At 56.6% G+C, this 57,671-nt stretch carries 44 protein-coding genes, 1 tRNA gene, 2 pseudogenes and 1 riboswitch (1 of these 48 running past the window's edge); of the genes and pseudogenes, 20 read left to right on the top strand and 27 right to left on the bottom strand.

The window, feature by feature from the left end; translation table 11 throughout:
* Positions 1 to 321 precede the first annotated feature (321 nt).
* The 3 genes from nadB (at position 322) to ACX17K_RS02865 (ending at position 3,344) form a co-directional block, all read left to right on the top strand.
* Positions 322 to 1,911, top strand: a complete 1,590-nt coding sequence (gene nadB / locus ACX17K_RS02855; RefSeq protein WP_493773604.1) for an L-aspartate oxidase — start codon at positions 322 to 324, stop codon at positions 1,909 to 1,911.
* Positions 1,912 to 2,043: 132 nt separating this feature from the next.
* Positions 2,044 to 2,226 carry a hypothetical protein gene (locus ACX17K_RS02860; RefSeq protein ID WP_493773605.1) on the top strand — a complete coding sequence of 61 codons (183 nt, stop codon included), beginning with the start codon at positions 2,044 to 2,046 and terminating at the stop codon, positions 2,224 to 2,226.
* A gap of 29 nt (positions 2,227 to 2,255) precedes the next feature.
* Positions 2,256 to 3,344, top strand: a complete 1,089-nt coding sequence (locus ACX17K_RS02865) for a chitosanase (protein ID WP_493773606.1) — start codon at positions 2,256 to 2,258, stop codon at positions 3,342 to 3,344.
* Positions 3,345 to 3,402: 58 nt separating this feature from the next.
* Here ACX17K_RS02865 and ACX17K_RS02870 read toward each other — a convergent pair whose 3' ends face one another.
* From ACX17K_RS02870 to ACX17K_RS02880, 3 genes are read right to left on the bottom strand one after another with little or no spacing between them, the layout of a single operon-like run.
* Positions 3,403 to 3,840 (bottom strand): DUF411 domain-containing protein, encoded by a 438-nt coding sequence (locus tag ACX17K_RS02870; protein ID WP_493773607.1) that lies wholly within the window; start codon positions 3,838 to 3,840, stop codon positions 3,403 to 3,405.
* Positions 3,841 to 3,899: 59 nt separating this feature from the next.
* Positions 3,900 to 4,268, bottom strand: coding sequence for a hypothetical protein (locus ACX17K_RS02875; RefSeq protein ID WP_493773608.1), 369 nt, complete (start codon positions 4,266 to 4,268; stop codon positions 3,900 to 3,902).
* A 59-nt stretch (positions 4,269 to 4,327) separates the two neighbouring features.
* The gene (locus ACX17K_RS02880; protein ID WP_493773609.1) at positions 4,328 to 4,897 is read right to left on the bottom strand and encodes a histidine phosphatase family protein; all 570 of its coding nucleotides are present in this window, start codon (positions 4,895 to 4,897) and stop codon (positions 4,328 to 4,330) included.
* Between the two features lie 55 nt (positions 4,898 to 4,952).
* A riboswitch (adenosylcobalamin (AdoCbl) riboswitch) is annotated at positions 4,953 to 5,114 on the top strand.
* A gap of 2 nt (positions 5,115 to 5,116) precedes the next feature.
* Between ACX17K_RS02880 and ACX17K_RS02885 the strand changes: the two genes are divergently transcribed.
* Together ACX17K_RS02885 and ACX17K_RS02890 are read left to right on the top strand one after the other, a co-directional pair.
* Entirely contained in the window at positions 5,117 to 5,329 is a 213-nt protein-coding gene (locus tag ACX17K_RS02885; protein WP_463088664.1) for a CbtB domain-containing protein, read from the top strand.
* A gap of 15 nt (positions 5,330 to 5,344) precedes the next feature.
* Positions 5,345 to 6,085, top strand: a complete 741-nt coding sequence (locus ACX17K_RS02890; RefSeq protein WP_493773610.1) for a CbtA family protein — start codon at positions 5,345 to 5,347, stop codon at positions 6,083 to 6,085.
* Positions 6,086 to 6,181: 96 nt separating this feature from the next.
* Here the strand turns inward: ACX17K_RS02890 and ACX17K_RS02895 are convergent, their stop codons facing one another.
* From ACX17K_RS02895 to ACX17K_RS02925, 7 genes are all read right to left on the bottom strand, one after another.
* Entirely contained in the window at positions 6,182 to 6,472 is a 291-nt protein-coding gene (locus ACX17K_RS02895; protein ID WP_493773611.1) for a hypothetical protein, read from the bottom strand.
* A 110-nt stretch (positions 6,473 to 6,582) separates the two neighbouring features.
* Complete coding sequence (locus ACX17K_RS02900; protein WP_493773612.1) at positions 6,583 to 7,929, bottom strand: ATP-binding protein; 1,347 nt, start codon at positions 7,927 to 7,929, stop codon at positions 6,583 to 6,585.
* Positions 7,905 to 8,570, bottom strand: a complete 666-nt coding sequence (locus ACX17K_RS02905; protein WP_493773613.1) for a response regulator transcription factor — start codon at positions 8,568 to 8,570, stop codon at positions 7,905 to 7,907. Before ACX17K_RS02905 ends, ACX17K_RS02900 begins: the two co-directional genes overlap by 25 nt.
* 212 nt (positions 8,571 to 8,782) lie before the next feature.
* Positions 8,783 to 9,379 (bottom strand): undecaprenyl-diphosphatase, encoded by a 597-nt coding sequence (locus ACX17K_RS02910; protein WP_493773614.1) that lies wholly within the window; start codon positions 9,377 to 9,379, stop codon positions 8,783 to 8,785.
* A 25-nt stretch (positions 9,380 to 9,404) separates the two neighbouring features.
* Complete coding sequence (locus tag ACX17K_RS02915; RefSeq protein WP_493773615.1) at positions 9,405 to 9,728, bottom strand: PepSY domain-containing protein; 324 nt, start codon at positions 9,726 to 9,728, stop codon at positions 9,405 to 9,407.
* Between the two features lie 114 nt (positions 9,729 to 9,842).
* Positions 9,843 to 10,256 (bottom strand): MerR family transcriptional regulator, encoded by a 414-nt coding sequence (locus tag ACX17K_RS02920; protein WP_493773616.1) that lies wholly within the window; start codon positions 10,254 to 10,256, stop codon positions 9,843 to 9,845.
* A gap of 51 nt (positions 10,257 to 10,307) precedes the next feature.
* Positions 10,308 to 11,330 (bottom strand): type 1 glutamine amidotransferase domain-containing protein, encoded by a 1,023-nt coding sequence (locus ACX17K_RS02925; RefSeq protein ID WP_493773617.1) that lies wholly within the window; start codon positions 11,328 to 11,330, stop codon positions 10,308 to 10,310.
* A 66-nt stretch (positions 11,331 to 11,396) separates the two neighbouring features.
* Here ACX17K_RS02925 and ACX17K_RS02930 point away from each other — a divergent pair, with 66 nt between their 5' ends.
* Positions 11,397 to 12,635 carry an NADH:flavin oxidoreductase/NADH oxidase family protein gene (locus ACX17K_RS02930; protein ID WP_493773618.1) on the top strand — a complete coding sequence of 413 codons (1,239 nt, stop codon included), beginning with the start codon at positions 11,397 to 11,399 and terminating at the stop codon, positions 12,633 to 12,635.
* A gap of 452 nt (positions 12,636 to 13,087) precedes the next feature.
* Positions 13,088 to 14,734, top strand: coding sequence for a Na/Pi cotransporter family protein (locus ACX17K_RS02935; protein WP_493773619.1), 1,647 nt, complete (start codon positions 13,088 to 13,090; stop codon positions 14,732 to 14,734).
* Here the strand turns inward: ACX17K_RS02935 and ACX17K_RS02940 are convergent.
* Positions 14,729 to 15,601, bottom strand: a complete 873-nt coding sequence (locus tag ACX17K_RS02940; RefSeq protein WP_493773620.1) for a nitrilase-related carbon-nitrogen hydrolase — start codon at positions 15,599 to 15,601, stop codon at positions 14,729 to 14,731. The genes ACX17K_RS02935 and ACX17K_RS02940 overlap by 6 nt on opposite strands.
* A gap of 178 nt (positions 15,602 to 15,779) precedes the next feature.
* On the bottom strand, positions 15,780 to 16,658 hold the full coding sequence (locus ACX17K_RS02945; RefSeq protein WP_493773621.1) for a LysR substrate-binding domain-containing protein: 879 nt from the start codon (positions 16,656 to 16,658) through the stop codon (positions 15,780 to 15,782).
* Positions 16,659 to 16,781: 123 nt separating this feature from the next.
* Between ACX17K_RS02945 and ACX17K_RS02950 the strand changes: the two genes are divergently transcribed.
* Positions 16,782 to 17,744: an amidohydrolase family protein gene (locus tag ACX17K_RS02950; protein WP_493773622.1), complete on the top strand. Its 963-nt coding sequence runs from the start codon at positions 16,782 to 16,784 to the stop codon at positions 17,742 to 17,744.
* A gap of 290 nt (positions 17,745 to 18,034) precedes the next feature.
* Here ACX17K_RS02950 and aguA read toward each other — a convergent pair whose 3' ends face one another.
* Entirely contained in the window at positions 18,035 to 19,195 is a 1,161-nt protein-coding gene (gene aguA / locus ACX17K_RS02955) for an agmatine deiminase (RefSeq protein ID WP_493773623.1), read from the bottom strand.
* A 136-nt stretch (positions 19,196 to 19,331) separates the two neighbouring features.
* Between aguA and ACX17K_RS02960 the strand changes: the two genes are divergently transcribed.
* Positions 19,332 to 20,327: a LysR family transcriptional regulator gene (locus ACX17K_RS02960; RefSeq protein ID WP_493773624.1), complete on the top strand. Its 996-nt coding sequence runs from the start codon at positions 19,332 to 19,334 to the stop codon at positions 20,325 to 20,327.
* Positions 20,328 to 20,656: 329 nt separating this feature from the next.
* Positions 20,657 to 22,363 (top strand): amidase, encoded by a 1,707-nt coding sequence (locus ACX17K_RS02965; protein ID WP_493773625.1) that lies wholly within the window; start codon positions 20,657 to 20,659, stop codon positions 22,361 to 22,363.
* A 204-nt stretch (positions 22,364 to 22,567) separates the two neighbouring features.
* Here ACX17K_RS02965 and ACX17K_RS02970 read toward each other — a convergent pair.
* The 5 genes and pseudogenes from ACX17K_RS02970 to ACX17K_RS02990 form a co-directional block, all read right to left on the bottom strand.
* Positions 22,568 to 22,672 (bottom strand): annotated as a pseudogene (locus ACX17K_RS02970) (IS481 family transposase); the annotation flags it as partial.
* Positions 22,673 to 22,979: 307 nt separating this feature from the next.
* Positions 22,980 to 24,926: a hypothetical protein gene (locus ACX17K_RS02975; protein WP_493773626.1), complete on the bottom strand. Its 1,947-nt coding sequence runs from the start codon at positions 24,924 to 24,926 to the stop codon at positions 22,980 to 22,982.
* Between the two features lie 45 nt (positions 24,927 to 24,971).
* Positions 24,972 to 25,583, bottom strand: coding sequence for a hypothetical protein (locus ACX17K_RS02980; RefSeq protein ID WP_493773627.1), 612 nt, complete (start codon positions 25,581 to 25,583; stop codon positions 24,972 to 24,974).
* Positions 25,584 to 25,629: 46 nt separating this feature from the next.
* Positions 25,630 to 26,442: a DUF4123 domain-containing protein gene (locus ACX17K_RS02985; RefSeq protein WP_493773628.1), complete on the bottom strand. Its 813-nt coding sequence runs from the start codon at positions 26,440 to 26,442 to the stop codon at positions 25,630 to 25,632.
* Positions 26,443 to 29,079 (bottom strand): type VI secretion system Vgr family protein, encoded by a 2,637-nt coding sequence (locus tag ACX17K_RS02990; RefSeq protein WP_493773629.1) that lies wholly within the window; start codon positions 29,077 to 29,079, stop codon positions 26,443 to 26,445.
* Positions 29,080 to 29,373: 294 nt separating this feature from the next.
* Between ACX17K_RS02990 and ACX17K_RS02995 the strand changes: the two genes are divergently transcribed.
* Positions 29,374 to 29,781 (top strand): hypothetical protein, encoded by a 408-nt coding sequence (locus ACX17K_RS02995; protein WP_493773630.1) that lies wholly within the window; start codon positions 29,374 to 29,376, stop codon positions 29,779 to 29,781.
* A 127-nt stretch (positions 29,782 to 29,908) separates the two neighbouring features.
* Here ACX17K_RS02995 and ACX17K_RS03000 read toward each other — a convergent pair whose 3' ends face one another.
* Positions 29,909 to 30,328 (bottom strand): Xre family toxin-antitoxin system antitoxin, encoded by a 420-nt coding sequence (locus tag ACX17K_RS03000; RefSeq protein ID WP_493773631.1) that lies wholly within the window; start codon positions 30,326 to 30,328, stop codon positions 29,909 to 29,911.
* Positions 30,329 to 30,432: 104 nt separating this feature from the next.
* Positions 30,433 to 30,870: pseudogene (locus ACX17K_RS03005) on the bottom strand (contractile injection system protein, VgrG/Pvc8 family); the annotation flags it as partial.
* Positions 30,871 to 31,463: 593 nt separating this feature from the next.
* Between ACX17K_RS03005 and ACX17K_RS03010 the strand changes: the two are divergent.
* From ACX17K_RS03010 to ACX17K_RS03025, 4 genes are all read left to right on the top strand, one after another.
* The gene (locus ACX17K_RS03010) at positions 31,464 to 34,781 is read left to right on the top strand and encodes a DEAD/DEAH box helicase (protein WP_493773632.1); all 3,318 of its coding nucleotides are present in this window, start codon (positions 31,464 to 31,466) and stop codon (positions 34,779 to 34,781) included.
* Positions 34,782 to 34,901: 120 nt separating this feature from the next.
* On the top strand, positions 34,902 to 35,606 hold the full coding sequence (locus ACX17K_RS03015) for a hypothetical protein (protein ID WP_493773633.1): 705 nt from the start codon (positions 34,902 to 34,904) through the stop codon (positions 35,604 to 35,606).
* A gap of 200 nt (positions 35,607 to 35,806) precedes the next feature.
* Positions 35,807 to 40,201, top strand: coding sequence for an NACHT domain-containing antiphage protein HyoA (hyoA, locus tag ACX17K_RS03020; RefSeq protein WP_493773634.1), 4,395 nt, complete (start codon positions 35,807 to 35,809; stop codon positions 40,199 to 40,201).
* 394 nt (positions 40,202 to 40,595) lie between these two features.
* Complete coding sequence (locus ACX17K_RS03025) at positions 40,596 to 41,090, top strand: hypothetical protein (RefSeq protein ID WP_493773635.1); 495 nt, start codon at positions 40,596 to 40,598, stop codon at positions 41,088 to 41,090.
* A 123-nt stretch (positions 41,091 to 41,213) separates the two neighbouring features.
* Here ACX17K_RS03025 and ACX17K_RS03030 read toward each other — a convergent pair whose 3' ends face one another.
* Positions 41,214 to 41,579: a helix-turn-helix domain-containing protein gene (locus ACX17K_RS03030; protein WP_493773636.1), complete on the bottom strand. Its 366-nt coding sequence runs from the start codon at positions 41,577 to 41,579 to the stop codon at positions 41,214 to 41,216.
* Positions 41,580 to 41,880: 301 nt separating this feature from the next.
* Here ACX17K_RS03030 and ACX17K_RS03035 point away from each other — a divergent pair, with 301 nt between their 5' ends.
* Genes ACX17K_RS03035 through ACX17K_RS03045 form a run of 3 tightly spaced genes read left to right on the top strand, consistent with a single transcriptional unit; the run spans position 41,881 to position 47,003 of the window.
* Entirely contained in the window at positions 41,881 to 44,523 is a 2,643-nt protein-coding gene (locus tag ACX17K_RS03035; protein WP_493773637.1) for a TnsB C-terminal domain-containing protein, read from the top strand.
* A 3-nt stretch (positions 44,524 to 44,526) separates the two neighbouring features.
* On the top strand, positions 44,527 to 45,654 hold the full coding sequence (locus tag ACX17K_RS03040) for an AAA family ATPase (protein WP_493773638.1): 1,128 nt from the start codon (positions 44,527 to 44,529) through the stop codon (positions 45,652 to 45,654).
* Positions 45,654 to 47,003: a TniQ family protein gene (locus tag ACX17K_RS03045; RefSeq protein WP_493773639.1), complete on the top strand. Its 1,350-nt coding sequence runs from the start codon at positions 45,654 to 45,656 to the stop codon at positions 47,001 to 47,003. The genes ACX17K_RS03040 and ACX17K_RS03045 overlap by 1 nt, the downstream gene beginning before the upstream one ends.
* A gap of 91 nt (positions 47,004 to 47,094) precedes the next feature.
* Here ACX17K_RS03045 and ACX17K_RS03050 read toward each other — a convergent pair whose 3' ends face one another.
* Together ACX17K_RS03050 and ACX17K_RS03055 are read right to left on the bottom strand one after the other, a co-directional pair.
* On the bottom strand, positions 47,095 to 47,601 hold the full coding sequence (locus ACX17K_RS03050; protein WP_493773640.1) for a hypothetical protein: 507 nt from the start codon (positions 47,599 to 47,601) through the stop codon (positions 47,095 to 47,097).
* Positions 47,601 to 48,428 carry a hypothetical protein gene (locus ACX17K_RS03055; protein ID WP_493773641.1) on the bottom strand — a complete coding sequence of 276 codons (828 nt, stop codon included), beginning with the start codon at positions 48,426 to 48,428 and terminating at the stop codon, positions 47,601 to 47,603. The genes ACX17K_RS03050 and ACX17K_RS03055 overlap by 1 nt, the downstream gene beginning before the upstream one ends.
* Positions 48,429 to 48,550: 122 nt before the next feature.
* Here ACX17K_RS03055 and ACX17K_RS03060 point away from each other — a divergent pair, with 122 nt between their 5' ends.
* Together ACX17K_RS03060 and ACX17K_RS03065 are read left to right on the top strand one after the other, a co-directional pair.
* On the top strand, positions 48,551 to 48,781 hold the full coding sequence (locus tag ACX17K_RS03060; protein WP_103903625.1) for a helix-turn-helix domain-containing protein: 231 nt from the start codon (positions 48,551 to 48,553) through the stop codon (positions 48,779 to 48,781).
* Between the two features lie 553 nt (positions 48,782 to 49,334).
* Positions 49,335 to 50,567 carry a hypothetical protein gene (locus ACX17K_RS03065; protein WP_493773642.1) on the top strand — a complete coding sequence of 411 codons (1,233 nt, stop codon included), beginning with the start codon at positions 49,335 to 49,337 and terminating at the stop codon, positions 50,565 to 50,567.
* A gap of 48 nt (positions 50,568 to 50,615) precedes the next feature.
* Here the strand turns inward: ACX17K_RS03065 and ACX17K_RS03070 are convergent, their stop codons facing one another.
* The 4 genes from ACX17K_RS03070 to ACX17K_RS03085 all read right to left on the bottom strand — a co-directional run.
* The gene (locus tag ACX17K_RS03070; protein ID WP_493773643.1) at positions 50,616 to 52,541 is read right to left on the bottom strand and encodes a hypothetical protein; all 1,926 of its coding nucleotides are present in this window, start codon (positions 52,539 to 52,541) and stop codon (positions 50,616 to 50,618) included.
* Positions 52,538 to 56,596 carry an HTH domain-containing protein gene (locus ACX17K_RS03075; RefSeq protein ID WP_493773644.1) on the bottom strand — a complete coding sequence of 1,353 codons (4,059 nt, stop codon included), beginning with the start codon at positions 56,594 to 56,596 and terminating at the stop codon, positions 52,538 to 52,540. The genes ACX17K_RS03070 and ACX17K_RS03075 overlap by 4 nt, the downstream gene beginning before the upstream one ends.
* 242 nt (positions 56,597 to 56,838) lie before the next feature.
* Positions 56,839 to 56,914 (bottom strand) — tRNA-Ala (locus ACX17K_RS03080).
* A 49-nt stretch (positions 56,915 to 56,963) separates the two neighbouring features.
* A protein-coding gene (locus ACX17K_RS03085) for a PAS domain-containing sensor histidine kinase (RefSeq protein ID WP_493773645.1) crosses the window boundary here: on the bottom strand, positions 56,964 to 57,671 show its final stretch. It continues 1,584 nt past the right edge of the window; only the last 708 of its 2,292 coding nucleotides appear in the window; its start codon lies off the right edge, out of view; the stop codon is at positions 56,964 to 56,966.

Here is a 57,671-nt window from a genome sequence, read left to right on the forward strand (position 1 = left end):
TCGTCTTCACCGGAACCGTTTCGTTTCCGCTGTTTCGTTCGCTGCGTCAGCTGAGGAGGCGAACTATACGCCCGGGCCCCACACCCGTCAACACCTTTTGCGAGAAAAAATGAACTTTCTTCGACCCGTGCGCGCAAAGCGTTGATTTGCAAGAAAAGCGGCGGAAAAGAATTTCAGGCCCACGGCCCTTGCAGCAAGAAAACCGCCACAGTCGGGCCCGGCTGGCCGCCGGAAATGCGGCGGCGGCTACGCGCCGGCAGGCGATTCTGCTACGCTCCCATGCGTTTGGCACGCGATGTGCCTGCCGTGGACACTCTATATATGCTCAAATTTGATGTTCTGATTATCGGCAGCGGCCTGGCCGGCATGACGCTGGCGCTGCACCTGGCGGAAAAACGCAAGGTGGGCCTGATCACCAAACGCGATCTGCTGGAAGGCAGCTCCACCTATGCCCAAGGCGGCATCGCCGCCGTGCTGGATACCGACGACTCGGTGGAGGATCACATTCGCGACACGCTGATCGCCGGCGCCGGGCTGTGCAATGAAGACACCACCCGCTTCATCGTCGAACACTCTAAAGAAGCGATCGACTGGCTGATCGAGCTGGGCGTGCCTTTCACCCGCGACGACGAGCATCAGACCGGCTACCACCTGACGCGCGAAGGCGGCCACAGCCACCGCCGCATCATCCACGCCGCCGACGCTACCGGCGCCGCGGTGACCACCACGCTGGGCCAGAAGATCAAGGCGCACCCGAACATCACCGAGCTGGAGCACTATATAGCGATAGACCTGATCACTTCGCAGAAGCTGGGCCAGGACGGCAAGCGCGCCTATGGCGTATACGCGCTGGACAAGAACAGCGACGAAGTCGTCACCATCGCCGCCCAGCACACCATCCTGGCATCCGGCGGCGCGGGCAAGGTCTACCTCTATACCACCAATCCGGATACCGCCACCGGCGACGGCATCGCGATGGGCTGGCGCGCAGGCTGCCGCGTCGGCAATATGGAATTCATGCAGTTCCATCCGACCTGCCTCTACCACCCGCATTCCAAATCCTTCTTGATCACCGAAGCCGTGCGCGGCGAAGGCGGCATTCTGAAGCTGCCGGACGGCACCCGCTTCATGCCGCAGCACGACCCGCGCGGCGAGCTGGCCCCTCGCGACGTGGTGGCCCGCGCCATCGACTTCGAAATGAAGAAGCACGGCCTGGACTGCGTCTATCTGGACATCTCTTATAAGCCGGCGCAATTCATCAAGGAACACTTCCCCAATATCTACGCCCACTGCCTGGAGCTGGGCATAGACATCACCCAGCAGCCGATACCGGTGGTGCCGGCGGTGCATTTCACCTGCGGCGGCATCGTCACCGACCTCGCCGGCCGCACCGACGTGGCCGGCCTGTACGCGGTGGGCGAAGTGGCCCATACCGGCCTGCACGGCGCCAACCGCCTGGCCAGCAACTCGCTGCTGGAGTGCCTGGTGATAGGCAAGGCGGCGGCAGCCGACATCCAGGCGCAGGAGGCCATCAAATTGCCGGCGATTCCGGCCTGGGACGATAGCCGCGTCACCGACCCGGATGAAGAAGTGGTGATCTCGCACAACTGGGAAGAGCTGCGCCGCGCGATGTGGGACTACGTCGGCATCGTCCGCACCAACAAACGGCTGGAGCGCGCGCTGCACCGCATCGACCTGCTCAGAGGCGAGATCGACGAGTATTACAGCAACTTCCACGTCAGCAATGACCTGATCGAACTGCGCAATCTAGTGCAGACCGCCGAACTGATCGTCCGCTCCGCGCTGCTGCGCAAGGAAAGCCGCGGCTTGCATTACAGCCGCGACTATCCGGACCTGCTGCCCGAAGCGGCGGAAACCGTGCTGACGCCCGACGCCCCGCGCGGCGACTGATCGTTCCCGCTCCATCCAGAAGCCGCCGGCAGGCGGCTTTTTTCATGTCTCTCAAACTCGTACAGACATCAAAACAACACATTGGCATTTTTTGAATGATAAATAACTCAATTTGAGTTATTCGAGCTTATCATGACCCCGCGCGCTACCCGCTGCATGCCGCTGCGCAAGGCGTCTGCACCATCGGGCCAAGCCAGCTACGGCGGCGCAGCAGATGACAATGCCGCTCGCCAGCGCGCGGCATTTCTCGAACCGCTCAACGCCTCGCGCGAGCCGCGCACCATTCTCGCTGTTTCATCAGAAAGCGTCTGTTAAGCACCACCATCTAAACAGGAAGAAGACTCATGAAATACGCAGCAAACCGCTTTGCCCTCCCATCAGCCATCCTGGCCGGGCTCGCCCTCCTCGCCGCCGCCGGCTCCGCGGCCGCCCAAGGCTCCACAGCCGGCAGCGCCGAGAAACAAGCAAGCCGCCAGCCCGATTGCGCCGCAGCCTGGAGCCCCGCCGCGCCCTATGCCGCCGGCAGCGTCGCCAGCCGCGGCGGCGTCAACTACACCGCCGCCTTCTGGACCCAGGGCAACGCGCCGGAACAGGGCCAGGCCTGGCAGTCCGGCAAGCGCTGTCGCCCCGCGGCCCAAGCCAAAGCCAAAGCCGCCGACCACGACGCCAACTTCCCGCCCAACACGCTGAAATTCCTGAAGGCCAACACCGGCCTGGACGGCGAGCAGTGGGGCAACATCATGAAACTGGTCAACAAGCCGGAGCAGGATTCTCTGGAATGGACCAAATACTACGGCTACTGCGAGGACATCAAGGACAAGCGCGGCTATACGATAGGGATTTTCGGCGCCACCACCGGCGGCTCCAATGACGAAGGCCCGGATGGCCCGACGCTGTTCAAGGAGTTCGACGCCTCCAGCGGCGCATCCAATCCGTCCATCGCCGGCGGCCTGGCCCGCGCCGGCGTGCACGGCAGCATGCAGGGCAAGATCCTGAAGATCAGCGACAGCGCCAAGGTGTTCTGCGACAAGATAGGCGGCCTGCAGAACAATCCCGCCTGGCGCGACGCGATGTGGAACACTTTCTACAAGGTATACATCCAGTACAGCGTGCAGCAGGCCCGCCAGCGCGGCTTCTCCAGCGCGCTGACCATAGGCTCCTTCGTCGACACCGCGCTGAACCAGGGCGCCGCCGGCGATTCCGGCACGCTGCAGGGCCTGCTGTCCCGCTCCGGCAACAGCAGCGACGAAAAAACCTTCATGACCGCCTTCTACGCTCAGCGCAGCAAGATCGTCGACACCAACCACTACAACCAGCCGCCCAACGGCAAGAACCGCGTCAAGCAATGGAGCACGCTGTTGAACCAGGGCGAGACCGATCTGAAAAACGCCGACGCGGCGGTGCAGAAAGTGACCGACTGGGAAATGAAGTAAGGATAGGCCGAACCGCGCGCGCCATCGAAACCGGCGCGCGCGGTTTTCGTTTCAACGCTTAGAAGCGGCCGTACAGCACCCCAGTCTTCTGATCCGCCGACATCGCATACACCGGCAGCGTGCCGGGCTTGGTCTCGCCCATCCCTGGTGAATTCAGCGGCATGCCGGGCACCGCGATGCCGACCAGCTTGCTATTGCCGGCCAGCAGCCGCTTGATGGCGGCCGCCGGCACATGGCCTTCCACCACGTAGCGGCCAACCTTGGCGGTGTGGCAGCTGCCCATGCCCGGCGTCACGCCGAGCTGGCTTTTCACCTGCTGCATATCGTCGCGATTGACGGCGGAAACGGCAAAACCGTTCTGTTTCAGATAAGCGATGTAAGCCTCGCAGCAGCCGCAGCTCGGGCTCTTGTAAACAGTGACGGGAACGGCGGCCAACGCGGACGCGCTGGCGGCGGCCAAGACGGCCGTAAACAGAAAATGACGCAACTGGGGCATGGTGCCCTCCTGGTTTAAATGTCCGGATCGATCGCGCGCTCGACGGCGCGCGGAAAAGCTCAAACCAGGACAAACAAGGGAGGGCGCAGCGGCGGCGGCGGGACCGGTCCAGGGGACAAAACAGGCTGCGTCGCCACTCTTACGCTGCGGGAAGGCAAAACAACCATCTCGGGCAGAGAAGCTTTGATAAACAGCGGCAGGCAGGCCTGCGCGCAAGCGACCGAACCGCAGGCCGCCGCGCCATTCATCGCCGCATGCTTCGCGGATGGCTTGGCGGCCATCCCGGCGCAATCACGCGACGCGCTCATCGCCGCGCACGCCTCGGGCGACGCCATGCCCGTCAACGGCGCATGCGCCGCCGCCGTCCCTCCGGCAAAGAGGGACAGCTGCAGCAAGATCAGCAACAGAGCGCGGCGCAAGGCTTTCATTCCGCGACGATACCATGCCGGCCGGCCAGGCAAGCGCACAAAGATCAAACCTGTCCCCATCATGCGGAGTCATCGCTCCCCAAGCGCAAGCGCCACAGATCCTGGCGCCGGGACAATTCGATCCGGGCCAGCGGCGCGATGTCGATCTGCCTATACGCCTGCGGCGGCAAATTCAGCGCCCGCAACAGAATCGCCTTGATGACGCTGCCGTGGGCGATGACCAGGGCGTGGCCGGCCGGCCAGCCAAAATGTTCGAACCAATGGCCGACGCGCTCGACCATCGCCTGCAGCGACTCCCCTTCAGGCGCCGGACATTCAAGGTCAGACAACCATGCGCTCAAGGCCTCCGGCTCCGCCGCCGCGACCGCCTTCAGAGACAGGCCGCGCCAACGGCCATACTCCGCCTCCCGCAACGCGGTTTCCGCCTCCGCCGCGCGGCCCAGCGCGTCGGCAGTCTGCCGGGCGCACCGCTCCGGGCTGCGAAGCACCAGGTCGGCCAGGCCCAGCGAGTCGGCCAGGCCCGCCGCGCGTTCCAGCGCTTCCGGCCCCAAGGGATCGTCCGCCGGAAAATGGCCGGCGCGCAGCGCGCGGCTCGCCGGCACGCACAGCAGGGTGATACGGCTCGTCATGCTTTTGGCTCTCCGTCAAAACGCCCTGAAGTTCTTTGACATTTTCTCTCGGCTCTCTAGAATCCACATCGTCTCGATGCGAGGAAGCCGGTGCGAATCCGGCACGGTCGCGCCACTGTGTATCAGCCTGATCCGCCATGCGGACAGGCATGAAAAGTCAGGCCTTCGCATCCAGCCAACCATCCGTTTCAGGACGCGTCATCCTCAAGGAGATATCTCATGCATGCAAGCCCCGTCATGGCGCCGGCTATCCAGCCCGTGTCCCTCCCCATTCGCGAACTGCTGCCCTGGGCAGTCTTCGGCAGCATTCTGATGCTGCTGGCGATCTACTTCGTCGGCGTGGAAGAAGGCGCCGCCGCCATCTTCAACAGCATGTATGTGCACGAGTTCGTCCACGACGGCCGGCACCTGCTGGGCTTCCCCTGCCACTGACGCGAAGGCTCCATCATGATCAGAAGTCTGCTGACCCGCGGCATGATCGCGGGCTTTCTGGCCAGCCTGCTGGCCTTCGGCTTCGCCAAGGTCGTCGGCGAGCCCCAGGTGGATCGCGCGATCGCCTTCGAAGAAAAAATGGAGTTGGTAAAGAACGGCGGCCACCCTGACGAAACGCCGGAGCTGGTCAGCCGAGGCGTGCAGTCCGGCATCGGCCTGTTCGTCGGCGTCGGCGTGTTCGGCACCGCCGTCGGCGGCCTGTTCGCGCTGGCCTTCGCCTTCGCCTACGGCCGCATCGGCGCCTTGCGCGCCCGCGCGATGTCCGCGCTGATGGCTTTGCTAGGCTTCATTTCGTTCGCGCTGGTGCCCTTCCTCAAATACCCGCCCAATCCGCCATCGGTGGGCGACCCCGGCACCATCGACTCCCGCACCGCGCTGTTCTTCGCGATGATAGCCGCGTCGCTGGCCGCGCTGGCCGTCGCCGTGTTCCTGGCGCGCAAGCTGATCTCCCGTTTCGGCGCCTGGAACGCGACGCTGATCGCCGCCGCCGTCTTCATCCTGTTGGTGGCGATCGTCCAGCTGCTGCTGCCGGAGGTGAACGAGATTCCCGAACAATTCTCCGCCGTGCTGCTATGGCGCTTCCGGATGGCGTCATTCGGCATCCAGGCGATCTTGTGGACCGGCCTCGGCCTGCTGTTCGGCCACTTTGGAGAACGGCTGCTGGAGGATCGCCGCGGCGCCTTCCAGGTCAACTGAGCGCAAGCCCCCCTGCTTCGACACCCTCGCTCCGGCGAGGGTGTTTTGTTTCAGCGCCCGCTCGGACAGCTCCGCGCCACCAACCCGGCGGGCGAATCAATGCGCGGCCCGCCTCGCCTCTTCCGCCGCCAGCTTATGCTGAGCCTGCCGGTCTCCGTGCTGCGCCTCCTTGGCGGTTTGGGCCACGGTTTCCGCAGCCTCCTGCAAAACCCGCGCCGCATTGCTGATAGTCACTTTGTCCTGCACCACAGGCGGGGCAGCCTGCGCCTGGATTTGAGCTTGAGATGGCGGCGCGGATGCGGCGGACGGCGCGGCGTCTTGCGTCGATGCGGCCGGAGAGGCCGCAGGTGTTTGAGGGGCCTGGGTGGAAACAGAGGCGATCATCATGGTGTGTCTCCCGAAAGGATTCGAACGCGCAACGGCGCGATGCGGGACGCACGCGCAGCATCATGCCATTTCAACTTAGCAGCCCAGACTTAGCCCAGACTTAGCCCGCCTCACTCTTCTCTCGCCGCCTGCATGCTGACCGATACCCGCAGGCCGGACGCGCCCCGGCAAGACAGGCTCACCCTCGCGCCTACCCGCTCCGCGATGGTCCTGACGATGGACAAGCCCAACCCCGCGCCCTGCTGGCCGCTGCCCAGACTGCGATAGAAAGGATCGAAAACCCGCTCCCTCTCCTCTTCTGGAATGCCGGGACCGGTATCGTCTATCGTCAGAACCGTCCGCCCGTCCGCCTCGCCGACCGCCAGATCCACCCTGCCGCCCTCCGGCGTATAGCGGATGGCGTTGTCCGCCAGGTTCCTGACCAGCGCGAACAGGTCCAGCTCGTTCGCCCATACCTTGGCATCGCGCTCACCTTCCACGCCGATGTCGATATGTTTGGCTTCGGCCAAGGGAATCAGGTCTTCCAGCACCCGGCGGTAGACGTCCCAAACCGAAACCGGCGACAACGGCGGCTCCACCGCCGATTGCGCCCGAGCCAACGCCAGCAGCTGATCCAGCAGATCGCGGCCGCGCGCGATGCCCCCTCTCAGCGCGGACAGCCGCTCCCTCGCGGTCTCGGACATCTCCGCGTCGGCCAGCCGCTCCGCCTGCAACGATAACGCCGCAAGCGGAGAGCGCAGCTCATGGGCGGCATCCGCGACGAAGCGCCGCTGGGCCTGCATCGAGCGCGCCACGCGCTCCAGCAGGCGATTGATGGCGAGAACGAAAGGCCTGACCTCGACCGGCAGGCCATCCGACGCCAAGGGATGCAGTTGCGGCTCCGCCCGCCGGTCCACCTCCTGGGAAAGCTCGGCGATCGGCTGGAACATGTTCCGCACCAGCCTGGCCACCATCAGCAGCAGCAGCGGAATCAGCAGCAGAAAAGGCGCCACTGCGCGCAGCGCCCCATTCCGGGCGATCTCGTCGCGAAAGCCCTCCTCCTGGGCGAAGGCGATGCGCTGCCCATCCCGCATCGTCCGCACCAGCACGCGGAAGGTTTCGCCGCCCGCCTCCAGCGTCTGCAAACCGTCCGGCAACGATTTCTCCAGCCTCAGCACGCCGCCGGCATCGACGCCGGGAATGGATGGCCTCCAGCTTCCCAGCCTCTGCACGATCACCCGGGACTCCTCGTTCCCGCCTGGCGTGCCGCCTTCGGGAAAATCCGCCGGCAGTCGTTCCCTGTCCAGCAGCGCAGCCACCTGGCGCAGCACGTCGTCCTGGAATTCGTGCGCTTCGCCAAGAGCGGAGACGAAAGAAAAAATCCCGGCGACCACCCCGAAAACCAGGATGGCCGCAGTCAGCGCGAACGACAGCCTCAGCTGCACGGATTCGTTCAAACGCCTTTTGATACCATCCATCCCGCCCCCCTGACATTCTTGATGACCTCGCTGCCCAGCTTGCGGCGCAGCGAGTGGATCAGAAACTCGACCGCATTGCTTTCCACCTCCTCGCCCCAGCCGTAGATCCTGTCTTCCAGGCTGCCGCGCGACAGGATGGCGCCCGGACGTATCAACAGCGCATGCAGCAAGGAGAATTCGCGGTTGGACAACTGGATGGGCGAGCCGTCGGCGACCGTCGCCATCCGCGTGGCCGGGTCCAGAAACACCACGCCGTTGCCCAGCAACGGCGTCGCGCTGCCGCCTTTCCGCCTCAGCACGGCGCGCATGCGCGCCAGCAGCTCCGCCATCTCGAACGGTTTGACCAGATAGTCGTCGGCGCCGCCGTCCAGCGCGCGCAAGCGGTCGTCCAGTCCGTCGCGGGCGGTAATGACCAAGAGCGGGATCGCGTTGCCCTCGGCGCGAATAGCGGCCAGCACCGACAGCCCGTCCTTGCCCGGCAAGCCCAGGTCAAGCAAGGCCAGGTCATAGCTCTGGCATCCAAGCGCGGTTTGCGCGGAACGCCCGTCCCGCACCCAATCCACCGCCTGGCCTTCGTCCCGCAACGCGGCCTGGACCGCCTCGCCTATCATCGGATCATCCTCGATCAGCAATACCCGCATCGTCTTCTCCATCGATCCCCGTCCATCTCACTCGCGCCAGCCCCCACCCAACGCTCTGGCCATCGGGCAGGCGCTGAACGCTTTCCCCATGCGCTCCAGCGCCTTGTCCAGCATATGCCAATCCAGCGCCGGTCTCGGCTTCACGCGGCTTCCGCCGCCTGGCGGGCACGGCGGCAAGCCGCGCGCTTGCCCTGTCCATCCCCCCGCGGCGCTCAGGCGCGTAGCCATCCGGCGGCGATGAAACGGCCGAACAGCGCGCGGCGCGCATGCTGCGCGAAGCGGTGGATCGGCTCCAGACGCCGTTCATTTCGCGGCCCGGTCAGCCAGGCCGCCGTCAGCGCCGTTGCGGCGGCGCCCAGCATGTCCAGCGGAAAATGGACGCCCAGATAAATGCGCGCCCAGGCCATGGGCAGACCCAGCGCGGCCAGCGCCCAGCCGACGCGGCGACTGCCAGGCCGCAGCGACAGGCTGAAGGCGGCGGACCACCACAGCGTCAGGTGGTCGCTGGGGAAGGAAGAATCCGCGGCATGCGGAATCAGGGTATGTCCGAGGCCGATCATGAACGGCCGCGGATGCTGCCAGGCCAGGCCGATCAGCAGATTGGCCGACAGCCCCGCCAACCCGGCCAGCGCCGCCGCCTGCATGGCCCTGCGGACAGACTCTCCCCCGCGCAGCCAAGCCAGTCCGATTCCGACGGGAACGGCCCAAATCAGGGATTCGGCGCAAAACGTTGCCAGATGCAGCATCGCCGGCGCCGGAAGCGCGGGCGCGTTCAGCCACGAGAACAACGCGAAATTAAGGTCTTCCATGGCATTGGCCATGCGAATGAGGCCGTCAGTCCCGCTCATCGCGATCCGCCTTGTCCTCCCGGGACGAAACCACCGTCCCCGAGTCGGGATCGACCCTGACATCGAGCACCTTGCCGCCGCTGGCCACCGCCACAGCATACGCCCAGCCAAGGCCGGCGCGTTCGCGCTCCGCGCGGATGGCTTTGCCGTTGGCGTGCCGCTCGGCGGCCATGATGGCCTGGGTCAACGGGATTCTGGCCTTGCTTGCGGCCAGGACATCGCTCTCCGCGCCGTTTCTCGCGGCATAGGCGGCCGCGCCGCAGGTGAAAACGACGATGGCCAGAAAGGAAAGCTTGGAATAGCGGTGCATCTGGTTTCTCCAGGTAACGCTCGAAGCGCGTGGACCGGAGAATAAAACAGCAAACTTAGCGAAGGCTTAGAAGCACCCGGAGAGCCGGCAGACGAAACCGGACGGGGACATGCCCTATTTATCGCCGGCCATGCCCATGCTTGCCACCACCCTGGCCGCATTGGCCTGGCAGTCCATATCATCCGGTTTGGCGTCTATCAGCTGGATCAGCGTCTGGATATGCGCCTTGCTCTGCGCCAGCCGCGCTTCCAGCGACTCGATATCCTCAAGCTTGCGCCTGAGCGCTGACAACAGCTGCTCATGCTTCCACGACAGGAAATCCGCCGGCAGGATCTGCTGGATCTCATCCAGGGTGAAGCCGGCTTGCTGCGCGTCGCGAATGATGGACAGCACCGCCACCGTCTCGGGCGGATAGTCGCGATAGCCGTTCGCCTGGCGGCTGGCCGCCTTCAGCAAACCCTTGGATTCATAAAAGCGGATCGCCGAGGCCGCCATGCCGCTGCGCTTGGCCAGTTCACCGATTTTCATGCCGCTCCAGACCTAACTCTTGCCTGAGTCTCATCGGGCGCCGCGGCCGGCCTACCGCGCTGGCGCATTGCGCAGCGCCGCCAGCAAGGCCTGGGCCAGCGCCTTGCTGGAACGCGGATTCTGACCGGTGATGAGGCGGCCGTCCGTCAGCGCGAAGCTGCCGAAGGGCATGACAGCCTTCTCGTAGCGCCCTCCTCGGGCCTCCATCTCGCTTTGCAGTTGATAGGGCACCTGATCCTTCACCCCGGACAGCGCCTCCTCGAAATTGGAGAAGCCGGTCACGCGGCGGCCTTCCAGCAGCGGCCGGCCCTCTTCAGTCCGGAGATCAAGCAGGCCCGCCAGGCCATGGCACACCGCCGAGACGATGCCGCCGCCGCGGTAGATGCTTTCGGCGACCCGGTTCAGATCGGCGTTGCCGCGGAAATCCCAGATCGTGCCATGGCCGCCGGTGTAGAAGATGGCGCGGTAAGCGCCGGGGTCGATGTCGGCCACCGCCCGGGTCGATTGCAGCAGCGCCATGAAGGCCGGGTCGTTCAGGCGGGCCTTGGCAGCCGCATCGGCATGGGGCCAGCCCAGGCTGCGCGGATCCAGCGGCACGGCGCCGCCGTTCGGGCTGGCGAAATCGATGGCGTAGCCGGCCTCTGTCAGCGCATCGTAAACGTGGGTCAGCTCGGCGAGCCACAATCCGGTGCGCTCGGCTCGGCTCGGATAGCGGTCATGATTGGTCATGACCATCAGGATCTTTCCGGCGCTGGCGGAAGGTTCCTGGACCAGGGGCGCGGCGTCTGCTGCTGCGGTTTGCATGATTGGCATGGACATGGCGACCAGAACGGGTTTGTTGAAAATAGGCACGGACAACACCTTCTGCATGATAGTACATCGCGCCATTTTGCCTTCCGGACAAATACCATAAGCATTGAGATGCGCGCCAAGCACCATGCTAAGATTAAAGCCAGCTTTAATGTCAACAAGCTCTTTCCCGCTTGATGCCACGCTCCCCAGTCCCGCTCCTCGCCCGCTCAAGCGCTTGACCTCAAAACCAGCCTTCCGGCGCGCCGGCGAGAAATTCTTCATCGACAGACTTGACCTTAAAGTTGGCTTTAATCCTATCGTGCGCTCATCGCTACCCTGGAGACCACGATGAATCCCTTCGCGTCCCTCACCCTGCCCAATGGCAGCCTGCTGCCGAACCGCCTGGCCAAGGCCGCCATGGAGGAAAACATGGCCGACCGCGACCACGCGCCGTCCGAACAACTGATCCGCCTCTACCGCGCCTGGGCGGAAGGCGGCGCAGGGCTGATCATCACCGGCAACGTCATGGTGGACCGGCGCGCAATGACCGGCCCAGGCGGGGTGGTGCTGGAGTCGGTGCGATTCGGCGAACGCTTTGAGAAGTGGTCCGCCGCCGCCCGCGCCCAAGGCGCGCAAATCTGGATGCAGATCAACCATCCGGGCCGCCAGATGCCCGCCGCGCTGGGACAGGAAACCATCGCGCCATCCGTTGTGGCCATGGATCTGGGCAATTTCTCCAAACAGTTCGCCACGCCGCGCGCGATGTCCGAAGCCGATATCGCCGACGTGAAAACCCGCTTCGTCAACACCGCGCGGCTGGCGGAGCAGTTCGGCTTTTCCGGCGTGCAGATCCACGCCGCGCATGGCTACCTGATCAGCCAGTTTCTGTCGCCCATCACCAACCAGCGCGCCGACCGCTGGGGCGGCAGCCTGGAAAACCGCGCCCGCCTGTTGCTGGACATCGTCCGCGAAGTGCGCCAGGCCGCGGGCCCCGGCTTCGCCGTGTCGGTGAAAATCAATTCGGCCGATTTCCAGCGCGGCGGTTTCAGCGCCGACGACGCCAAGCAAGTGGTGGCCATGCTGAACCCGCTGGGCGTGGACCTGATCGAGCTGTCCGGCGGCAGCTACGAAGCGCCGGCCATGCACGGCCAGACGCGCGACGGCCGCACCCTGGCCCGCGAAGCCTATTTCCTGGAGTTCGCCCAGGACATCGCCTCGGTCGCGCAGATGCCCATCATGGTGACCGGCGGCATCCGCCGCTATCCGGTCGTCGAACAGGTGCTGAACAGCGGCGTCGCCGTCGCCGGCATGGCCACCGCGCTGGCGATCAACCCCAACCTGCCCAAGGCCTGGCGCAGCGACGCGTCGGCCGCGCCCCGGCTGCGCGCCATCCCATGGAAGAACAAGATGCTGGCCTCGGTCGGCTATATGGCGATGGTGAAATACCAGCTGCGCCGCCTCAGCCTGGGCAAACGCACCCGGCCCGATGTCGCCCCGGCCTTGGCGCTGCTGCGGCAGCAGTGGGACGCCAAAATCCGGGCCGGACGCTACCGGCGCTGGATCCAGCGCCAATCCGCTTCGGCATGAGCATTGCGGCGGGGAAGAATACCGCCTCGCCGCCACCGTCTCCGCCATCGAACAACGCAACCATCCAAAACCGGCCGCGTCGTGAAAACCGCCGCCGCAGCCGGCATGAAAGACTGAAATGGCTGATTGGGATTTGATGAACCCATCGACTCAGGATTCGCAATAGTTTCTCGTCGCCATTTCAATTTCTATCAAGGGAGAAAATAAAGACCTTTTATCTGAAACTGCAAAACTTTCAGATTATGATCAATAAAACAGCAATCAATCCGGCCGCTTCCGCCTGCAAGGTGAAATGCCGCGCGCAGGGTGAAAGGCCTGCGCCCATATCGGGCTTTTCCCGGCGTCGCGCCGGGTTAAAGCCACTGGCAAACGAGCTTGGCAAACCGCCATGAATCCCCGCGGGGCATATCCGCCCCAAAGGGCTTCATCGTTTCTCAAAGAGGCCGGGCCATATGGCAACTCAAATACTCATAGATTTGTTTGGCGAAGTCGCGCTGCTGATGTGGGGCATCCACATGGTCCATACCGGGATTCTGAGGGCCTTCGGCAGCCAGATTCGCCAATTTCTCGGCAAAAGCCTGCGCACCCCGCTGCGGGCTTTTCTCTCCGGCCTCGGCATCACCACCTTGCTGCAAAGCAGCACCGCCACGGCCCTGATGCTCGGCTCCTTCGCCGCCGGCGGCATGGTGGATCTGGCGCCTTCGCTGGCCGTCATGCTCGGCGCCAATGTCGGCACCACGCTGATCGTGCAGGCGCTGTCGTTCAACATCACGCTGGCCTTTCCCATCCTGATCCTCGCCGGCGTCACCGCCTTCCGCCGCAGCGCGCGCACCCGCACCCGAGACATGGGCCGGGTCGGCATCGGCCTCGGCCTGATGCTGCTGGCGCTGCACCTGATCCTGGAGACGGTTCAGCCTATCGAGGCGTCGCGCACGCTGCGCCTGCTGCTGGAGAACATCACCAGCGACCCTACGCTCAACCTGCTGCTTGCCGCCTTGTTCTCGCTGGCCGCCCACTCCAGCGTGGCCTCCATGCTGTTCATCATGTCCCTGGCCGGCGCCGGCGTGCTGTCGCCGACCATCACCGTCGCCATGGTGTTGGGCGCCAATCTCGGCAGCGCGCTCAATCCGGTGCTGGAAGGCAATCGCAACGATCCCGCCCAGCTGCGGATGCCGGTCGGCAACCTGGTCAACCGGCTGGCCGGCTGCCTGCTGGCCTTGCCGTTTCTGGACGACATCCAGCGCGCCATCCTGAGCGTGGATCCGGATCCGGGCAGGCTAGCCGCGCACTTTCATCTGTTGTTCAATCTGGCGATGTCCATGCTGTTCATCGGCACGCTTCCCCGCCTATCCCGCTGGCTGGTCAAATGGCTGCCCGCACATGCCTCTCCGGACGAACCCTCGCAGCCGATGTACCTGGACCCGGCGATGCTCGGCACGCCCACCCTGGCCTTGACCAACGCCGCGCGCGAAGTGCTGCGCATGGCGGATGTCCTGACGCTGATGCTGCGCCAATCGCAAGCGGCTTTCCGCGAGGTGGACCGCAACCGGGTCAGCCAGATACGCGCGATGGACGACCAATTGAGCCAGCTGCATGGCGCCATCCAGCGCTATCTCGCCGCGCTCAGCCCCTATTCGCTGGACGACGAGGAGTTGCGCCGGATCGGCGAGATTCTCAACTTCGCCAGCGTGCTGCAGCATATCAGCGAGATGGTGGACCGAAACCTGATGGCCTGCGCCAACCGCCTGGTCAAACAACAACTGGCGCTGTCGGAGGAAGAGTTGTCGGACATCGACGAAGTGCTCGGCCGCTTGCTGGGCCACCTGCACTTGGCCGTCACCATATTGATGTTCGGCGACGCCAGCTCGGCGCATCAACTGTTGAAGGAGAAGGCGCGGCTGCGCGAGATGGAGCTGAACGCCGCCGAGCGCCAGTTCAACCAGATCCGGGCAGGCAGCACCCGCGATCTGGCCGCAGGCAACCTTTACCTGGAGACCCTGCGCGTCCTCAAACGCATAGATTCCTATCTGACCGGCACAGCCTACCCGCTGCTCGAACAACGCGGGGAGTTGCCGACGGATCGGCTGGCCACGTCATAGCGCGGGATCCAGCAGCGCGCGATACAACTCCGGCCGGCGGTCCGCCAATACATCATTGCGCGGGCTGATGTATTTGTTTCGGCTTGCGGCCAGGTCAAGCTCTGCCAGAATCAGCTGGCAATCGCCGTCTTGGCGGCTGGCGCGCGCCAACGCGTAGCCCTTGGCGTCGGTGATCAGCGAACAACCGGCCCAATCCACGCCGCGCTCGATGCCGGCGCGGTCGCAAACCGCCACAGGCAAATGGTTGAATGCGGCGTTGGCTTGCGCCTTGATCATTTCCGCTGGCCGTTCGCCCTCCGGATGAGGCTGCGCCGGCCAATTGACCGGGACGCAGAGCAAATCCGCGCCGGCCAGCGCAGGCAGGCGCGTCCACTCCGGAATCTCCAGGTCATAGCAGATCATCATGCCCAGCCGTCCAATCGCCGTCTCCACCACCGGCGGGGGCTGGCTCCCCGCATCGAAAATCGCCTTCTCGCCATCCCACAGGTGCGCTTTCCGATAGCAGGTTTGGCCGCCATCCGGCCTGAGCAGCACGGCGCTGTTATGCAGCCCGTCGCCATCCGCCTCGCAAAAGCCAGCGACAACGATGAGATCGAGCTCGGCGGCCAGTTCGCGCCATTCGCTGACGCATGGCCCGGCGGCCGTTTCGGCAAGACTCCAGGCTTCGTCGCGACTGGAAAAAACGTAACCCGTGTTGGCCAGCTCCGGCAGGATGGCGAGTTTCGCTCCCCGGCGCGACGCCTGGATCAGCGCGTCGCGGCTGCGGCGCATATTGCCGGAGACATCGCCGAACACAGGCGCAAGTTGGCAACAGGCGATGCTTACGGCGCGGGCAGGTTTGTCTGCGGGCAAAGCGGCATGCGGCATGGCGATTTCCAGTATGGGATGGGGTTGAATCCTTGAGTGATCAGGATAGGAGTCGAGATTCCTTGCCGATGTTCCAGAGGTGGCCGCTTTCCGATGAAAAGCATTGCCATCATCGAACCGGCGTCAAAAACGATTGCAATGGACGAGGCCAGGCTGCCTTGGCTGACGCCGCGCATGCTCAGCCATTCAACATGTCCAGATAGCGCCGCGCCGCGCCCCATTCGTCGCCCGCGCGGCTGATCGCCGCCAATTCCGACACCAGCGGCGAGCGCTCCGCCAGACGGCGATAAACGAGATTAGGCGCCGCCATTTTTCGCACCGGCGCGGGCACCAGGGCCAGGCCCAAACCCGCCGCCGCCAAGGCCAGCACCGACATGGTGCTGCCCACCTTGTAGGCGATGCGCGGCTCGCCGCCCAATAGCCGGCGCAACATCGGCAATTGGCCCTCGTCGTCGCCATCGGCGGCATAAACGATGAACGGCTGCTCCTGCAAGTCAGAGACGCGCAATGAGCGGCGCGCGGCCAAGGGATGCCGCTCCCCCATCGCCACCTCCCAGTGCCAGCTACCCGCCGGCCTGGCCTGCAAACCGGCCGGCAGCAGATGGCCCAGCTGCGGGCAATAGCCGATATCCAGCCGCCCGGCCAGAATCGCTTCCAACTGCGCCGCCGGCGCCATTTCATGCAAGTCCACCGCCACATCCGGCCAGGCCGCATGGAAGGCCAGCAAATCATCCGACAAACGTCCCGCCGCCACGGCATTGCCGACAAAACCTATCCTCACCACGCCGGTTTCGCCGCGCGCGGCGCGGCGCATCACGCTCTTGGCGCGCTCGGCCTGCTCCACCGTGCGCCTCGCCTCGATCAGCAGAATCCGTCCGGCGTCGGACAATTCCACCTTGCGCGTGCTGCGCACGAACAAGGTCACGCCCAGCTCCTCTTCCAACGATCGGATCTGGGCGCTCAAGGCCGGCTGGACGATATGCAGCTTTTCGGCGGCCCGACCGAAATGGCCCTCGTCGGCAACCGCCAGGAAATAGCGTAAATGGCGTAATTCCATGCGTCCGAACTCATCACTAAAAATGATCAATCTTGAAATTTAATCTATTGGAGTGATTTTTCAAGCGCGCCTACTCTGAGCATCAGACGCCGCGCCGCGGCGCCATGAATCAGGGGCCACACCATGACCGCTACTCAACGCATCGATGTCCATCAGCATGTCGTCCCCCCGTTCTGGGCTGACGCCCTGCCCGCTCACGGCGGCGACCCTTCCGGCTGGAAAAGCCCAGAGTGGAGTCCGCAAAGCGCCATCGCCTTCATGGACAGCCAGGGCATCGCCACCGGCATGCTGTCGCTGACCGCCCCCGGCGTGCAGGGCTGGTCCGGCCAGTCCAAGCGGGACCTGGCCCGCCGCGTCAATGAATACACCGCCGGCCTGGTGGAACACCGTCCGGACCGCTTCGGCAATTTCGCCACCGTGCCGCTGCCGGACATCGAAGGCTCGCTGCGGGAGATCGAATTTGCCTTTGACGCATTGAAAGCCGACGGCGTGGTGCTGCTGAGCAACTACGGCGGCCGATACCTGGGCGATCCGGCATTCGAACCGGTGTGGGCCGAACTGAACCGCCGCCGCGCCACTGTGTTCATCCACCCGGGCAAACCCGGCATCGACGCGATCGCCGGCATGCCGGGCCCGCTGGTGGACTACCCATTCGACACCACCCGCACCGCAGTGCAAATGGTGCTGAACGGCACGCTGGCCCGCCACCCGGACGTGAACGTGATCTTGTCCCATGCCGGCGGCTTTCTGCCGTACGCGTCCCATCGCTTCGCCGAGCTGGCCCCGGGCGTGCGCCATGATGTTCCGGCGACAGCGGAATTGCTGCGCCTGTTCCAGCGCTTCTATTTCGACACCGCGCTATCCTCCGCTCGGGTAGCCCTTCCCAGCCTGACCGCCTTCGCCGGCATCGGCCGCATCCTGTACGGCAGCGATTATCCCTACGCGCCGGCATCGGTTGGAGCGTCATTCACCGCCCAGCTGGACGCATGCGCTGAACTGTCCCCCGCGGAGCATGCCGCGATCAACCACCGCAACGCGCTGCCCTTGTTCCCGCGGCTGGCCAAAGTCGGTGGTTTAGCCGCATGAAACCGGGCACGGCCCAGGACAGCGTTTCTAACAAGAAAAGCCTTGCTGGGCCATGCTTCTAGAAGGTGATGGGGGAGAAACGGGAGATGTCTTTGGAATGAAGAGCGGCAAGAAATGCCAAACGGAAAGCATGCGCAGGCCACGCTGCCAGCTTCTGCGCGGCCTGGTCAACATGTCGACAGCGCTTCCTGTGACCGGAACCATAAGCTGGCCGCGCACAAGATTCTGCACCCGCTTGGTTCATCACAGACAGAAACGGCGGGCATTCACCCGCCGTTTACGATAGCGCCTCAGCTAGCCTTGCCCGCCGGAATCTGCTGGGTGATGCAGTGGATATTGCCGCCGCCAAGCAGCACCTCGCGTGCCGGGACGCCGACAATTCGGTACTCGGGGAAGATCTCCTGCAATCGGCTGGCTGCCGCGGCATCGGTGCGCTCATCCAGCAGCGGGAAAATAATCTGTCCGTTGCTGATCAGGAAATTGACATAAGAAGCGGCCATGCGCTCGCCAACCTCGCGCGGCACGGCCTGCCCGCTAGCCACCACGCCAGCCGTTTCCTCCTGCTCATAGAACAAGGGGCCCGGGGCCAGCATCTTGTGGATCTTGAGCGGGCGGCCCTTGGCGTCGCGCACTTTGGACAGCACTTCGTAGGCGGCCTGCGAACGCGGATACTGCGGATCCTGCTCATCGTCGACCCAGTGCAGCACCACCTCACCCGGGCGGGCAAAGCAGCACATATTGTCGATGTGGCCGTCGGTTTCATCCATGAACACGCCTTCCGGCAGCCAGATGAAGTGGCTCACGTCCAGATATTCGGACAACAAGGCTTCAATCTGGGCCTGGGACAAGTGCGGGTTGCGGTTGGCATTGAGCAGGCACTCAGCGGTGGTCATCAGTGTGCCTTCGCCGTCGACATGAATCGAGCCGCCCTCCAGCACCAGCGGGGCGGCATAGCGATCAAAGCCATGCTGCGCCAGCACCTGGCTCGCGACTTCACTATCCTGATCCCAAGGATGGTACAGCCCGCCATTGAGGCCGCCCCAAGCATTGAACTGCCAGTCCACGCCGCGCGCATTACCTGTCTTGTCGATGACCACGGTCGGGCCGCTGTCGCGCATCCAGCAGTCATCGCTATTCATTTCCACCAGCGTCACTTCGGATGGCATCACCGCGCGGGCCTCGGCCATGCATGCTTGCGGCACCGCCATGAAGACCGGGGTGGCCGCCGCAATGGCCTTGGCGATGGCGGCGAAGGTCTGCTGCGCTTCGCGGCCGGCATGACGCCAGTTATCCGGACGCTGCGGCCAAATCATCCATACCGCCTGCTGCGGGGCCCACTCGGCAGGCATATGAAAGCCGTCGACGGCAGGTAGGCTGTTGAGCGTTTTGCTGTGCATTTTGATCACCATGACTTGATTGATGCCATCAGAAGTATTCAAAACATCGTGCATGTGCAGAGGACTGGCTGGGTTGGCTCGGCCAGTCGCAGTGGCTCCAGGCCAGCGGGCCGTGATGACCCGTTTTTTCTGCCATGCACGAGGAAGTGATTGACAGACGCAGTCTAGGGAGAGCCAAACTATTCAGCAAATGAACAATACGAATACTTTCATAAATACGGTGAATGATGTGAAACTGCATCAACTGGATCTGAACCTGCTGTTGGCGTTGGATGCCTTGGTCAGCCTGCGCAGCGTCACGCGGGCGGCAGAGAAACTGTTTGTCAGCCAGCCTGCGATGAGCCACTCGCTCAATCGCTTGCGGAAATTCTTCGACGACCCGCTGCTGGTGCGCTCGCCTCATGGCATGCTGCCGACGCAAAAAGCGCTCTATCTGCAACAGGGCGTCCATCAGGCGCTCAGCCTGCTGCAAAGCCATTTCAGCCAGCCGGAGGCCTTTGACCCGGCAACATCGGCACGCCGCTTCACCCTATGCACCACCGATTATGTAGAGTGCGTGCTGATTCCGCCTCTGGTGAAAAAACTGGCGGAGGAAGCGCCCAACGTTCATATCGACATCACCATCCTGCGGGAAGACATTCCGGAACTGGCGCTTGCCGACGGTGAAATCGACTTCCTGCTGGGTTTTGACGAATACATGTCCATTCCCAGCTATCTGTGCCGGGAAACCTGGCTGAACGAGCCGCTGATCGGCATCTTGCGCCATGACCACCCTCTCCAAAGCGATAGGCTGACACTGTCGGATCTGATCGCCTTGCCGCATGTCTTCCACGCGCCGCTGGGCAATCTGGGGTCGCCAATGGATGATTTTCTTGCCGAGCGTGGCTTGCAGCGCAAGATTTCGGTGCACAGCCAAAGCTATATGGCTGCAGCCGCCATCGTCAGCAACACCGATCATTTGTTTATCCTGCCCAAGAAAGTCGCGGCGATGATCGCGGGCTACTGGCCGTTGAAGACGGTGGCGTTGCCGGAAGAGCTGCCAGGCTATCACCTTAACTGCATCTGGCACCCAGTACAGGATAGTAATCCCGCGCTGCACTGGCTGCGCGACTTGATGCGCAAGCTCATCGAGTCCGATGATGCGGCGCACGGCATGATGCTGCCCCGGTATTCGCCGCATGAATGAGCGCATCAAAATGAATCATTTTCCCGCATAACGTTATCTCTTGTAGATTAGCCGCCATATTGCAGAACAACCCATGCGTGCGCCGGCTACCGTGCGGCGCCTGAGAACTTGTTCAAAGTCTCGCGAGCAAGAGCGAGACAAGGCGAAAACGAGCGGAAAAGCGGAATGTACAAGTGGTGCATGAGCATTTTGAGCTTGTACTCACCGTGCGACGCTTCACGAAGCGCAGCAGACTTTGAACAGGTTCTGAGCGCGCCGATCCGCCTGCGCCTGCAGGAAACAGTCGCCGCGATGGGCGTGAAATCCGTCTTCTTAGTGGAGGTAGTAGCATGATCGAGGTTACCGAGCTATCCATTGCCGAGCTGCGCGCGGCGCTCGAATCCGGGCGTACGACAGCGGTTGAACTGGTCAAGGCCTATCTGGCGCGGATAGAGGCCTACGATGGCCCCGCGACGGAGACCAGGCTCAATGCGGTGGTGGTGCGCAATCCGGATGCGATCCAGGAAGCCGAGGCATCCGATGCCCGTCGCGCCCGCGGCGAAACGCTGAGCCCGCTGGACGGCATCCCTTACACCGCCAAGGACAGCTATCTGGTGAAGGGGCTGACCGCCGCTTCGGGCAGCCCGGCGTTCAAGGATCTGGTAGCCCAACACGATGCCTTCACCATCGCGCGCCTGCGCGCAGCCGGCGCCATCTGCCTGGGCAAGACCAATATGCCGCCCATGGCCAATGGCGGCATGCAGCGCGGCTGCTACGGCCGCGCCGAAAGCCCCTACAACGCCGACTACCTGACGGCGCCGTTCGCCTCCGGCTCTTCCAATGGCGCCGGCACCGCTACGGCCGCCAGCTTCGCCGCCTTCGGCATGGCTGAGGAGACCTGGTCGAGTGGCCGCGGCCCGGCCTCGAACAATGGCCTGTGCGCCTATACGCCGTCTCGCGGGGTGATCTCGGTGCGCGGCAACTGGCCATTGACGCCGACCATGGACGTTGTCGTGCCCTACGCCCGCACCATGGCGGACTTGCTCGAAGTGCTCGACGTCATCGTCGCAGACGACCCGATCAGCCGCGGCGACCTATGGCGCCTGCAGCCCTGGGTGGCGATTCCCAAAGCCTCGGAAGTCCGGCCGGATTCCTATTCCGGCCTGCTGGCCCAGCCCGACATGCTCAAGGGCAAGCGCTTTGGCATACCGCGCATGTACATCAACAAGGACGAACTGGCCGGCACCAGCGAGACGCCTGGCATCGGCGGCCCGACCGGACAGCGCATCGCTACCCGCGCGTCGGTGATCGATCTCTGGGAGGCCGCGCGTCAGGCGCTGGAAGCCGCCGGCGCAGAAGTCATCGAAGTGGATTTTCCGCTGGTTTCCAACTGCGAAGGCGATCGTCCCGGCGCGCCCACCGTATTCAACCGCGGCATCGTCTCGCCGGAGTTCCTCAATGACGAGCTGTGGGAGCTGTCCGGTTGGGCGTTCGATGAGTTCCTGCGCGCCAACGGCGACCCCAAGCTCAACAAACTGGCTGACGCGGATGGCCCGAAGATCTTCCCGCACGACCCGGGCACCTTGCCCAACCGCGAAGGGGACCTGGCCGCCGGCATGGACGAGTACGTCAACATGGCCAAGCGGGGCCTCAAGTCCTACGACCGGATTGAAAGCGTGCCGGATGGTCTGCGCGGTCTGGAAAAGACCCGCAAGCTGGATCTGGAAGACTGGATGGATGCGCTGAAGCTGGACGCGGTGCTGTTCCCCACCGTGGCCGACATCGGCCCGGCTGATGCGGACATCAATCCGCGCTCGGCCGACATCGCCTGGAGCAACGGCATCTGGGTAGCCAATGGCAACCTCGCCATCCGCCATCTTGGCGTCCCGACGGTTACCGTACCGATGGGGGTGATGGCTGATATCGGCATGCCGGTGGGGCTGACTTTTGCCGGGCGCGCCTATGATGACAACGCGCTGCTGCGCTTCGCCGGCGCGTTTGAAGCCACCGGCAACAAGCGCATGATCCCGCCGCGCACACCGCCGCTAGGTCAATGAGCAGTAGCTAGAAACGCGAAACGGGAAGCATAAGCTGGCCGTTTCGGCCAACTTAAACCAGGAAGCAAATTCCTGCATTTGCCAGCAACCATGTTTTTGCACAAAACCATATCAATTTGGCACTCAGCCTAGTCATTTTAGATTTTGTTGTGCCCATTTTTTTGCACATTGTGCACATGTGATGCATATCACTGCAGTTTGTACCTAGGTATCTAGTCCAGGACGATTGCTAACGCGCTTTTTGAACAAATCTGGTCTTTGCTTTCGCCAATTCTTCATCGCCTGGATTGGCGTTTGATGCTGCAAAGCAACTACCGAGAAAAACTCGGTAGTTGCCTCCCTCAGTACGGCTAGTGCATAGTGATGCCCCCTCAGGGCCTTGCATTTTTGCAACAATTTCCAGAATTGCTTCTATGAATGGCTAACGGAATGCCTGCCTGAAATGAAAAATGGCCTCCGATCTTCGAGGCCATGGCAGGGTCTGCACAATCGGATGACATGCTAAGAGTGGCTAACAAAACCCAGTTTTACGGCTGAGGCAAGGCGCGCCGATGCAGACAGTACAAACAGTACGGCAAGTCGACACAACCCAGCATCAGGGGTTTTATTAGCCGCTCTAAGGCAGATTGGCCAGCTCTTTGTTAAAGACACTAGTCTTAGCCTTCAGTGCCGCCTGGTAGGCCATATCCAATCCTTCAGTGGATTGCCTTTGCTGCAACAACACCTGGCGTTGTTTTGCAAAATGCTGGTTCAGCGTGGTCAGCTCTTCTTTCTGCCGCGCCAATACCTCTGCCCGAACCCGCTGATGATCCTGCCTCAGCTGTTTGTTGAAGGCCTGCCGCTGTTTCTCATCTTCATCGACCAGCGGTTCCGCATTATCGGCATCCACTTCGCGCCATCTGAAATAGTAGAAGCCGCTGTTTCCCGGCATAAACAACCAGAACTGCCGGTCGATATCAATGTCGTAAGGATCGTGCATGAACTGGGCAAACAGAGCTGCTTGCTCCGGCGTTGGCGCCGGCCCATGCTCCCAGGCCTTCCAAAGTTTTGCATCCGGTTTCTCACCAGCGCGAATCGCAATCAAATCCTTAGCCAGCGGCGTAGCCCTGCGCGACAAAATGTCGTTGATATCCGGCGGTGCCTGGCCAGGCTTCAAAATGGTTGGCTTTCTGGGATCTCTGCCGGCGTTCGGATCGCGTTGTTTGGCCTTCTGCCCCTTCAACCAGGGCAGCCAGGCACAGACATTGGCCTGCAATGCCCCCCGCAGATCGCCTTTTGCGCCCAACTGCTTTTCGTAAGCCAGCACGAGTTCGTCGGCATACATGACTTTCCCGCTAACCTGCACCGTTTTACTCAAGCGATAACGGCCAAACACAGCTGGATAGTTCTGCTCCAGCTTCGCCATAGACAAGAAGGGGACTTTGTGTGCGATCGACTCTTGATACATCAGCCAAAGCGCTACCCGCGCCAAGTCGGGAGACTTGGCATCGCCATCGCAGATGTCACCGGTGACATCTTCGCTGCTGCCCGGCAAAATCCGCTCGCGTACCTTGCCGCCCCCTTTCGCTACCGAGTCCACACGCTGATAGCTGCGCAACTCATGCCCTGCCACCAAGTGATAGGTAGTGGCCACCGTCGCACTGAGTGTCTTGTCTCCTTCGATGCTCTTTTCGGGCAAGGGCACGGGGACCAAGTGGCCAGCCATCTCCTTGATTGTGCCAAGCGTCTCTTCCGAACCTGCCAGACTGGAAATGCAATCGAAAAGGCCAAGAAATGGCAGCTTCACCTTGATTGGTTTCTTGCCAGCCCCTTCGATGCCATCCAGGATCAGCCCAGCCGAAGTTTGCTTGCACTCCTCTTGCAAGGCATTCAAGAACATGCGCGCCAATGAACCGCCACGCTCCGCGCCGTAAACATAAACATTCAGTTCATTGATGTCTGCCGCGTTTTTGGCTACTACACTGAGTGCTTCACGTACCGCATATCTCACACGGACATCAACACCCAGGTTGTAGGTCATCAGCGCCTTGCTGTCGCGCAGATAGGGCACGGCCGTAGCCGCGGAGAGCGGCAGTTTCCATACCACGGACTTGAACACGCGCGTCATGGTCAAGCCGCCATGCGCCACACCCAGCAAGGGATTGCCTTTGGCTTTTGCCAAGCCGCGTTCGAAATTGCGCAATCCTTTATTAAATTTTTTCGGAATTTGCTTTAAATCGGCAAAGATATCCTTCACTTTACCCTGCAGCATTTTCTTTTTCCAGTCATCCTGGAGGGCGCCAGCCTTCTCTGCCGCCGCAGACTTGCCTACTGCTTTGAAATAGCTGCCATTGTCACTCTCGAACTTTGCCGCAAGACCCGGCACATAAATACGAGCAAACTTTGCAGAGGGTTTTTCAGGGAAAGCTTGTGTAAGCAATCCGATATTTGTCCACTCTGCAACAGGATCAGTTTTCCAGTTCTTTCCAACCACATCGAAAAACACCCCAATAGACAGGGGAAGGCTACATGCTCTATCTGAGCTTTTTTTATCGCAAGCAGCTGCTGATAGGATCTGCTGCATGCGCTCTGCTCCCGGCACTTTTATATTTGGCAAGCGCGACATGCATCACCTCATGAAGGGTTCTATTGGTTGGGCTTTGCCGCCATCTCCACGCGGAGCTCTTGCCGGCGCATCGGGAGGGCCAACATACTGTCGATTCTTGATTTCACCCATTTGGTCAAAATCAGCCTCGACATGGTCAGGATAAAAATGAAGCACCAACCGAGTCGCATTATCAGGCACCCCAGGATGCTGACGCAGAGGAGGCAGAACGGCTCTGTAAGCCTTTGGCACTTCACCTGCATCCATAGCGGCAACAGAGGAATACTCCATCTGCCACTCCACAAGCAGAGGACGGTTTACGTCAATTACGCTACCGATCACAATGCCCCCACCGCCACCGGCGATTTCACTTCCTTCTTTCCCGGAAACATTAAGTCCTGACTGTCCATTGACACGAAACTGCGCAATAGACCGCGAATTGTAGTTATAGGCCCGCGTCGAAAATACTCGCTCATCCGGGCCATATTGGTACCAAGCCCAGTATGCGCCAGCGAGTAAAATCATCAGTAAGCCGACAATGATCCATTGCGTTCGTGTACTCAGCCTCGCCAGCCAGCTGGGACGCTTTGGATAAGGCCGGATGTCGCGGAATCGGGTCATTGAGTCATTTTTCATTCGAATGCCTGGTATCGGGACCTAGATCGGTTTTAGAAATTGTGGTTCAGGCAGCAGACGCCTGTTCCAGTCTGCTCCACACGGCCGCCGGCACTTGCTGCAAAGCTTCTTCTAACGCCACGCCGTGCGCGATAGCGGCAAGATGTGGCGCCACTTCCGCATCCTGGTCAAACTCGGGATGGAAGGCACACGCCAGCTCGGCAAAACACTGCAAATCCGCCTGGGTGGTCAGTCCCAAGGCATGAGCGCGGCCCAAGGCCTGGTAAATCACATCGACGTTGCGCGCTTGTGGAGAGGGTATGCCCATCCAAACTTGCCATGCCAAGCCCCAGTTGGCGCAAGCATCCAATTGGGCATCATCCAGCTCCCAGGCGGCATCGGCGGCGGTCTGGCCGGCTGGAACGCTCCATTCAAACCACTGTTGCTCCGCGTCCATGCAAGCCAGACTGCTCACAGGCGCGCATAGCAGCTGCCATTGCTCGGTCGTCAAAATATCCGGCAATCGGGACAGCAAGCGCGGATCGTAATAGCGAAACACGATCTTGCCCAAGCTGGTTTCCGGCTGGATCATGCCGGCCAAGTGCGCCGCCAGCGGCTCGGCGGATAATGCGCCCCACAGCCACACCACTGCGGGCACGTGATGGCTCATGGTCAGCAATGGCTGTAAACGAGCGGCAGCCATGTGGTCGTCCAAAGTCAGCAGGACGGGCGACGCTTCCCGCGGCAAACCCAAGCCATCAAACAACCACTGTTTCTCGCCAGCGAAAGCCGTCAACCAGCGGGCGAGCTTATCGTCTGCCGTGGGATCGAGCAAAACGTGAGTGGGCAAAGCTGCATTACGCCATGGATATTCCATCATTTACGCTCCCGGCGGCACGATAAAACTGGTCTTCTTGGCGGCCTCCAACAGACAGGGCAGGCAGAAATCGCCCGGCAGCACCGGTAACGGCTTACCCAAGCTATCCGGCCCACTCAGATCATGGCTGGCACCTTTCACGCTGACGGTGCCGGGCGCGTGTACTTCGATATTGCCTCCCGCGATGCGGAAGTAAGCGCCGCCGGCAGTGAACAGGATTTCCTTTTTCGCGTTGATCTCGATCCGCTGTTTGCAGGAGGTGATAGTGACGTCCTTATCGGCCGTAATCTCCATCGCGTCGCTCTGCGCCTGAACCTGTACTTTGCCCTTGGCCGCGATCAACTTCATGCCGATCTTGTCCTTCACGCCGGCCACGAACAGGCTGATGCTCTTGCCCACGTTGTGAATCCAGCGCCGGCCCGTGGTGTGGTTGGCATCACGCTGGGTTACCAGGTTGAGGTTCTGCTCGGCGCTGAGAGTTTGGCTTTGCTCGGTCACGCTGGCAATGCCGGCTGGGCCGGACAGGATTAGCTGGGGCTGTTGGCCTGGTTGATCCTTGGCGGTCTTGCCGTCCTTGTCGGTATTGCTGCCGGCTTCCCAGGCGGCCAGCGCGTCGAGCTGGTGCTGGAGATGGCCGGTGTCCTTCTTGCCGCTCTTGGCGTTGTCGTCGCCAATCTCATCCGGCCCGGTTTCCATGGTGTCAGCGAGCTGGCCTGTAGCAGTTTCCGCGAGGGCCTGGCTCAGCGCGACGGCCGATTGCAACTGGCTTTGCGCATGCTCGCGCGCCAGCTGTTTGCCGCCGGCACCGTTCTGGGCTTCGGTGGACAACAAGAGGCCGTGCGCGGCGCGGATGGCGCCGTGCTGGTCGGTGCGCAGCTCGAAGCCTTCGCCGCGCGGCTTGGCTTTGCCGTTGCTGCGCGGGTGGGTCAGGAAGCCTTGGTTCAGCTGGGTCTTGCCGGATTCGGAGCTGAGTTTGGCGCGCACTTCGCCCGGCGTGTCGTCGAACAGCAGTTCGTTGTAGCCGCCGCCCTGGTGTTCTTTCGATTTGATGCCGGACAGCGTCTTGTTGGCGGGCAGGCTGCCTGCGCCGCTGAAGTCCGGCGTCGGGTGGCTGCCGTTGTAGAACACGCCGGTCACCAGCGGGCGGTCGATGTCGCCTTCGATGAAGCTGACCAGCACTTCCTGGCCGATGCGCGGGATGAACTGGTGGCCGAAATCGGCGCCGGCGCTGGGCATGGCGACGCGCAGCCAGCAGCTGGATTTGTCGTCGAGGTTGGCGCCGAAGGTTGTGTGTTCTTCTGGCCGTTGCCAGTGGAATTGCACCTTGATGCGGCCTTGGGCGTCGGTGTAGATCTCGTCGGCGACCTGGTCAGTCGGTTCGGCCGGGCCGACCACGGTGGCGGTCTGCACGCCGCGCGATTTGGGTTTGGCCAGCGGCGTGCCGGCATAGGCCGGGGTCAGTGGAATGCCGCGGCGCTGGGTCTGGATGGCGGTGGTGAACGGCGCGGCGTCGGTCTGCGCGCCGACGTGCTGGGCCAAATCCTTGGGCAGGTTGTTGCGCGCCTGGAAACGTTGGCCGGTGACCACGAATTCGCGGTTTTGCGGACTGTCGGCCTCATGCACCGGATGGTCGTCCAGACGGAACCATTCGCCCGGCTGCAGGCCGCGCACGGTGCCGCTGGCGCTGAAGGACTTGGCCTGCTGATCATGCGCCTGCTGGCGCAGCTGGGCGTAGCGGCCCAGCTGTTCATGGTCGCCGGCGTAATACAGGCCCGGCGCGTCATAGTGGGTCAGGCTGCTCTGCAGCGACTGGCCAGCCTGGCCTTGTTCGATGCGGCTGCCGTCTTCGCTGTGCTGGGTGGAGACGGGCTTGTAGTCGTAACTGGCCAGCGCCACGCTGCTGGGCACGATCTGGCGCGTGGCCAGCCATTCGGTCAGGCCGTCTTCGTCTTCAGTGGCATCGCTGCGGTGGAAACGCACCCGGCTCAAGGGAGTGGCCGGCAGGCTGTGCGGGTCGTCAAACACCGCCAGCTGTACCTGTGGGCCATCGTCGTCTTGATGCAGGAAACGCCAGGCGTAGCCCTCCTCGTGCATCAGGCGGACGATGAATTCGTAATCGCTTTCGCGGTATTGCAGGCAATAGCTGCGCGGCTGGGCCGGCTGTACCTGGATGGACAGCGTCTGCACGCGGGCGAAGGCCGGGTTGCTCTGCTGATGTTCGGAGAGGATCTGCTGGATGATGTCCGGCACCGTCAGGTCCTGGAACACGCGCGAAGTGCGACGGTGGCGCAACAGCGCGAACGGCGGCTCGATGGTCAGCTCGTACTTGGCGAAGCCGCCATCGGCGCCGGCCAGCCTGGCCTCGCTCACCACGCCGCAGCGGATGGACTCGCCGCCCGAGGCATCCTCGATGCCGATGCGCGCCGGCTGGCCTAGCAGCGACTTCAGTTCGATATGGGTATCCGACGACAGGCAGGTCAGTGTATAGCGGTACGGTTGGGACAGCCCCTCTTCGGCCTGCAAGCTCAACGGCAATAATTGCTCAGCAGCGATCTGCCCAGTGCCCAGCTGCAGCGTCAGCACCCGTCTATCTTGGCCAAAGGCGGAGGCGAAGCTGGCCAGCAGTGCGTTCAAATCCATCCGATTCCCAAATAAAAATACCCTCATGGCGAGGGCATGTCATTGAACTAAAAGAGGATAAGAATTTTATGATGTTAAGCGGGTGTCAACAACCAACGAGTGCCAAAAAGGTTGACAGACCTAGACTAAAGTACAGGTCTAGCGATGACTGTGGCCCGGCATGGCAGGCGGCAGAGCACCTTGCCAGCAATCCTCAACTTGGCCAACCGGCCCGGATATATCATAACCAGGACGCCTCGGCCGGCTGCACTGGTCAACCGCCGAGTGGTTTACAGCATGCGATTGGAGCGCATCATGATCGATGATCCGAATTCTGAAACTTGGCTAACGCTGCTCACGAGTCGTCAACTCGAACAGCGGCTCGCCAAAATGGCCGCAGCCCAACAACAGTCGGTGGATGAGCTAGCAGCATGCCTGCTTGATGCCGCGATTTCTAATTGGGAAAACCTGCCCCAAACCAGCTGGACGGTTCCGCTATTGGATACAGGAGATGGCAGTGGCGATGCGCTACTGCCAATTCCCAACGAACTGCTGGCTTCTGCAGGCTGGGTCGAGGGCGATACCCTATCTTTTGAAGATCAAGGTGACGGAACGTTGTTGCTGAAGAATGCAGGCAACGAGGACTCGGAGCTGCTCAAGATTGCCAAAAAACGTCTGAATGATGGGGAGGCACCCATCAATGTGAAGATAGATGATCTGTAATGTAATTTGAACTTTGGCTCGGCATGCAGACTGCCTGGGAGCTTTGGCAGGCCAAGCAGAAGCCGCGTCCGCATGTCGCCATGCCTGACCCATTTCCAGAGCGACGGCGGTGCCCTACTTGGCTGCCTTAGACCGGCAAGCCATGCTCGATGGACACGAGCACTCGTTGAGCCAGTCCGCCTCCTAATTCCGTATCCATCAGGGAGAGCGGGGATGCGTTCAGCGTGATGTTGTGTTGCTGGAGCCAGGTTCCCGACAGTTTCTTGTTTCCCAGAATGCCTTCAGCTACGCGGGCAATCCTCATGATGCGAAGCAGTTTTTCGCTGGCCGGCGAGTCTAGTAGGCGCTGCCGGCTGATTCGGTGCGAGGCTAGCCGTGGCGATAGACCGAGCACCAGGCATAGATGTTCGATGGGGATGCCAAACTCTTCACTGACGGTCTGAATGGCTGTAGCGGGTAGTCCTTGGCGGATCATCTCTATTTGGGTGTTGGTGGGGAGGGTCAGCCACGCTGTGATTGCCGCTACGCCTGTCGAGGGGTATTCCATGTCCGTCTCCTTCTGAGTCCGTTTTTTGAGGTGTCCTGGCAAGAGCGGACAGCTCCGTTTCAAGCGTGGACTGCCCCGGCTCCTGTAGGCATTCCTGCCTTATGATTGGCCTCCTGATGCTCTTCAATAATCTGCTTAATGATGTCCGGGACGGACAGGTCTTGGGATACACGGGAAGTTCGGCGATGGCGCAGTAGGGCGAAGGGTGGCTCTATGGCCAGCTCGTACTTGGCAAAGCCGCCATCCGATCCCGTCTGTCTGGCCTGGCTGACCACGCCGCAGCGGATAACTTCGTCGCCATCTGCATCGGCAATACCGATCCGAGCGGGCTGGCTGAGCAGGGTCTTGAGCTCAATTCCCCCATCCGGCGACAGGCAGGTCAGCGTGTAGCGGTAAGGCTGGGACACGCCTTCCTCGCCGTCCATGCTGAGTGGCAACAATTGCTCAGCGGAAACTTGCCCTGTTCCAAGCTGCAGCGTCAAGACTCGGTGTTCTTGGCCAAAGGCGGAAGCAAAGCTGGCCAACAGTGCATTCAGATCCATCGGCACCCCAAACAAAAATACCCTCGACAGAGGGTATGTCATTGAGCATAAAGAGGTTTGAGATTCTATAGAAATATCGAAAATATCTACAAGACAACCGTATACATATCACATTCAACCTGCACCAAAGGCCAGGCAAGCTTCTCCCACTGCTATGGTCTGATCATGCCGTGACAGGAACACCATCAATTTCCGTCATATGACAGTCTTTCTAGGAATGAATGCATCATGTCAAAACCATATTATTAGCTTCTGAGCGGCAACACCCAGTACAATATGCCAACAGCAATCTCATCCTTGGACACTTACCTTTTCAACCCCCAGCTACTTACTCACATACGTTTTTCACCAATTGGACTGCCCCAGCTCCAGTAGGAAAAACTCCCTGGAATGGAACCTCGACAACCTTCCTGATCCAGGACATTAAAAAGAAGCAGCCATAACGGCATTACGGCATTACGGCAAACCAGCTTCGTACGGAGCCACCTGTACTTCCAGAGACTCTTCATCGAGAATTTCAGCTGCCATGCCAAAAACATGTCATATGCATATCAATCATTCAGATTAACCAGACATGTTTGAAGGAAAATATTGTGATTGAGAAAGAAAATATTGTCAGATATTGGCATGCCGTGGAGTTGCTTCAACCTCAGTCGGCCCCCAAGTTGGGAAAACGCAGCAATTTGTATAGCGCTTATCTGCACGACACACCAATCAAGCAACCCATTTTGCCTTGGGAAGACGGGAGTCTAGTTAGTCAGCAGGCGTTACCCAAGAAGCGTGAGTGGAGCCACACACTCTATGCCTACCTGTATGACAACAAATTGGTCGCTGATGTACTTAAAGAGCATTATGGAGATGAGCAGGGATATAAAGAACCACAATCACAAATTTCCGCGATATTCGCCGCAAAATTCACGATGGCCGGCTACCTGGTCGAAAACAGCTTCGTACTTTCCAGCGAAGCATGGTTTCTAGGAAAAGTACTGGCTGCGCAAGATTGGGCTCAGGGATTCGAGGGTGATCAAAAAATCGCGGCAGATCAAGCTAAATCACTGCTCACCGGTCAGGTATCGGGTGGTGCCCTGTGTGCGCTGACCGAATGGGTTCTTCAATTCCTTGGCGTGGCCGACTTTTTCGCTGATACGCGTCAACCAAAGTTTCGTTTTCGCTCCCAACCGATCAATCCCAAAAAACCTATCGCAGAAAACGATCCACTCAACAGCTTTCTGCTGGACGACCTGATCCTAGTTGCCGATAGTGTACGCCAAGGGGTGACCAGTCAACCGCTGGACCAATACCTTTCCCAACACAGTCCTCAGCCACGATTGCATGTTGATGATGACAACGCATCTTTGTCGCTGATTCAGCGGCTATTACCCGATTCCTACGCTAACAGCTGTTGGCCCACCGAGCGGCATTTGGGGCTTGTGCACTCTCAGCAGCTAGCTGTTAACACGATCTTGTCTACTCTGTCTGACAGCCAAGGGCTGCTCGGTGTCAATGGCCCACCAGGCACAGGAAAGACAACGCTGCTGCGTGATTTGATCGCGGCCATCATCACCAGCCGGGCCGATGTGCTGGCCAGTTTCCCCCGAGCCTCAGACGGGTTTGTCAGTGATGGGCGTGAAATGGCCAATGATGGCGGTAGGCAATTAACCAGCTACAACCTCAACCCGGCACTGTACGGTTTTGAGATCGTGGTAGCCTCCTCCAATAACGGTGCCGTGGAAAACGTTACTCTCGAATTGCCACAGCGTGACAAAATCGATGAGAGTTGGTTACCTGACGCCGAATATTTTTCTGAACTAGGGGCGCTGGTCTCCGGCAACCCCGCCTGGGGACTGATTTCCGGTGCACTAGGTAGCAAAGCCCGGCGCACTCAATTCGTAAGCCGCTATTTCTATGGCCAACGCCCTTTCCCCAAGAAGGACACGGAGGGCGAGGATGAAGAAGACATTGATGATGAATCAGGCGAGGAAATTGAGGGTCTGATAGAGGCGCAATTTACAAATCAGACCGATGAGTATGGTGATGGCAATCAATATGATGTGAGCACTCCAGTGCCGCCAGATGAGGCACCGAAAGCAAAAGGACTCACCAACTGGCTCGATACTTATATCGAGCGCAACAAAACACTGTCATCGTCAGAGCGCCAAGCCCTGTGGCGGCAGGCGGTGACCGAGTATAAAGGTGTCAAGGCAGAGGTAGATCGGGTGAGCGCAGATGCCCGGCGTATCGGCACATTGATCGAGTCAATTAGTGAAATCAGAGCGAAGCTGGCTGCTCAAACCCAAGTAGTCAGCACCTGCAAACTAGCGCTGACTAACACGGAAACCCAGCTCACACACCTAGATACGATAGGAATCCGCCCTGCTCATGCGGAACTCAAACAGTGTCTTCTGGCGTTGGAACAGCACCAAGCCGACAAGCCTAGTTTCTGGCGAAATCTGTTCAGCCTATGGGGAGCACAACGCTGTTGGGATGCAAGACTGACCTTGTTAGAAGACCTCCGGAGGCTGGCTGCAGCTGAACTATCCCGGCTGACACGTGAAGTCAAGCAACTTGAGAAATCTAAAGAGCGCTTAGAGCAACAACTTGCTGATGCCTACTCGACGTTAACGCAACTGCAGAACCAAGTCCAAACGCTTATTCAGGACGCGACACAGTTGGCGACAGCCAACCAGGCCAAACATCTACTGGTTTGGTTGCAAACAGGTCATATCGGCCGTGGAGAGGCCATCGAGCTGGCCGAGCCCTGGCGTATAGAAGGTTGGCGGCAGGCACGTGCGCGTGTGTTTATCCAAGCACTCAAGCTCCACCAGACATTTTTCGAGCTGGAGGCATTTCGGATAAATGCCAACCTGAAATTGATCAACAGTCTATTAACGGGACCACGCTTTCAGGGTCTTTCCAGCAACGCCATCCGCTCAGCCTGGGCCTCGCTGTTCATGGTGGTTCCTGTTTTGAGTAGCACCTTCGCCTCCTTCTCCCGGTCATTCAGTTCATTTGGCGTCGGCGAAATCGGCTGGCTGCTAGTGGATGAGGCCGGCCAAGCGCCACCACAAGCGGCAGTGGGGGCGCTATGGCGCTCTCGACGTGCCTTGCTAGTGGGGGACCCTCTCCAGCTCAAGCCCATCGTCAAAGTGTCTGATGCAGTGCTGGAACACATGCGGACTCATTATCGTGTCGGTATGCATTGGCTCCCCAATCGACAGTCCGCGCAAACGCTGGCGGATGAAGCTACGCCATGGGGCCGAATGGCCGGCCCCGCCACTAACAAGGTCTGGGTTGGACTGCCTCTGCTTGTTCATCGCCGTTGCGACAGGCCAATGTATGCACTTGCCAACCGCATTGCCTATGACGGAGTGATGGTATATGGCACCCTGGAGCCACGCCCGGACAAAGAAACACCCGCTAGCTTACTGACTGGCTGGATCGATACACAAGGTCTATCCGAAGGAAACTGGATACCCGCCGAAGGTGAGATGCTACGCGGACTACTGGTTCATTTGCTCAAGGATGGAGTGGAAGCCAAGGACATCTCTGTCATTACTCCCTTTACTGCCGTTCGGGACAATCTCCGTCGTATCGTGAAAAAGAAGATGGTGTACGGCACTATTCATACGATGCAAGGCAAGGAAGCTGCGGTTGTCATCATGGTACTGGGTGGAAATACGGACGGCTCTGGGGCCCGTGATTGGGCAGTATCGGAACCAAATCTTCTGAACGTGGCGGCAACACGAGCCAAGCGGCGCTTCTATGTGATCGGTGATCGCAGAGACTGGCAGAAACGGGCTCTGTTCTGTGACATCATGGATCTACTACCACTCCAGAAAATCCCAGCTATCGAACAGGAGCAGTTCTCACAGTCAATAGTTGCACAACATTCAAACATTCCGGCGCTCTAGGATGATTAGCATCTCAATTGCATCCGGATGTTTGTGTGCGTTGACATTTTGCAATGATGAGTAGAGTTTGCTCAACCTCATTGAATTGATAATCAACTCAACCGCCAGAAAGTAAAAGGTATGGGCGAAATCAATATTCCTCGAAGTGAACAGGATGCACTAAGAACCATTGATACGAACATGCTCAGTAAGCTCATCGAACAGTGCCTACTGGAGGAGAGTCCACAAGCGTTGCAGATGATCCGGCTTGAGAGTTGTGGAGCCTACGTAGCAGCACAACTTCGATATTACGAGAGAGCGTTGGCTGAGTACAGAAAGGCAAGAGCAGCAAAGAAGCGGGATGAGTCAAGGAATAACGCCCATCGAGCTGGCCACGATCTGATATCTGCAGTTCAACAGATGCAGAACAGGCTCGAAGCAGAGGAAAAGGAGGCTCAGCTCTTCTGGATTGAAGACCAGATCATGCCACCATCCCATTTTGGCGACCAAATAGCTGTACAAGTGAATTACCGATGGCGCCAGACAGTCGATAGTGAATGGATATCTGGAAGTATTATCTTTTCCCACGACGTTTTCACGAGCACCGACTACAGCGTGCCATTGACAACGCAGAGGCCGAGTGCTGCCAAACGAAAACAAGATCGGCAGGAAAAACTATATCGAGAATGGGAACACTTGATGAGATTGGGGCTTCATTCAGTCAAGGATTATTTCCGAAGTGGTGGAAGCGGAAAAACCATTCCGAAAGCATTCCATGCAAAAGTAGACCCTTACACGCGTGGACTGAATAATTTCAGTACTGACTTCTGGATAGACCAGTCTTGACTCGAAGCTCCTCTTAAGAACTCTGTTCCCGCCTGTTAGATGAAAGCAGGTAGCCAGTCGAAACGGAAAGCAATGCTTTTAATACATTCGGTTGTTATCTAGTTAAAAACAGACATCTCGTATCTCCCGAGATTAATGGTGCCTCCAGACTTTACCCAGGCCCCGTATTCCCTTTAATCTGGTCGTTATCGTTGATACCCATGCACATAGAACTGCTCCGTAACTTTCGAGAACTACTACGCGATGAGGAACAAGGTGACGGAGCCCATGCGCTTTCACTTGGTACGACCACGCTAACTCTACCCAGACTGCTTAATGAGCCTCGCGTGATCATTCTCTCAGAGGCTGGTTCCGGTAAAACCCAGGAAATTCGCGCAGCCACCTGCCGGCTCCGCAGGGAGGGTAAAGCAGCATTCTTCCTTCGCCTAGAGCACGTCGTTGTCGATTTTGACACGGCTTTCGAGGAAGGCTCTCTTGAGGAGTTTCAAGTATGGCTAACATCGTCTGAGCCAGGCTGGTTTTTGCTAGACTCCGTCGACGAGTCACGCCTACGCTCGCCATTGGATTTTGAAGCGGCGATGCGCAAGATCAGTAAGCTGCTAGCCACAGCAAAGCAGCGTACTCATCTACTGATCACTGGACGGGCATCCGCATGGAGACCGAAAACCGACCTGGAACTCTGCGACAAGCTCTTTCCTGCCCCCAACAAACATGCTGCAGTTGTCGAGTCTAACGACGGTGTAACAATAGTTGAGCCGAATCAAGTTCCAGCAGCTATCGACATATCTCCCTTCAAAATCGTAACACTGAAAGATCTCTCTACCGAACAGATCAAACACTTCGCCAGTGAAAAAGGCATCGAAGACACACAGGCTTTCTTAGATGCTATTGAGCGCGCCGATGCATGGTCATTCACTTCCCGACCTCAAGATCTCGACGAACTGACTGGATTCTGGCTTGACAATGGAGTTATCGGATCGCGGCTAGAGTTGATGAGGAACAGTATCCAGCGTCGCCTAAAAGAACCCGATCAGACACGAGCGGAAGCACAGCCTCTATCGAAAGAACGGGCACTAGAGGGTGCCCAGATTATTGCTGCCGCGCTCATGCTGACAAACCAGCAAACCATCCAAGTGCCAGACGGCGCCAAGAACGTCCAGGGTCTAAAGATCGATGCAGTGCTGATGGACTGGTCCGACAAGGAAATAGCAACCCTGCTTCAGCGACCACTGTTCGCTCCAGACATCTACAGCACTGTTCGCTTCCATCACCGCTCCGTGAAAGAGTACTTGGCTGCTCAGTGGTTCCTCAAGCTGCTTAGCCAAGAGGTGTCGCGCCGCAACATAGAAGAACTATTCTTTCGGGAGCAATACGGGCTCGAGGTCGTCGTGCCATCACTGCGTCCACTACTACCGTGGCTTGCCATAGCTGACAATCGCATCTTGTCCAGGGTACGCCGCATCGCACCTCAAGTTGTATTAGAGGGCGGAGACCCCGTTCAACTGCCAACGGATGTCCGCTGCAGCATGCTGGAGCAGATCTGCGATCAAATCGCCAGCGATGCTGTCGGGTCTATTGCAGACCTCGCAGCCATCCAACGCTTCGCCGCACCCGACCTGGCCAACACCCTACGTCGTCTTATATTGAAGTTCCAATCCAATGACGACATAGTTTTCTTCCTCATGCGGATGGTTTGGCAAGGCCGCCTAAAGGACGCGCTACCGGAGACGATGGGTATCGCGCAATCTAGATACGCAGGCTATGCGTCACGCATTTCCGCTTTCCGGGCCATCGCTGACTTGGGAACGCTGCAAGATATGTTGATGGTACGTACTGGATTTACTAATGAAGGCGACAATCTCGACCGAAAATGTATGGCGGAACTAGTCGGTCATATCAAGCAGCCAGACGAGCAAGCCCTTCAATGGCTATTTGACTGCATCCCGCGGTTGACAGAGTACAACCAGTTTGAGCATACAGGCCTATCCGAAGAGATCGCCTCATTCTTTGAGCGTGCGCCCTTGTGGCTCGTCGAACAAGGACTTGTTCAGCTGTATGAGCTTTTGACTGCCCCCCCGGTCATTGAGGGCCATTACTGCGAAATTTCTAAACATAACCAGTGGTTACGCCAGACCACGGGTGTTGCGATTCTTCGCCTAATCCGCGCGCGTGACACTGCGGCATTGAAGGAAAGTTCGCTCGCGCTCCTTCACGTATTGCCTGCGGATGGACAGTACAACGCAAACGCATTCGATATGGAAACACTGGGCTTGGACAAGGAGGTCCAACAGTGGACAGATCTCAAATGGGCGCTATTTTGGTACGTCGTTGAGCAGGTGCGCAGGAGAGGAGCCAAAGAGGGAACGCGGGTAATCGATTCATGGATGGTCTTGGTTTCAGCACCTTATGTTTCCTTTGATGGAAATGATTTTGATGCTGCGGTACGAATCATTACAGAACGTCCCCTTCCCGATGACAAGCAAGTCGCTCTGTCACTAGCATTCAGACTATATGTGCAAACCGGTCGCCAGCGCAGTCGCAATGCCAAATTGAAAAAGGCTGTCAGAGATAACGATCAATTAAAAGCATATCTTTCGCAGTTGATGAGACCTACAAAAAAATCCGAAGAGTTAAAGCGAATGGAACGCCAGCATGCTCAGTGGAGTCGGCAGGCTACGGCGAGACGAAAACAGGAAGCAAAGACTAGACTGGAGACACCAAGCAAGATTGAGGCACAGATAGAGAAACTGCGCGACCCAGGCTTCAATGATCCATCAGCCATTTCCAGAACACAGTATTATCTATTCAATCGCATGAGCGCGCTAGAAGAGAATAAGCACGGCTCAAAGTGGAATAATAGTAATTGGCGAGCGCTGGAACGAGAATTCGGAAATAAAACTCCGCGAGCGTTCCGCGATGGCATGGTGCGCTTCTGGCGTCGTCATTCGCCACAGTTGGTTTCAGAAGGCGCAGCTTTCAACTCGAGATCGATAGCAGATATATTCGGCCTGACTGGCCTGACCATCGAAGCTTCCGAGGTCCACGGATTATTTGAGAAATTGACACCGGCAGAGGCTGCAATAGCACTCCGCTACGCTATGGTAGAGCTCAATGGTTTCCCAGATTGGTTTCCTGTGCTATCAGCAACACACCTTAATGTGGTCAAGCCGATGGCGTTAGCGGAGATTCTATTCGAGCTACAGGTCACCGGCAACGGATCTCCCAGCCAGTACATCATTTCAAAAATCAGTCGTTTAGGTGACTGGCTTTGGAATGACATTGCACCAGACATTATCCAATTACTAGGAGTTCATACGCCGCAGAATATTTATCTTCTAGCCAACCTACTAGATATCATCCAAAGATCTACAATATCAGATGACGCAATAGCGACACTCTCTGCGGAGAAAATGCTATCCGTCGAAAATCAGAATCATCTACCGCTCTGGGCAGCCGCGTGGACAGGCGTTAATCCTGGACCCGCCATCGACGCAGTAGAGGCACATCTGGCCACCCTGACGGATGCTAAGGAGCGAACAGAGTTCACCATGCACTATGTGACCTACCTCCTTGGTGGAAGTCATATGTCATCTAGGGTGCGTGCCCGGTTTCATTCCCCCGCGGTCTTGAGCCGGCTCTACATTCTCGTCCACACGCATGTACGATCAAGTGAGGATATTGAGCGGGCTAACCAGGGAGTTTACTCGCCGGAGCTAAGGGACAATGCACAGCACGCTCGGGAACGATTGGTGAACATCCTTCGCGAAATTCCAGGACGGGATGCATACTTGGCGCTCAAAGTTATTTCTGAAGCTCATCCAGATCAAGAATTGCGACCATGGTTTGCATTGCAAGCCAGATCCAAGGCAGAAGCCGATAGCGAACGGTCAGAATGGAAAGCCGAGCAGGTGGGCCAGTTCGACAAGGAGTACGAGCGCACGCCGGTCTGCCATCGTGAGTTGTTCGATTTAGCAGTACAACGTTTGCTGGACCTCAAGCATGAGTTGGAAGATGGTGATGCTAGCATGGCATCTGTGCTGATCAATGCGAAAATGGAAACTATAGTCCGCAATTTCATCGGCTCGTGGTGCAGTAGGGGCTCACAAGGGCGCTACGTCATCCCTCAGGAGGAGGAACTACCCGACGCCAAGCGCCCTGACCTTCGGTGGCACGGCTTCGGGTTTAAAGGGCCGGTGCCAACTGAACTGAAAATTGCCGACAAGTGGAGTGGCCCCCAGCTCTTCGAGCGTCTTGAAGGTCAGCTCGCAGGCGACTATCTCCGCGACGAAGCTTCAAGTCGCGGTATCTATCTATTGGTTTATCAAGGCATACAGAAACGTTGGCAACTACCCAACGGTGATATGGCCACCTTTGATGAGCTAATATCAGCGCTGCAAAGGCACTGGGAGTCAGTGTCCGCAGCGCATCCACGTGTTGAGGAAATCAAGGTCATCGGTATTGACCTTACAAAGCGAGCGAAACCTCCTGTGGCAAAGAAAAAAACCAGCAAGAAGATTACCGACAAGACGATGGTTGATGAAGAAGTTTCCTCCGTAGTTCCTATCAAAAAAGCGGGAGACCGGAAGACAAAGTGATTTTTCCAGAGCAGAGTGAAGCATGAGCTTGTGAATTCAATGCAAGTCCCGGGGGGCAGCACGGCCTACTAGTGCGTATATGGTTAGTAAAATACGACCATTTGTATCGGCCTAGCTTACAGGGACTCTCAGCTGCCATCACCTAGTTACGCTTGCTCACCTGCATTAAATTTTCGGTAAAAATGCAAAAAAATCCATAGTTTTTCCGAATAAATAATGCGATTCAGCAGCAATATTCGATTTATCGCTTTCACACCCAGACTCAATATTCATAACGCATAAAAATCAGTATGTTGCAGAAGGGGGTAAGCTGAGAGTCAGGATTGCAAATCCGTGGCAGGAGAAAGTCGCCCCCCTACACCATGTAGCAGCAACTTAATTGGAATCAAAGTCCATGCTTGTATTTGTTGATGCAGAATTCACTGATTTTATTCAAATTGACTTGATTGCTATCGCGCTAGTGACCGAAGATAGTCGGGAATTCTATGCCGAGCGAAATGACTACCGCCGAGAGGATTGCAACGATCTTGTGCGCGCCAATGTTCTTCCGTTGTTGGGCCGAGTGGAGGATGCTAATTGTACAGCACAAGAATTGACACTACGTCTGCACGCCTGGTTTGCGTCGCTCGGCCAGTCAGTAACCTTGGTATTTGATTACGCATCTGATTGGACTCTCCTTGCTGATGCCCTTCAGGGAAAGGATGGCCGATCATTACCCAGTAACATTACGGAAAAGTGGCTGCTGGCACCAGAAGTCATCAGTGATTCGACCTTTCTGCAGTCGATGTCATCAACATACAGTGCAGAGTGGCCTCCACATCATGCTTTAGCAGATGCCCGTGCATTACGGTCCGGCTTCTTATCATGGAAGCTTGCTAGGTCAGCCTAGTCAGACACAAGTACTTTTTAACCGCTCCGTTTGATCTACTTGATCTGCCCAATATCATTCATATCGAAGTGCTCCGCGGCCTCCTTCAAGCACTAAAGCACTGCGAATAGTACTCAGCAACAACTAGCTGATCTGCTTCTTCGCTTTCAGCATCTCCAGCTTCTTGTCTTGCCGCTCCTTAGCGCGCCGCTTTTTCTCCGCAACTTCTTCTTGAAGCAAGATCTGGCGGGCATCTTCTGTTTTACAAAACCCCAGTTGAATCAGAACTTGAAGCTTGGCAAGCGGGCTCAGGTTCAGGCGTCCGCTACGACACTCACTTAAAGTACTGGGGGCAATGCCAAGAAAATCCGCCAGTTGCCGATCTTCAGCAAACTCAAGCGCCACTTTGATCGAGTCGATCACCGGGATCCACTCAACGATAGGAACGGTTTTTTCATCAGCCTTGATGAAACTCTTCGCATCAAGCATACTTCGTATTTGCGAATTCATAAGTCAATTCCAAAAAATAAATTCTATCTAGAATTCAGTATAACACGTATGTATACGCTGTTTGTATTTTCTGTTCGAGTTTACGAAACAGTAACCCACAAGGCATGCCGATGAACTAATAGACAACCGAGCAGGAGAAGCAAGAACGGCCTCGTCATGAGGCCGTAGAGAGTTAAGTGTCGACTTTGCGGGAAGACGCTTCGATTCTCGGACAGCGACCGTAGTGTGTCAACACGGCGATGCAGGCTTTTTGCCTTTAATTCTTGCCTTCTGCTCGATTGGGATTATGAGGATTAATACCATGCTGTCTGAAGATGAGATCGAACAGCTGTTCGACAAATTCAACATTCCCGTCCCAGGACGAAACCGTATTCGCTGGATACGTGAGAATGCCCCCGTACGACGTGTCCATGGAGGTGGTGTCAGTCAAACAATTCGCTATTGCGGGCGAAAAATGAACTTTGTCATCGAAGCTGAGGCCCTGAGGACAGAGTTCGCTACGATTGTGTCATTCGATCATAGCCAAGACATTCTTGAGTTTTATCACCAACCATGCCGGTTAAAGATCACCTGGGACAAAGCGAATGGTCGCCGAGTGACGACTAGCATCACACCAGATCTGTTTTGCATTAGCCAATCAGGCTTCTATTTTGTCGAATGCAAAACCGACCAGCACCTACTTGAACTAAATGAAAAAGATCCAGTGCGATTTATTTTGGGTGGCAATGGAAAGTGGCGCTCTCCTCCCGCAGAATTAGCCGCTCGTGAATTTGGCTGCGATTTCATTATCAGACCTTCATCCGAGAATAACTGGGTTCTAATCGAGAATTTAGAGCTCCTCAAAGATTATTATATTCTCCCATTTGAATCAAATGATGCTGAGTTGCAGAAGCTCCGTGAATTTTTCTCATGCAATCCATGGGGATCAATTCATGAGTTGATAAAAATCATCGATGCCGATGTTGTTTACAACTCCATCGTCACAAAAGAGTTTATTTTTGATTTAAATAATAGTCATCTGAAAGAAGTAGAAAATGCATATTTATTTCGAGATGAGATAAGTTCACAGGCCTTCAAAATCTATATCGAATCCAAATCAACATCACCAAGTTTGCCAGCAGGCATTGAACTTCGCCCTGGGTGTATGTTCCTATGGGATAACAGATCATGGGAGGTAGTAAATGTTGGTGATACAGGAGTGGCTGCAAGATGTGTAGATTCACAAGAATCCATATTAATGAACCTAACGTATGAGGAAATGGCTAGCTTAGCAAAATGTGGAAATATTATATCTGTCAGACAGAATAATTCAGCTCCTCAGTATGATCTAATGAAGGAATGCTCCCCCAAAGATATTCAGATCGCCTTATATCGTCATGAAATATTATTTGGCACTCCGAGAAAGAAAAATCCATATATTAATAAAAGCACAAGGGCGAAATTCTACTGGAAAGCACAATGGAGAAATGCGGAGATTAAGTATGGCTATGGTTTTATTGGATTAATACCAAACAGAGATAAAACTCAAGGCAATCACAATAGGAAGATAGAAGAAGCTATTATTTATATCATTGAGAAACTATATCCTGATTACTGGCCCAACCCCAAACAAAAATCCATCACCCATTTCTTAGGCGCTGTCAATAATGAGTGTGAGAAGCTTGGACTGTCAAAGATATGCGCAAAAACATTAAGAACTGAAATAAAAAAAATCCAAACTGCAGAAGATGTGGAGAAAAGAGAAGGACGTAAACGTGCATATCAATCAGAGGTCATCCAGTACTGGTATATAGGGTATGAAACTCCGGCTCATGGCACTCATCCATTTCATATTGCTCATATCGATCACTCCCCCTTTGATGTACGGCTCATCAATTCAAAATCTGATTCAACCGTAAAGACTGGCACTCTATCACTACTTATTGATGCGTATTCCAGGAAAATACTTGCATGGTACTTTAGTTTTGACAAACCAAGTCATCGTAGCTGCATGATGGTGTTACGCGACTGCGTACGGCGACATGGAAGACTGCCCCAAAGGATTGTTTCTGATGGTGGGGCTGAGTTTCAGTCGAGTTACTATGAGAAGTTAATGGCTATTTATTACATAGACAAGCAATCTAGAAAGGTTGGAAAGCCACGTGATGGCGCAATCATCGAGCGTATGTTCCGTTTAACCAGAGATCAATTTGCAAATGCCTTACTAGGCAATACACAGGCTGAGCGCCATATTCGTCAAGTATCTCCCGAGGTAAACCCAGTAAAATTGGCCAATTGGACATTGGAGAGGCTGACGATACGATTGGAAGAATACTTTGAAACCTATCACCAGAATTTTCATTCAACACTTGGCTGTACGCCAAATCAAAAATTTTTGGAAGGCATGAGAATTTATGGAGCCAGGAGGAACGTATTGATTAGTTACGATAAGAATTTCATTATTACGACGATGCCAACAACTTCAAAGGGTGATGCAAAGATAACCAATAGAGGAGTCAAGATAAATTACATATTTTATAACTCTGTTGCGTTAGATCGTTACTCTCTCATCAACTCAAGGGCTCCTGTCAGATATGATCCGTGGGATGGTGGTCATGCTTATGTATATTGCAACAATGAATGGGTTGAGTGTTTTAGCGAATATTACAAGGCATTCAAAGGCATGAGTGCAAAGAAAATAGCCATAGCCACTGAGTGCTTGCGACAAAAACATAGGATGGCGGGCAAAGAATATGAAATTACTGCGCAGCGAATTGCTGATTTTTTATCTTCAATCGAAGAAGAAGAAAAGCTCGCTATGCAAACCATGCACGACTCTGAGGTGCAAGAAATGAACTCTAAAATTAGCCAGAACTTGCTTGTATCAAATACAGAAGGAGAAGCAGTAGACGTTGATAACAAAGTCAATCAAAGCTGGACACCTAAAATTCTAGATACCTTCTGATAGATGGCTACCATGCTTAGAAAAGAATCACTATCTGCACTGGAAGATTTTAAAAAAGTCCGCGCTAAACATGAAAAGCTAAAAGAGCTTTTTGATCGACTTGAAGAAGTCCCGCTTCCATCATCGCAAGGGAAGATTTTTGCTGTGGTTGGCGCCACTGGTGCTGGTAAGTCAACAGCGGTAGGTCATTTTTTTGATTCTTATAATCAACGATTTCTTGATGACATGATACAAAACCCAGGATTTATACCAACTGTGCTAACCACACTGCCAACGGGGTTCAAGGGAGAGTTTGATTGGAAGGATGCTCTACAGCGTTTGCTAGCTATGTTTTTCGAACCTTTGATACGTAAAAAAATTCTACCCAGGATGGTTGTGAATCTAGACGGAGAAAAAATTGAGAACGTTCATCAACTTGTGACATCCGCACTGGCACGAGCATTCAAAAATGGATTGCTTGAGCGTGAGACTCACTTTGTTGGGATCGATGAGGCATCAAGTATTTTCGCAACTAAAAACGACAGAAGCTACAAATATCAATTCGAAATTTTAAAAAGCATTGTTAATGATTGGGGACTCCCATTAATTTTATCAGGAGCCTATGATTTACTAAAAATTGAAGATTTTAACTCACAACTTATACGCAGAACGAAAATAATTCATTTTGAGCGATATTATCCAAACGAATTAGAATCGGAAAGTAATAAGTATGGCCAGTCGTTCGTAAATGTGGCACATACTTTTTTCAAATCAATGAAAATTCCTATCCACGATGACGTGTGCGTGAACTACCCCTACCTGATGAAAATGAGTTTAGGATCTATCGGTTTATTAAAAGACTGGTGCATGCGTGCTTTGGAACTTGCTTTTATTTCAAAAATGGAGCCAATAATCGATATGGGCATCATGAATAAAACAGCCCTCCCTATTCGTCAGTTAATAAAGATAGAGAAGGAAAATCAATGGGGTGAAAAGCTATTGAGTGATGAATCTGAAGAGGATTTGACCAATCTCCTGGGACTTAACAAGGCAAGTGATAATTATAAAAATGATAGGATGAATGGGAAAAATATAAAATCACGCAAACCTGGAAGACGAAACCCATCTCGTGATTCCGTCGGAGACTTATAATGTTTCAACCAGAAATTTTATCGCTGCTAGATGAGTCCCCCCCACTCCCCACAAGGTCACGGCTTATGCCCATGAAGCCTATAAATGATACCTTACCCATTCAAGAGTCATTATCAAGCTATTTTGTAAGATTGGCTAGAAAGCACTCCTGTTCACCGATGACATTATTGAGAAACGAAGTTCTGGCATGGACAAAAATAAAATATAGCAGAGAAGCCTCTTCTAGGTTCACATCGAATTATATTAGAACTATGAATGGGGTAAGTTTTTACGCCAAGGAGCTAGCAGAGGCATTAAATAATCTAACAGGACAATCCGAGTTAGATAGATGTAGTTTTCTCCCCTTGACGGAAGTTTTAGATCCTAGAGGGAATGGGCTACTACATCATAGACCACATTGGTGTTCAGAATGCTTTCGAGATTGGCGGGCCTCAGGTAATGAGCCATATTTCCCATTAATATGGATGGCTGCACCAGTAAATTTCTGTAAAACACACCAATGCACACTTTCAGACACGTGTCCTCACTGTGGACAAGCACAGCCTTTCTTACCTAAACACTCGCACCTTGATCACTGTTCACACTGCGGCAAATGGCTTAGCACATCTACCATAACCTACCTGAAAGATATCGATGGTTTTTCTTTGTACCAATATAATTCAATCGAAGAGATGATTGTTAATGGTTGGCGTTGCTCGAGTCTATTAAATTCATCATCATTCATTAATTCAATTAAAGTCGTTGCAGGTGAGCTTTACAATGGTAGCATTTATGAAATGGAGCGTGAATTAGGATTTCCGAAAGGAACCATAGCCAACTGGTCAAAATCGAATGTTTCACCTTCTCTCCCTAACCTTCTTTCCTTCTCGTACAGCCTCGGAGTTTCTCCGTTAGAATTCATCACTTTGCTTGACAATCAACACATCCATCCGAACATCGTCATGGATCATAGGAAGCAGGCAAGCAAACGTAAGGGGCTTTCAGTCGATGAATTCTCTCTGGTAAAGTCAGTTTTAGATAGCGTAATTTCGTCTGGCATCTCAGAAAAATCTATGCAATCAATCGCTAGAGATCTTGGCTATACAGTTACCTTATTGCGATATTGGTTTAAAGAAGAGTGCAAAGCGATTTCACGCTTTTATAGGGAATACAAAAATTGCTGCCGAATAAAAAATGAACAAAAAGATATCGATGTAGTTAAGGATATTTTTAAAAGACTTACGGATAAAAAAACGAAAATCACAAATCGTATCCTACAAAATGAGCTTTCTTTTCACGGAGTTATTCTATCTCGTCCGCATGTTTTAGCTGCAGTAGAAGAAGAACGAAAGAAAAGGTTACTTTTCTAAGCATTGACGATATGACTTGATGATTGTCCTTCGAGCCCCTCGTTAGCAATTCACGTGGTCACATGGCAGGGGACGATGAGCTTATTTCTCTCTAGTCACACACATGTTTTAATGCATAGTCGACCAGATCTGCTTCGAAGCTGATGATTACTTCTATGTGCTTGCAGGCTGAAGCCATGGCTCCTAGGACTTTTGCCTGGATCAAGTAGCCATCCTCATCTGTTTGATTTGCTTGACCATATAAAACCGCATTGTTGACCACAGCAGTCAATAAAGCTTTATTTATTGGGTTGTCCGGCCATGAGGGGGCGACAGTAGCGCGTGGAATGATTTGTCTTTTGCAAACACGAAAGTGTTGATCATGGCCCTCTGGTGATCGAATTGATACAGCGCTGCAGTCTCCAGCTTGCCCAACATAGACTACTTGGGATAACCGGCCATTAAGAATGCTTTCCTGGGTCTGATGACTGAGGGCCACGGCCATTACTGCATCATCGAGAGTGGTGGCCTGCGCGTAGTTCGCCAAACTGATGCCCAGGGTGGTCAGTGGTAGCACCTTGCGAAGGAGTCCGATACGACGAAGCGCCATGATCAACATCACAGTTCACCGTTGCAGTTGATCAGTGGTAGTCCATCAACTCGGGCTCTGATGGCCTTGGCGTCGGCTTTGCTAATCCCTAGTTGAGCCCCCGGTAAGGCCACGGCTTTGACTCCTGTGGCAAAGGAGCGAACAAGCTCTGCATTGACCGCACCGTTGGCATCGGAACGAATTAGCTTGAATTTAAGAGTCCCCTCGGATTGACCAAGGTATACGACCGACAAGCCGCAAAGAGTAGCATCGGTTTTTTTGGTCAGACTCAAGGTAAAGCTACCCTTGGCGACCGTAACCTCTTCTCGCGTGAGATAGGTATCAGACAAGGTGCTGAAGGTCCGGTTGAGCACTGAGCCATCTTCGGCCAACGCAAAATAGCGATCTTTCTTCAAGAAGGAACTAGTCTGTGGATCGGTCTTCACTAGGAAATAAGTCTTGCCCGACACGTCGCGGATACGTGCCCCTGGGATGACCTTATCACCCGTCTTCAAGTTCAATGTGGCATCTCCGGTCGACAGGCTGAGATCCTGGGTGATTACGACGCTCGGTAGCTGTGTCGTGGGGATGTAATGTACTTCCAACAAGTTATCGCCAGCAGTGGCTGTGCGATTGATACCAACAGTAGCCCCTTCCACATTGATGCCCCGATGCGTTGCTGGTTGTATCGAAGCAGTAGCCAGCATTCCGCTGAATGGTGAATTCGTTAAGATCACATTGGCGGCGCTGGCTGCCATGGAACAAAGCGCCAAGGTGGCGCCGACTAGTGCGGGCGTAGCCCTGAGCTGCAAAGGAAGAAATTTTGCCGCTTGGTGTTTGATGATTGATTTTCGCATCACGATTTCCCTTGGCATCAATCTGAGAGCGGGTTGTAAAAATATGAGCACCCGCAGAGCTTCAAGCAAAATGCTAATCATAGTATGTAGAATCGTGGTATGCAAAAACGGACATTCTCAGAATGTCCGTCAAACCTCATCAGTGTGCGTTAGTTGCTGTTTTTGCAGCCAATGTTAAGCGCCGGCGCCTTGAGCTTGGCCTGTCTCAGGAAGAGCTGGCCGAGGCGGCAGGCGTACATCGTACATATGTAGGGATGATCGAAAGAAGCGAGAAGAACGTCACCATCTATAACATTGAACGGTTTGCGATGGCGCTGGGCGTTGAGGCTGCAACTCTGTTAGAAAAGCCTTAGTAGGCTGCCCTTGTTGTCCTTCTACCGCCTCTTTTCGCAAGGCGTATTGGCAGCCAGAGCCGGAGCTGCTGTCAGAATGGCACCGCCATTCTGACCGACCACGCAAAGGCACCAGTTCGGCCTGAGCTGCCATCCACCCCACTTGGTCTGAATGTCGGCTCAGAGCCTGATATCTGCCATTCCACTGTGAGCTATGTCGAACGTCGGCATTCTGATGGCCGGAACACGTATTCGACCCGTTGCGGACGTTCAATCGTGCCTCACCCGGAAGATCGCTCTCGAGGCACAACGGCCATCCTTCGATCCAATATGAACGGAGAGTTACCTTGTGGGGAACTGAGACACTAGGCATGATGTGCACTCTTGTTTCTATGGCACCTCTCATGGCATGAAACCGCTCCCGGAATCACTTTTCGCGATTTACGCGCTTTCGCTTCCCAAGGGCCACGGGTTTGGTGACCGCCCGCCAGTGAGCTTCTGGAGCACGGAGGATGGACGAGCGTGCGCAGTAATAACGGGGGACGTTCATGACGGCACCCACGGAATTCTGGTTATGCGTCGCCGCGTTGATAATGTCTGGGCGATCGTCCATCAGGAACACGGGCTTGCTAGCGCCGATGAAGCAATCATCGCGCTGGAGCCGCTTATGCGGGAGGAAATTCCGCTGCTGCCGGTGCCGGCGGGGACTTCTCGCAGGCCTGCCCTGTACGATCTAAAGGGCCGAAAGCCAAGCGACCTCTTCGATCTACTGAGATCGCGTAGTCACCACCTCGCGGGATGGTTGCTTAATCAAGTGTACCTTGCGCTTCCGAACCCCGACGCAAACTGGGCAAGCGATTTCCAGACCGTCAACTTCCACACTCGTATGTGGGAATTGCACCTGCTCGCGTGCTTCAGGGAACAGGGCCTGCTGGTAACACAGCCGCATCGGTCGCCAGACTTCCGGATTGAGAATCGACACGGCGGTGCAGCATGGGTTGAAGCTGTGACTGCGAATCCAGCGGAACCGTATAAACACGTTGGAACAAACCCGGTAGGCCCACCGAGTGATCGGCGTGAGCGTTTCATTGGCCCCGCAGCAATACGGTTTGCAAAGACGCTGAAAAGCAAGCTAGACCGGAAATACGAAAGCCTTTCCCATGTTGAGGGGCAACCGTTCGCCATCGCATTGGCCGACTTCCATGCCCCGGGTTCGATGATCTGGAGTCGGGAAGCGCTCATCGGCTATCTATACGGTTTCCATGCCGAAGAGAGCGAAATCAATGGCAAGCAGGTTGTCTCTGCAATTGATGTCGCTAGGCTGCTGGGTAAGCAGGCAATTCCTGCTGGCCTGTTTTGTACGGCTGAGCATCCTGGGCTGTCTGCCATTATCTTTACCAACACGTGTACGCTCTCAAAATTCAACCGAGTAGCCGCATCTAGCGGCGCAGATACAAATGGGCTTCGTTATGTTCGGATCGGCGAAATCTATGACCATACCCCAGGTGCACGGAGAGGTATCCCCTTTTGTCTGGACGTCACAAGCAACGAATACAGGAGATTGTGGTCGCATATTTTTGAACCGTGGTGCGCCGACCTTGAAGTCTTCCACAACCCGTTCGCAAAATACCCACTGCCTCGTGCACTACTGCCCGAGGCAACACACTGGCTCGCCAAAGGAGATGGAATCCAACGTGAGCACCATTACGAGACGTCGATTCTACAGTCACAGACGATAGTTTTAGGCATCGATCAGCCAATTCCAAGCCTGCGCGATTTTCTGATGCATGACGATACGGAAGTTTGATCGACGTCGTTGCGTCGATCTACACGCACGCCTGTGGGAGGGCAGCACCTATTTACCAATTACCAGACCGAAGGCAGCATGAGCTGCCCCGCACGTACCCCACAATTCCGGAACGATATGGCACATGAGCGACAGATGTGACTGCAGAGCTTCGGCGTCTTCCTTGGCCAAATCCTGCCGCGCAAGCTCCGTCATGAACTGACCAACACTCTCGGTCCAGTCGACCAATTCAACATGGACCGCGCAAGCTAATACTCCTGCCCGAAACTCCTCTTCAGCGGCTAGCTGTCTCATGTTGAGGTGCCAGCTAACCCGCAGCGCCGTGTGAATGGCCTCGCATAGCTTTACATGACGATTAGCAGCAGCAACCGACGCCAATCCAAGAAGGCAGTCAGTAAGAGAAACTTGTTTGCTGATTGGAATTTGGTAGTAACAGTGTTCGAGAGCCTCGGCGGCTAGGTCTACCAAGTGATCGGGTATACGGAAAAAGAAGGACGCGTTGATTAAGGCGATAAAGGATGTAGTCTCGATTGCTCCTTTCAGGCTCTCCTCAATCTGAATCATTGCTTCTGGCGAAAGCTCAATCTGCGAGTATGCTCCGCCTTCCAGCGGCCCCGGAAAATGCACCGCCGCACGGTCGATCTGATGAATAATGGCTTGAGGGGCTTCGCCGATCAATCGTTCTGAGAGCCCTAAAGCCTGGGTAGCTTCCGGTGCTAAATTTGCAGCCATCCAGACACGGCCCAGCAACTCACTCTTCCATTGCTTAGCTGAGCCCAGCTCCGGAAACCAACGCGGCTCAACTCGCATGTCGAGCAGAGTTTGTATAGTGAAATAACCCTCGTTTTCACTGCACAGCCAGCGAACGAAACCAGTACGGTCCTCTACAGCCTTCAGGAAGTGACGGCCAACCAAACTCGCATGGGCTAGCGCCGCCAGCCGACGAGCAAAGGGTTGCCACGTCGTGAGGATACGGCATTTGGTCATTTGCCCGTAGATGCAGCTGAATAAGACGGAGAGCAGCGCGAACGCGTCAGTCTTTTCGTCGGTTTTGCTGTAGAGAAACGAGTTGATCAACTTCGCCAGCGGCTGCCTCAGCGCCGGGTATTCCTGTACCCGGCGCAGACCAACCTCGATGGCGCCGGTGCAGCTTATCGGATCGCCGTTTTCTACCAGCCACAAGATTTCGTTTGCTAAGGCCTGATCGTTGCCTTTCCATTCCCGTTCGATCAACTGGCTGATCGATTGGTGGGAACAGAGAAGCCAAACTAGGTTCAATGGTTGTGGACGACTTTCCTTGAGCAATTCGGCAAGGAAGGGCGCAGTTACCTCGGCAATGTAATCTTCCAATGTGGTCGCACTGCTGGCATCGCCAACCAGTTGACGGTAATAGGCTTCACCACGGGGGATTAGGGTATCGAGTGATAATCCTCCGCTGTTCAGGCTCTCTCGGATAGCTTCGACCGTGCCAATAGGTGTGTTCCGAAGTTCCCTAAGGAGCACCAAGATTTCGTGGTCCGTTGGCCCCCGTTCTAAAAGTAGTGTGCGCCAGCGATCTGCCAATTTCCCAGGGAGCCCATGCTGGTCAGCCATTAGTTGGAAGGCGTGGAGGCGTGCCTCCGCCTCTGGAGCCAGCAAAGCGAACTGAGCCACAAGCAGCCGTTGCCCGCCGCACTCGAGTACCACGTTGGGTGGCTCTGTGTCGCCAGCAAACGTGACTGACCATTCGTCACCTGAGACTGTTTTAAGGACCGGTGTCGAAACCTGGTCATAGGCCGTAGCAATCGCAGCGAACAGTTGGGAGCGTCGAAACGACAGGTCATCAGGGCCAAGCGTAATCGTCGCGCCAGTTTCGATCTCATCTAGAGTCAGGATGTCGGATCTGGAGAGAAGTTCGTCCCTGAGAAGCGGTGGAAAGCCATTGGCGAGGGCCATGATATAAGCTGTCCGCATGTATGCGTCCTCGTCAGTCATTCGTCCTCCTTCCATCCAGCTTTCACCGCTTTGCCAAACAGTTCAGCCGCTGATGCGATGAGCTGATCGAAGATATCCGGCTCCATTTCTTTGATTTCTCGGAGAATGCGTTCATCGATCCAGCTGTGATAGGGATCGTTTTTCCGCCCAAGAGAAAACTTCGGGGCGTAGCAGAGGGCATGAAGTATTCCTGCGTAGCTCGTTACTGAGAACTGTGTTGCAGCGCCTCGCTCGACAATCGACGCCCACCCACGAATATCGAGTTGGCCGAGTAGCCATTCGCAGCGGGCTTCTGCCGCCTTAGAGTCGCTCTCCGTGTCCCAGATCGTACGAACCGCATGAAGTAGGGCGAGCGTGTATTGATTGAGCCAAGCGAGTTCATGGGGGACTTGCAGTACCTTTGCCAACAGCAGCCGCTGGGAGGCTTCTCGTATCGCTCGAAGCTCGGCGGTTTCGACCATTGATCCGTTGTCGAGCGGTGCCTGCAGCAGGTGATATGTCAATTCATCCTCCAGCACTGGCACGAACGTGTATCCAGATCGTCTCAGGGTAGTCCGGTGTTCTCGTCCGTCCTCGACGCTAAGGCCACCGGAAGCGACCAAGTATTCAATTATGTCCAGGCTGGTCAGGATCGGCGTTTGCTGGTCGCCGCGGGTCATTTGGATGTGGCGATTGACGAAGCGGTCATCGACGACGAAGGCATCAATCGGTTTGTCCGTAGCCAAAAAGTTCAGTTGGGCTTGTAGCTGCGCCTCTTCTCTATCGTGATCGGGCGACGCGATTGTCTCAATCCGCCCATCGGCCAGGGCTGGGGCCAGCACCGTCCGGATGTATTCGATGGTAGCCAGTTGCTCGCTCGCGAAGCTCTCGTAAGCAAGAAGTTGGTTATCTTGATCATCCTGCGACTTCGTGATGTAGACCGTGAAACCTGCACCCCTCAACTTCCCGAGAACACCCGTTGTGCGCAGGTAGGTGGTGGAGAGATTGTCCAGATAAAGGGTCGCTCCATCACGGATACGTGGCTCATTAGGCCAACGTTCCTCATGGAGCTTGAGATAAGAACAGGCACGTTGCTCCTCTGTGGCCGTGATCATTCCCCTTAGGCGCAAGGCCTCGACCACTGCCTGGCAGCTGCATAAGCATGTTTCATACGCAGTGAGGTTAGCCTCCTCTTCCATAACGCTGCCAAGACGATGAACCGGTGAGGAGCGGACGACATAGGTACAGTTTGAAGATTGAACTGCGGCTTCCAACATGGACGCAAGGTCAAACCCGACCTCTTGTGCGAGGCTCGCGTTGGCCTGCTTTTGCTGGGCGAAGATTTCAAGGGAACCGGCCGCAAGCAAACGCTTCAGGAATTGCGCATCCTTGACTTGGCTGGGCTGATGAAACGCGACACGCTGTCGCTCGTGAAACAGCCATACCAGCAACTGGTCTGGAACAAGTACGCGTTCGAAGTGAGCAATGAGCGTAGGTAGAAGGCCAAGCTGCGCGAAGGTGAAAATCGCCGTAAGATCGAGAGCCACGCGTCTCAGTTCTACTTGGACCCTGGACGGGCGTGCACCGCTGAATGCGTACACAAGGCTCCGCCGCCGTGCATCGGACTCCTGCAGATTGATCGCAGGGACCAACAAGCAGTTTTTGATCATCGACTGGTTCAGTACATAGGCTGCGCCGGAGATGGTAATTTGGCCAGCGTTCAAGGCTGTATAGGTTTGGTCCTGGCGACGATCCCAATTGGGTCGGAGCTCAAAAAGCTCTTTCATTGTGATCGATTTGAGTGGGCCTTGGTCGCCTGACTTTTCTGAGGCTCGCAGCAGCCAGTCCCTAACCTCCGAATCGCCTTCCCATCCGGCACTCGTAGCATGAAAGTACGCCGACGCCAGGATGTGAGGGTCATCATGGGAGGCTTCAGTCGCCGCTACAATCAGGTCCCTTGCATGCGGTGCATTGACGGCCTGGGCCAATTGCCCTGCACGAAGTAATTCCTCTGCGGTGCGTTGATCTCTCTGTTCCCATTCGCAAGTCGTATACCCAACCAGTGTGTCCCACTGTCCCAAGGCAATGGCCAGGTTGACGAACAATGCACGATCATTGGCGTGATCTCGCTTAGCCCGCAAGGGCGCCAGGATCACTGACGCTTCTCTGAGTTGTCCATCTCGAAAAAGCGCCCATGCAAGTAGGGATTGCAGCTCGCTCTCCTGAGCCACAATATCGGGAATTCGTTGTAGAAACTGCAGAGCACGTTTGTTTTCACTAGCGCCGTTGAATGCGCGAGTCGCACGAAATGCATCTTCGATCGAGTGCGTCTGATCGAACAGCACTTCGATCAGTGAGCAGAGCTCCTGCCACGCCTTCTCCTGCTCGAGAAAGTTGACTAGGTTCACGAGATCGCGCAATTCGCCAGTTTTTTCGTAGAGCTTCCGGCGTTCGGCAGCTGGGTCAGCGCCTTCTGCCTCAGCAATCATGCGTTGTAAGCGCTCATACTCACGTTCGCCGATTTCCGCCGACGTTGCTTGGGCAAGAGTCGCTTTTGCCGTCTCGATCTGCCGGGAATGGCACAGTAGCTCGATTTCTATAGCAAGAAGTGGCGAGCGTTCCAAAAACTCGGTCAACTGGTCCCGGTGTGCGGTGATGTATTCGAATGCTGCCGCAGATGTTTCTTTCTCCATTGCCAGTGTGAGGCGGGCCATGGCTGTATCGGCCGTGCCTTTGCCGGTCAGTGCAACCTGTTCGTTGATGCGACGCTCTACGGCAACGAGGTCGACCTTGAGACCGAATTGCACGGCCAGAGGAAAGTAACTGAGCATCAGCGTGTCGTTACGCATGTTCATGCGCAGAACTTCTAATGCTCCGTTATTCAGCTCGGAATCCCGGAGGCGAATCCACAAGGCCATTTTGGAACACAGCCGCGCGGCCTCGATAACTCCGAACTCCTCGGCAATAGTTGCTTGCTTTTCATAGAGCGCGATGCTCCGCTTCCTGTCCCGCAGAGCTTGTTGATCGTCCGCCATGGGGAAGCGCACGGCGTCGAACGGCAGATATAGCACCTGCATCCGAAGTTCCTCAGGAACGACGTGGGCAAGATGCGCATGAGCTGCTGGAAAGTTCAGAACCGGCGTTTCTTCAAAGTCCGTTTGGGTCAGCAGTTGAACATGTGCGTATGCATCTAGCCAGCGTCCAGCGAACTCTTCATTCATGATGAAGTTCAGCTTGCCGTCGCTATCAAACGCACTGAAATCCAAGCCGGCGCTTTTCGCCCAAATCAGAGCATTTTCAGGGCCTTTGTCATTAGTGACGATTCGCAGCATGGCGGATCGCGATTCAGGAGTTCCAATCGGCGAGAGCAGTTGTAGCGCTGGCATGCTCGACCCAGACTCGGCCGCCAAGATGAAAGCATTAGCTATGTTAGTTTCTGGAGCCCCTCCAAGGCTGCGCGATTTCGCCAGCAATTCTTTTGCACGGTCTAGATTCTCATCTCGCGAAAGCATCCTGGCGCACCAGGCTAGAGCTTGGGCCCTTACGGATTTGGAACCACCTGCAAATTCACTGTTTTCGACATTGGTCGACAAAGCGAGCACCTTATCGGTACTGGGATATCCTGCTAGATGGCGAGCCTGCCGGATACGACGCACTTCCGCTTCGATCTCCTGATCCGTCAGTCTAACCGTGAAGGCAAATTGTTGGGCCTGCTTTTGGCGTTGAATGCCCTCGGCGGTGTCCGATTGGAATTTTGCTTCATGATCCCGCTTCCACTGCTTTAAAAGTTCTGCGGGGTAGTCCTGGTATTGGGTATCCACCATCGGATGATGGAAACCGCACAAGAGGATCAAATTATCGGGGCTGTTCCGTTCTTCATCAGGGAGGTCTGGCTTTCCTCTTGGCCCGTTATCAGAAGCGGCGTAGATATGGCAGATTTGGGCCAATACGGCGGCGTCGGATTTTTCCGAACCGGGGGAAATGACGGGATGAGTGCAATCGGGGTGAGCACATTGATTGCCACTGTTGCCGAACAAGACCTTGAGGGTCCACTGTGTGTATGAACGATTTGCCATATGCGTATCTTACGCTTTGATCCTGCCCCACAAAACTGTCCCATTAAAAAAACTAACCCGCCGTTTGGCGGGTTAGTGTTGATATGGAACTCGGTGTGACATGGCTCTTGGAAACACGCTTGAGCAGCACACGTAGGCCTGGCGATAGCATATTTTTGCAGTTTGTCTGGGTAGCATATCTTTGCAGTAGCTGCAAAAAAATGCTTCCTGTTTCAAACTTATGCTTCCCGTCGCATGAATTCTGGTGGACCGAAGGAGGATCGAACTCCCGACCTCTGCATTGCGAACGCAGCGCTCTCCCAGCTGAGCTATCGGCCCATCGCGAAGCATCCTAGCACAACGGCATTTCGCTTGGCCAGTCCCTGCGTCAGCTCTCCTCCACGCCGGCCAGCGGCAGGCTGAACCAGAACACGCAGCCGCCTTCCCGGCTGCTGACGGCGCCGAATTCGCCGCGGTGGAATTCCACGATGGAGCGGCAGATATTGAGGCCGATGCCCATCCCTTCCGGCTTGGTGGAGTAGAACGGCGTGAACAGATTGTCCTGCATGCCGGCGGCCAGGCCAGGGCCGTTGTCCACTACCTCCACCCGCCACTTGCCGTTTTCCACGCAGGTGTGCAGCTCCACGCCGGGGCGCGGCGTGCCCGCTTCCACCAATGCCTCGATCGCGTTCTTCATCAGGTTGAGCAGCACCTGCTCGATCAGCACCGGGTCCATGTCCACCCGGCAGGGGCTGCGGTCGGCGGCCAGCTGCAGGCCGACGGCGTTCTTGGCGGCCAACGGCTCGGCCAGGCCCAGCGCGCGCTGCACCACCCGCGCCGGGTCCACCCGCTCCAGTTGCGGCTCGTGCTTTTTGACGAAGGCGCGGATGCTGCTGACGATCTGCGCCGCGCGCCGCGATTGCTCGGCGATGGCGTGGATGGCGTCGCGCACGCCGGCCGGCAGCGCCAGCTCTTCCGGCAGGCGGCGGCTGACGCCGGCGGCGTAGGTGTGGATCGCGGTCAGCGGCTGATTCAGCTCATGCGCCAGCGTGGACGCCATCTCGCCCATCGCGATCAGCCGCGCGGTGTTCTGGAA

The organism is Chromobacterium sp. INPA-IVC, from assembly GCF_059047085.1.

What these genes read in the sequence shown, in the direction of transcription:
- nadB (WP_493773604.1), top strand. Translation starts at nt 322, where the DNA reads ATGCTCAAATTTGATGTTCTGATTATCGGCAGCGGCCTGGCCGGCATG.
- ACX17K_RS02860 (WP_493773605.1), top strand. Translation starts at nt 2,044, where the DNA reads ATGACCCCGCGCGCTACCCGCTGCATGCCGCTGCGCAAGGCGTCTGCA.
- ACX17K_RS02865 (WP_493773606.1), top strand. Translation starts at nt 2,256, where the DNA reads ATGAAATACGCAGCAAACCGCTTTGCCCTCCCATCAGCCATCCTGGCC.
- ACX17K_RS02870 (WP_493773607.1), bottom strand. Translation starts at nt 3,840, where the DNA reads ATGCCCCAGTTGCGTCATTTTCTGTTTACGGCCGTCTTGGCCGCCGCC.
- ACX17K_RS02875 (WP_493773608.1), bottom strand. Translation starts at nt 4,268, where the DNA reads ATGAAAGCCTTGCGCCGCGCTCTGTTGCTGATCTTGCTGCAGCTGTCC.
- ACX17K_RS02880 (WP_493773609.1), bottom strand. Translation starts at nt 4,897, where the DNA reads ATGACGAGCCGTATCACCCTGCTGTGCGTGCCGGCGAGCCGCGCGCTG.
- ACX17K_RS02885 (WP_463088664.1), top strand. Translation starts at nt 5,117, where the DNA reads ATGCATGCAAGCCCCGTCATGGCGCCGGCTATCCAGCCCGTGTCCCTC.
- ACX17K_RS02890 (WP_493773610.1), top strand. Translation starts at nt 5,345, where the DNA reads ATGATCAGAAGTCTGCTGACCCGCGGCATGATCGCGGGCTTTCTGGCC.
- ACX17K_RS02895 (WP_493773611.1), bottom strand. Translation starts at nt 6,472, where the DNA reads ATGATGATCGCCTCTGTTTCCACCCAGGCCCCTCAAACACCTGCGGCC.
- ACX17K_RS02900 (WP_493773612.1), bottom strand. Translation starts at nt 7,929, where the DNA reads ATGGATGGTATCAAAAGGCGTTTGAACGAATCCGTGCAGCTGAGGCTG.
- ACX17K_RS02905 (WP_493773613.1), bottom strand. Translation starts at nt 8,570, where the DNA reads ATGCGGGTATTGCTGATCGAGGATGATCCGATGATAGGCGAGGCGGTC.
- ACX17K_RS02910 (WP_493773614.1), bottom strand. Translation starts at nt 9,379, where the DNA reads ATGGAAGACCTTAATTTCGCGTTGTTCTCGTGGCTGAACGCGCCCGCG.
- ACX17K_RS02915 (WP_493773615.1), bottom strand. Translation starts at nt 9,728, where the DNA reads ATGCACCGCTATTCCAAGCTTTCCTTTCTGGCCATCGTCGTTTTCACC.
- ACX17K_RS02920 (WP_493773616.1), bottom strand. Translation starts at nt 10,256, where the DNA reads ATGAAAATCGGTGAACTGGCCAAGCGCAGCGGCATGGCGGCCTCGGCG.
- ACX17K_RS02925 (WP_493773617.1), bottom strand. Translation starts at nt 11,330, where the DNA reads ATGAAGAATTTCTCGCCGGCGCGCCGGAAGGCTGGTTTTGAGGTCAAG.
- ACX17K_RS02930 (WP_493773618.1), top strand. Translation starts at nt 11,397, where the DNA reads ATGAATCCCTTCGCGTCCCTCACCCTGCCCAATGGCAGCCTGCTGCCG.
- ACX17K_RS02935 (WP_493773619.1), top strand. Translation starts at nt 13,088, where the DNA reads ATGGCAACTCAAATACTCATAGATTTGTTTGGCGAAGTCGCGCTGCTG.
- ACX17K_RS02940 (WP_493773620.1), bottom strand. Translation starts at nt 15,601, where the DNA reads ATGCCGCATGCCGCTTTGCCCGCAGACAAACCTGCCCGCGCCGTAAGC.
- ACX17K_RS02945 (WP_493773621.1), bottom strand. Translation starts at nt 16,658, where the DNA reads ATGGAATTACGCCATTTACGCTATTTCCTGGCGGTTGCCGACGAGGGC.
- ACX17K_RS02950 (WP_493773622.1), top strand. Translation starts at nt 16,782, where the DNA reads ATGACCGCTACTCAACGCATCGATGTCCATCAGCATGTCGTCCCCCCG.
- aguA (WP_493773623.1), bottom strand. Translation starts at nt 19,195, where the DNA reads ATGCACGATGTTTTGAATACTTCTGATGGCATCAATCAAGTCATGGTG.
- ACX17K_RS02960 (WP_493773624.1), top strand. Translation starts at nt 19,332, where the DNA reads ATGAACAATACGAATACTTTCATAAATACGGTGAATGATGTGAAACTG.
- ACX17K_RS02965 (WP_493773625.1), top strand. Translation starts at nt 20,657, where the DNA reads ATGATCGAGGTTACCGAGCTATCCATTGCCGAGCTGCGCGCGGCGCTC.
- ACX17K_RS02975 (WP_493773626.1), bottom strand. Translation starts at nt 24,926, where the DNA reads ATGCAGCAGATCCTATCAGCAGCTGCTTGCGATAAAAAAAGCTCAGAT.
- ACX17K_RS02980 (WP_493773627.1), bottom strand. Translation starts at nt 25,583, where the DNA reads ATGAAAAATGACTCAATGACCCGATTCCGCGACATCCGGCCTTATCCA.
- ACX17K_RS02985 (WP_493773628.1), bottom strand. Translation starts at nt 26,442, where the DNA reads ATGATGGAATATCCATGGCGTAATGCAGCTTTGCCCACTCACGTTTTG.
- ACX17K_RS02990 (WP_493773629.1), bottom strand. Translation starts at nt 29,079, where the DNA reads ATGGATTTGAACGCACTGCTGGCCAGCTTCGCCTCCGCCTTTGGCCAA.
- ACX17K_RS02995 (WP_493773630.1), top strand. Translation starts at nt 29,374, where the DNA reads ATGATCGATGATCCGAATTCTGAAACTTGGCTAACGCTGCTCACGAGT.
- ACX17K_RS03000 (WP_493773631.1), bottom strand. Translation starts at nt 30,328, where the DNA reads ATGGAATACCCCTCGACAGGCGTAGCGGCAATCACAGCGTGGCTGACC.
- ACX17K_RS03015 (WP_493773633.1), top strand. Translation starts at nt 34,902, where the DNA reads ATGGGCGAAATCAATATTCCTCGAAGTGAACAGGATGCACTAAGAACC.
- hyoA (WP_493773634.1), top strand. Translation starts at nt 35,807, where the DNA reads ATGCACATAGAACTGCTCCGTAACTTTCGAGAACTACTACGCGATGAG.
- ACX17K_RS03025 (WP_493773635.1), top strand. Translation starts at nt 40,596, where the DNA reads ATGCTTGTATTTGTTGATGCAGAATTCACTGATTTTATTCAAATTGAC.
- ACX17K_RS03030 (WP_493773636.1), bottom strand. Translation starts at nt 41,579, where the DNA reads ATGAATTCGCAAATACGAAGTATGCTTGATGCGAAGAGTTTCATCAAG.
- ACX17K_RS03035 (WP_493773637.1), top strand. Translation starts at nt 41,881, where the DNA reads ATGCTGTCTGAAGATGAGATCGAACAGCTGTTCGACAAATTCAACATT.
- ACX17K_RS03040 (WP_493773638.1), top strand. Translation starts at nt 44,527, where the DNA reads ATGGCTACCATGCTTAGAAAAGAATCACTATCTGCACTGGAAGATTTT.
- ACX17K_RS03045 (WP_493773639.1), top strand. Translation starts at nt 45,654, where the DNA reads ATGTTTCAACCAGAAATTTTATCGCTGCTAGATGAGTCCCCCCCACTC.
- ACX17K_RS03050 (WP_493773640.1), bottom strand. Translation starts at nt 47,601, where the DNA reads ATGTTGATCATGGCGCTTCGTCGTATCGGACTCCTTCGCAAGGTGCTA.
- ACX17K_RS03055 (WP_493773641.1), bottom strand. Translation starts at nt 48,428, where the DNA reads ATGCGAAAATCAATCATCAAACACCAAGCGGCAAAATTTCTTCCTTTG.
- ACX17K_RS03060 (WP_103903625.1), top strand. Translation starts at nt 48,551, where the DNA reads ATGTCCGTCAAACCTCATCAGTGTGCGTTAGTTGCTGTTTTTGCAGCC.
- ACX17K_RS03065 (WP_493773642.1), top strand. Translation starts at nt 49,335, where the DNA reads ATGCGTCGCCGCGTTGATAATGTCTGGGCGATCGTCCATCAGGAACAC.
- ACX17K_RS03070 (WP_493773643.1), bottom strand. Translation starts at nt 52,541, where the DNA reads ATGACTGACGAGGACGCATACATGCGGACAGCTTATATCATGGCCCTC.
- ACX17K_RS03075 (WP_493773644.1), bottom strand. Translation starts at nt 56,596, where the DNA reads ATGGCAAATCGTTCATACACACAGTGGACCCTCAAGGTCTTGTTCGGC.